A 57671-nucleotide genomic window follows, 5' to 3' on the forward strand; every position below is an offset into this window, starting at 1 on the left:
TTTTTATATTTTTGAGCTATTCTAAAATAGTTATATATATCCCATACTTTATTTATATTGAATAAATGAACTATATCATATCCAGAATAATCAAATATGTTTCCATTATTTATGCGAACCTCTGCTCCTAACCTTTTTAGATATTTTGCAGTATTCAGAACCTGAGTAGAATCTCCGCTGTAGTTTCTATAGTAGTCCTGCCTTATGCATAAAAGTACCTTCATTTTTAACTTGTCCCCCTAAACTATTTTGTAAACCATTGTTTCTTAACTAATATATATCTATGCATAATATTTTAAATGTTGCACAAAATAAAAGTCCTGCTTTGAACAGAGACTTTTACTTATAAATTAATGTTTTATAAGCTAAAGTCTCTGCCTTTTGCAGAGACTATTATTTATCTTATAAATTTATTTTTAACATAATCCTCCACATCCACAAGTAAGCCTAAACTCTCCAGTGAAAGTTATATTTTTAAAGTTTGAACCACATGAAGAAACATTGGCAACAAAATTCCTTGGTTCTATGGTTGCTCCTTCGATTTCTCCTCCACATTCGCTGCCGTTTACGCTATTGAAACAGCCACAAGGTTCTTCCTCTATAACCTGGCATGAGAAGCATTCGTCTACGCATACAGAGCCTACATAAGAAACATTACTAGTTCCTCCTACCCCTGAACAAGCATCACTGCCGCTAACAGGTGTGCTCACAATAAATTGTATGCATCCAACTATTCTTCTTACACATGCATCTACAGTACCACAAGATCTATCTGAATTCGGACAAAATACTTCTACTGCTTCAACTGATTCTACACATCTTAGACAGTTTACCCATGCTACATTAGCATTTCCAGCCCCTACAACAAATCCTGCTGGAACTGTAACTGTAGCACAAACTGGAACTACTATTGGTTCTGGCTGTGGTTTATATTTTGGTCTTATCTTAATTTTCTTTTCTTCTAATTGCTTTTTTCCTTCTAGGCTTGCTTCTTCCATTTCGTTTATTATATCATCTACAGCTATTTCTCTCCAATCGCTCATTTTTTAATTGCCTCCCTATTAAAAATTTATAGATTTTTATAGTAAGTAATACCTTTCACTATCATGATATGAAGTGCACTAAAAAGTGTGATATATTATTGATCCTTTCAGCATATTTATATAATAATAACTCTGCGAGGAGGATCATTAAATGTCCTTAAATGAAAACCATAATAACAGCATGTTTTGCTTTAATGATTATTGGGATTCTATAAACAAAAAAATGATAATGTATGAAGAAGAATTAGAAAAAAAAGAAGAACTTATTAGTAAGCTTAAGCAAAAGCTTAATGAGCAAAGGAGTAAATGCTACTCTTGTGGAGTGAAATTTAAAAATATAAAGGAACAATATAATAAATTTCAAGCAGGGAAAGATAAACTAAATAATGCCATAAAGCTTTTAAAAGAAAACTTAATATCTTATGAAGAAAAAATTAAAGCACTAGAAGAAATAAACTCAAACAATGAAAAAGAAATTAATAGACTGAAAAATGAAGTGAATAGCTTAACTTCACAGCTTAATATAGCAAATTCTAAACTATCTATTATTACTTTAAATAAAACTTCACAAAATATAGGGAAAAAAATTTCATACTTTAAGTGAAATAAAAAGTTTTCTAAACTTTACAAAACTTGATTTACTAAATAATAAATATACAACGCCTCAACATGATTTTATGATCATTTTGAGGCATATTCATTATATATGTTAACCTATATCACTTAAATTTTTATTAACGAATATAATAAATTGATACTTAATAAATGGAGGTGTTACTATGGAAACAGTTTATATAATAACCTTTGCTTCTGCTAACAGCAGTTTAGTTCTATATAAAATCCTAAAGGATGCTAGAATAAAAGTTACTATGATACAAACCCCTTGCAAACTATCAGCAGGATGTGCTAGATCTTTAGAAATTAAAAAATCAGAATTTAATACAGTAGTTGATATAATTAGAAATTCAAATATTAAAGTCCAAAAAATTTATGAAAAACGTATAAATCCTAAGATAAGACGCTATGAATATGTAGAAGTTTCTTATTAATTATAGATAATGGAGGATATATAATGTATTTAGATAATGCAGCAACCTCATTTCCTAAGCCTTTGTGTGTATATGATGCTGTAAATGACTGCCTAAGAAATTATTGTGCAAATCCTGGCAGAGCATCTCACGCACTATCTCTTCAATGTGAACTTAAGATAATTGAATGCAGAGAAAATTTAGCAAAGCTTTTAAATATAGATAATCCAATGAGAATTATCTTTACTTCAAATACTACTGAAGGATTAAATATTGCTATTAAAGGTGTGTTACATCCTGGAGATCATGTTATAACTACAATGATTGAGCACAACTCAGTTTTGCGTCCCTTAGAAAGTCTTAAAAAAATTGGTGTTGAAATTACAATGCTTTCTGTTGATTCTAATGGCTATGTATCTTTATCTGAAATAAAAAATTCTATAAAAAAGAATACTAAAGCTTTAGTAATAAATCAAGGTTCTAATGTTTTAGGTACTATACAAGATATTGAATCTATTGGTAATTTTACAAAATCCATAGGTATATTACTAATTGTTGATGCTGCGCAAACAGCAGGGTATGCAGATATAGATGTTAAGCAGATGAATATAGACTTACTTGCTTTTCCTGGACATAAATCTCTTTTTGGAATACAAGGTACAGGTGGATTATATATTAGTGAAAATTTAGATATACCACCTCTTAAAGAGGGTGGAACAGGAAGCATATCTGATAGTCTCATTCAGCCTGATTTTATGCCTGACAAAATGGAAAGCGGGACACTAAATACTCCTGGAATAGTAGGTTTATGTGAAGGGGTTAAATTTATTTTATCAAAAGGACTTATAAATATAAGAAATCATGAAATATCTCTACTAGAGCATCTTACTGAAGAATTATCAAAACTTCCATTCATTAAGCTCTATGGCGAACTAGAGGCTAGTAAAAAAACTCCTGTTTTATCTTTTAATATGGACGGCTTTGACAGTTCTGAAGTAGGAAGATTACTTAACGAAAAGAATATTTATATTCGATCTGGTTATCATTGTGCTCCTATGATTCACAAAATTATAGGTACAGAAAGAATAGGAACTGTACGAATTAGCCCTGGTTATTTTACTAATCATGAAGACATTGAAAACTTAATTATAGCTTTAAAAAATATCTACAGCTTGCATTATTAGTACTGTTTTCTTTTCAATTCATTTTTAAATCAATTAAGATGTATTTTACTTTAATTATTTATAAAAAAACAAGCACTTATATTTATCATATTAAGTACTTGTTTTTTTTGTAGTATATTCATTAAAAACAATTTATCTCTTAAATTGCTAATCTGTAATTTTAAATAATTTTTTAATAAAAGATTCATTACTTTTTTGTTTCAAAACATCAAATTGATTTTTTAGATTCTCAACTTCTTCTGTCTTATCTTTTAAAAGGTTGTTCAAATTATCTATCTCATTTCTTAGTTCTTTTGTTTCATTTAAATAATTAATTTTTTCTGTATTACTTTTGGCTACAATTTCTTTTAATTCTAATACTTCAGCTTTATTTTCTTCTAATTCAGATTTTTGAGCTTCTAGATCTCTCATGGATTCCTTTAATTCTTTTATCTTATTTTCATAAGATGCTATTAAACTCTGTTTCTCTCCAAGAGCCTTCTCTAATACATTAATTCTATTATGCCTTTTAGTTATTTCTTCATGTAAAGATGCAATATTCAGACGCAGCTTATTCTTTTCATCATCAATTTGCCTGCTGCGCATAGAAACTATTTTAAATCTTTCTTCATACTTTTTCAGTCTTGAGGCTAACTCTTTGATGACTTTTTCTTGTAATAGATTTGATTTCATATCTTCATTTAATATTTTATTATAAATGTCCCCTTCTTCTCCGAATAATTTTTCATCTAAAGAATTATTTGCTGATATATGCTCTTTATTTCTATTATTTAAGTGTTCCTCATAAAAACAGGAATCTGTATAAACTACTTTTTTATCACATATAACTATAATTATAAAGTTTGTAGAAATTTTATTATCTGATTGGAATGGATATTTTTCTATATCTACAACTTTCATAAGATTTAATTCACTAATGTCTCTTGTCCTTTGAGCTAAATTCATTTCTTTTAACTTCATGGTATTATTTACTATATATTCAACATTCATCTTATCATTAGAATATAATATTATATTGCTGCCATATATTGATTGATCTCTTTCTTCAATCATATCTCTTTTTATATCATCATTAACTCCAAATCCAAATCTTATATATCCATTTTCATTTTTAAAAAATGTAAATGAATACGCAATAGTATCCTTTAATGTAGTAAAACAATAATCTTCTATTCCATAATAAGATGAATCTAAAACATTAAAATTGCTCCAACTATTTTTTTTACAATCAAACTTTCTATATCCTATTAAATTTGGATATGCATTTTTGATGTAACAAACCGATAACTGGTTATTATCTACACTTATTATAAATGGCAAATCTCCTTTTATATTTATTGTATCTAATATTAATGGTGGAGATAATATAAGTCTATTGTTTAGTATTCTAAAACAAAGAACGGCTGTATTATTGCTATTATAATTTACATAAAATATATTCAAAGAGTTATTGACTGATACTATTTCAATATATTTTGTATTTAATATGGATTTCATTAACGTAATCTTATTAGATATTTTCTCTTCAAATATTGTACAAAGAATTAGCTCCCCTTTTTTATTAGTAAAAATAATAGATATGTTATTATCTTTGGTAAGAATCACATTATTTAAATAATAGCAATCATTTAATATAGGCTTTTCCTCAACAATTTCCCTATCTTTATACTTTACTAGAAAAACTTCTTCATCTTTTCTATAAAATTTAAATAATTCATTATTTATTTCAATGAAAAAGCTTTCTTTTTTAAACGAATTCATATTATTCCTCCACAATATTACTAATATATATTATGCTTCTCAAAATATGCTTTATTACTATATACAATACTAAAACTACTAAATATTAAGTAACTTAAATATTATTCTATCTTTATCTTCAATGATATTCATTAAGTTGTTTATAATATTTAAATAATCTCTGCATATATCTTCATAATATATTTCAGTATTTTGTATCTCTTCCAATCCTTCTAATTTTAAATCTAAATATCTTTCTTGCAAAAGCTCTATTTTTAATTTATGGTAACTATCCTCATTTACCACATCATTTTTATTGGCAATATTTCTATGATTATCTATATTTTCTTGAAATATTTTATTTTTTTCATCAGTGCTACAAAGTTTAAATAATTTATACAACTGAGAAACATTTATGTAGGTTTTAATATTTTCACACCTATTATCAACTATTTTCATAATATTTGTTTTAATTAAATTTTGTGTATTTTTTTTACTTAAGCATCTAAATTTCCATGTATTCAAATCATTTGATAAAGCAATATTTACATTATTACTGTTATTCCAAATTACATATACATTTCCCATATATATCGATATTTGTGGTTTTATAATATTTTTAGGCAGCGGTAATTTATGTCCATGATCCAAGTATCCATTACCATTGTTAATGATAATATTTCTATAGTTTATAGATAAATCTCTTTTAATCAATTCATTATAAAATATTAATGGTTTTTTATTATAATTTATAAAAGAAATATTGCTTATGTTTGGCAAACAAAAATCATTAATATGCTTATCAGTAAGTAGATCATATAAAACATATTCTCCTTCTTCAAAGTTTTTACATATGAGTATGAGAACTTCATTATCTGTTTTACAAATCTTAAAAGAACTATTATAATCACTGATATCTATTATACTTGGACTATTACACATGTTTATTTTACTTTTAAAAATATATATTTTGCCGCTGTGCCTATCACATCCTCTAAAAATTATATCAATATGACTATCTTTTATAATCATATTCAAAGAATCTAAACTTTTTAGATTTTTATTGCATAGAAATAATAAATTTGTTTCAATTTTATTTCTTATTCCCATTTTCAATTCTATCTTGCTAATGAAAACAGAATATTTTTCATCATAATAGCAGATCCATAAAGAATCTTCATAATATTCCATTGTATAATATAAGACTCCATTATGAATTTGAATAATATTGTTGTTTTCACTAATAAATAATGTTCTATTATTGGTAAACAACTTATAAGATTTATCTTTATAAATTATTATATTTAAATCTTTAATCATAAAATCACCTGAATACAATTTTTATATATTATATAAATACTAAAATAATTCTAGTTAATATGTAAAATTTCTTAATTTTATTGAATATAAAATTTATCACACTTTAAATCACATCTCATATTATATTACTAGATAACTAGTAAACTAAAAAAGGAGGATGTCTTTATGCAAGACAATTTTGAAGTAAACAACAATGAAGTACAACAAGTTGTAACTGATGAATGCATTATCGCAGAAAAAGTTTACGGAAAATGTAGACAACAAGATTGTTTAAGACCTGTTGATGCAAATACTACTCCTACTCCTGAGATGATCCAAATTGACTCTTCTAGATTAGGAGAAACAACAGCGATTTCAGGTGGAGGTTTAAATGGAACTATTTCGCCAAATAGTATAATCAGCTTTGATTCAAGTGTTGCCGGAGTTCAGCTAGTTCCTAATACATTTAAACTTTCTGATATTAGAGTACAAAGTATTCAGCCTAGTATATTTTCACAAGCTGGCTTCTATGATGTTAGTATTAATTATAGATTTTCATATGATATTAATTTACTAGACGATACTGGGAATATAATATCAGTAACACAAGGAACTGATACAATAACTGATATTGCTGCTTATACAACTTATACAAAAACAGTTTCCTTATTTGGTGGAGAAGCTTCTGCATCAACCATAGCTACTTTAAACACCTTGATTTCAAATACTGTATCTGTTAATGAAGGAAATATCCCTTATGTATCTGTTCAAGGTATTGCAAATCCATTAACAATAAGTATAGGAACTTATGTTGTTAGTGGAATTACAGAATATCATGCTGATGTTACAATAGGATTATTTACCATAATTAAATTGTTTAGATTGGTCAATATGCTTGTATCTTCTACCGGAGATTGTGATATACCGGTTTGCGAGCCATTCCAAGCTAGTGATCCTTGTGAATATTTTTCTAGTTTACCATTCCCATTTGATGATTTTAATCCACCAAGTGGTGTTTTATAGCTTTAGATTCCAGCATATAAAAAATATGTTGAACCTTAAAAAAATACTATGCTTAAGGCGTAGTATTTTTTTATGTTCATTTTATAAAAGTTAACTTTATATTTTGGACAAGTATTGTCACCACATATACATAGGTTCATATACTATATTAGGATCAATAATATCCTAAGAATTCAAGGAGATGAATTTTTAATGGCTACAACACTTAATTTTGATGCACCTAAATCTAGTACCCAACGTGAAGTTGAAGTTACTGGACTTGTTGACGCTTATAGCTATGGTTATTTAACAATTAGACTTAATGTTACTAATCCTGATGATTCAGATAGAGATCGTTCATTTTATAGAGTAGTAGAATTTGATAATACAGGTAGCAGTACACCTTTAGAGGTTAATGACTCTTATACTTTGTCAATTGTACCAAAACTTTCAGGGGCAGATACCGTTACTGCTGTAGCTGCTTGGTCATATACTCCTAATGAATAATTCTAATTATTTTATATGGAGCCATTTATGGCTCCATGCTTTAAGTTAATGCTTTAGAAAGAGGTGGAAATTTGTCAATCATATTAATTCCTTCTACTAAAAGTCTCACAGTAACAAATAAGATTCCAAATGGAAATATAAATAATGATATTATAACTGTGGGCAGCGATGGAAAATATGACTATATTAGTTATTTATTTTTTGATATTTCCACTATACCCATTAATGTTTCCATTTTGGACGCAGAACTTGTATTATTTAAAGTTAACAATTTTTATAATAACCTCATGGAAGAATTCTGCATATATCCTATAAGTGATTACTTTAGCACTTATACAACTTTTAATAATCGTCCTAAAGTAAATACAATTATAAAAAAAGTTTTTCATCCAATAACTTCAAAGGTAGCCGTAACAATAAATTTGACTTCTTTTGTTTCATTATGGATAAAAAATCAGTTAAATATAACCGGCATAGCTCTATTAGGTAAAAACACTAATACTCTTGCAGAATTCGGCTCTTCCATATGCAAGGATAACTATCTTATTCCTTTTATTAAAATACTTGTTAATCCTATAAATTGTAACAATTATTCTAATAATACTTCTATAGAAGGGAGTATGAAACGAATTAAAGTTGTAGGAAAAGTAGCTCCAGAATCAAAATACGCTGCTATTGTAAATGTTGGAGTTAAAAGAAACACTACTGGTCATACAGATAACTATTACGTTGCAGATGTATACGATAATTCACAAAGTGTAGATCCACTTGATATTGATAGAACTTATAATATAGCTATTATTCCAAAGGAAAATCCAGGAGATATAGAAAATGTCAGTCTTTATGGTTCTTATAAGGAATAAAATATTATGATATACAATTATTTTATATGGGAACAAAAAAATAGTAGTTAGTATGTGCTAATACTCTTTTTAAGTATTAGCACATACTATTGGAAAAAATTCTATTAATACTTTAGTATCTCTAATCCTTCTGAATCGTATACTTCAAATTCCTTTATTGATCTTATTATTTCTTTTTTAGCAAAATTAATATATCCTTGCTTATAGTATAATTTTCCAAGATCAAGTAAGACAAATTTGTTATCTATTAAATTCAACAAATTTACTGCTATTCCAAACTCATCAAATTTATCATTTACTAGTAATATTTCGCAAATTTCTAAGATTATTTGAAGATAATCATCTTCATTTTCTTTTTCAGATATTATTTCAGTAGGTCTTTTTATAAATAAATTTATAAGTTGTTTATATACTTTAACTAATTTTTTATTATAATCTGATAAATTATTTTCTTTAAAATCACTTAGTAATGATAGTGCATTGTCATAATCATTAATCAATATACTACTTATAATTTTATACATTGCAATATATACATAAGATGAACTTTCTTTATCTATACACTTTATATTAATACAATCATTAAATGCACCAATCATTACAAAGCATTTAGCTTTAAGTCGTAAAAGCTCTGTTGCAATTTCTCCTGTTTCTTCGCATTTATCTATATATTCTAAAGATATTTTATAATAACCTTCATTATAAAATAGAGTTGCAATAATAAAATTTGATTTAGGTGAATCTATTAAAAGTTCTTCTATAATTTTTTTAAAATCATTTATAGGTGTATTTTTAATTCTTAATATATGTGCAATGAAGTATACTGGTTGTATAAAATCGGATTTTAACTTAATTGCTTCAATATAATAATTGTATGCAGTATCATAATCTTTAAGCTTCATGTATATGTTGCCTAATTCATAATATGCTTTAAAAGTACCTACACCATAAAAACACTTTAGTTCAGAAGGTGCTTCTCCTAATTCAATACATTTTTCTAATGCTTTTATCTGAAGTATAGGCATATCTATATCTCTGAATATAAGAGACTTTAAAAAATATAAATCAGTAAATTTAGGAAAGTTATTAATACCAATATCTATGAATTTAAGTGCTGTATCATATTTTTTTATCCTATAATTTAAAATTGCTATTCTTAAGATAAGCAAAAAGCTATATCCATTACCTGGGTCAAATTTTTCATATGACTTGTAGTAATGCTCTAAAGCCTTTTTTTCATCATTTAATATTGCATATTCGGTGCCAAGATTAAAATGAGCAAAGGCATCTTCTGGATTGCTTTCAATTTGCTTCTTTAGGATACTCATATTTCTGTTTCTTTTATTTTTATAATTTATATTATTCTCCATATATCCATAATGGTGAATTTTAACATATTTATAAATTACATTGTGTATATTATTTGAATGAATTAACTGATTATGAATTTTTCCTTCGTAATGAGTTCCCTTATTATTCTTAAAAAGTCTCGGATTTAAATTTATGGTTACAGAATTTTCATCAATAGTACTACCATAATAATTTACTGTCTCGAAAAAATAGATTGCATTTTCATCTAATTCTCTATTTAGCAATTCTTTAAGATTTTCTCTATCTTCAGGATATAATTCATCGTCTGCATCTAAAATTAATATCCAATCTCTAGTTGCATGCTTTAATGACTCATTTCTAGCTTGGCTAAAATTATCATTCCATGGAAAATGGTAAACCTTAGAATTAAAGCTTTCAGCAATTTCTACAGTTTTATCTGTTGAGCCAGTATCAACAATAATTATTTCATCAGCAATATCTTTGACACTATTGAGGCATCTTGAAAGATATTGTTCTTCATTTTTTACAATCATGCATAAACTTACTTCATTCTTCATAGCCTTGTCCCCCAATTTAATAAACCTAACTATTCTGTACTCAAGTATTAACTTATGCTTAATCAAATCAATACTTAGTTAAATATAGTCGCTATATGGCAGCAAAACTTTTACTATATATACTATGTAGAATAAAATAAAATGTGATATGTATCTTTAATGTCCTCTTTATATGCACTCATTAAATAAATATATTAATAATAGAAAAAAAGTAGACATCATGTATTAACATGACGTCTACTTTATGTTCAACAATGGATTTTCCTTTTTTCTAATCTTTGCTAAGTCAATCTGATTTTCGATTAATCTGTTTTGAAGATCCATTATCTTATACTTAGAGGACTGAACTTGGAATTTTAACTCCTTATTTTCTGATTTTAAATCACTTTTTTCTTTTAAGTGCTTTTTTATAGTTTCTCTTAAAATTTCAAGTTCATCTCTTAAAGCTGAATTTTCTTCCTCAACCTGCTTTATATATTCCCCGCTCTTACTGCTCTCTAACTTATCTTGTAATTCAGCATTATATTCCTCTAGATTTTTTATATGCTTTTTTAAATCATCTATTTGGGTTTGGAGAGTTTTTTCTGCCTTTTTAGCTTCATCAACTTCCTTTTGAAAAGTTTCACAGCATTCATCGCTTTTAAACTTTTCATCTACTATATTTATAGCTGCTAAAACAGAAGCATCTGATATGCTGAGTCTGCTGTTTTTCTTTAATATTTCCGCTATTTTTTTATCTACATATCCTGCTACTTTATGTAAGTATTCTTCTCTTTCTTCACCCTTAAGATTATATTCTGAACCATTTATCTTAACAGTTACTACATTCATTTGAACACCCTCTTAGATAAATTCCTTAATCATTACATACATTTTAACACATTTTTTTAATATATGAAATATGAATTTACCTAAATTCTAGCGATGCCTACTTATCTAAGTTCTGCTCCTAATTTTTGTTCAAGTGCTCTTATTATCTTATCATGAACTTTAGATACATCATTATCAGTTAAAGTTCTATTTTCTCCCCTATACGCTAGGGCGTAGGCTACGCTCTTCTTTCCTTCTGGGACTTGTTTTCCTTTGTACACATCAAATAATTTTACGCTTTCTAAAATCTTTCCACCTTGGTTTTTAATAATGTCCTCTATTTCTTGAACAAGTATACTATCATCTACTAATACAGCTATGTCTCTTGTTACAGCAGGGAATTTTGGAAGAGGTGTATAGCTCTTATCCATAACAGCATTTTTGTATAATACATCAAGGTTAAGCTCTGCTATATAGCATCTTTCATCAATACCATAGTTTTCGGCTACATCTGGGTGTACTTCCCCAACTACTCCTACATACTGTTTCTTTATATAAAGAGCAGCTGTCTTTCCTGGATGAAAACTTGGATTCTCATTTTCTCTTTGGAATTTAATCTTCTTTACTCCTAAAACATCTATTATGTTTTCAACTACTCCTTTTAAATCTAAGTAGTCTGCATTTCCATACATTCCTATAGTAACTATATTTCTCTCTTCAGGAAGTTCATTTTGGTCTTCTGTTGGTATATATACTTTTCCTATTTCAAATAATCTAGCTATTTCATTATTTCTTGAATAATTTCTAGCTAAAGCTTCCATCATTGAAGGTATTGATATAGTTCTCATTATGCTGTAATCTTCTCCAAGAGGATTTCTTATAGCTACAGCCTTTCTTAAAGTACTGTCTTTTGGTATTAAAACTTTATCAAAAACCTTAGGACTTACGAATGAATATGTTATAGCTTGATTAAGTCCGCTGGATATTAAAGTTTCTAAGACTTTATCATCTAGAACTTGCTTTGTACTTTTTCCACCTCTTAGGGTTTCTACGCTTGGAATAGTAGATAAAATATTATTATATCCATAAATTCTTGCAATTTCTTCAGCTACATCTTCTCTTATGTTTATATCGCTTCTAAAAGTAGGAACATTTATAACTAATATGTCTCCTTCAATATCAGTCTTTAATTCTAATCTATTTAAATATTCTTTCATATCTTCCTTTGTCATATCTGTTCCTAAGAACTTATTAATCCAATTTGAATCTACCTTTAATATATGAGGTTCTACCTTCTCTGGATATATGTCAATAACACCTTCCATAACTTCCCCAGCACCTAGCTCTTCAACTAAATGACAAGCTCTATTCATAGCAATTTCCACAAGGTTAGGGTCTAAATCTTTTTCAAACTTGCTTGAAGCATCTGTTCTTAATCCTAGATTTTGAGAAGATACTCTGATGTTTGTTCCATCAAAATTAGCTCCTTCAAAAACTATTGCTGTAGTATCATCTTTAACTTCTGAATTTAATCCTCCCATAATACCAGCAAGACCAATGGTTCTATCACCATCTTTAATATTTAACACTTGTGAGTTTAAAATTCTTTCCACACCATCTAGAGTTGTAAACTTTTCGCCTTCTTTAGCTCTCTCAACTACTATTGTATTAGAAGATATTTCTCTTCTATCAAAAGCATGCATTGGTTGACCAAGCTCTATCATTACAAAGTTTGTTATATCAACTATATTATTTATTGGTCTAACTCCAGCTTCCATAAGTCTTTCCTGCATCCATTGAGGTGAAGGAGCAATTTTTATGTTTTTAACACCTTTTGCCATATATCTTCTGCATAGTTTATCTTTTATCTCTACTTTTATATCATCTTCTATATTATCTTTGCATTTTGAACTATACTCAAGATTTGGCATTCTATATTTTTTTCCTAAAGTTGCTGCTGTTTCTCTTGCTATACCAACTATGCTTAAACAATCTGGTCTATTTGAAGTTATTTCAAAGTCTATAGTAGCTTTTTCTAAGTCTATGACCTTCTTTATATCTTTTCCAATTGGTGTATCCTCTGGGAGAATCATAAGACCATACACTGGTTTATCTCCAGCAATACCAAGTTCTTCTTCCGAGCAGAACATACCATTTGATACTGCTCCTCTTAACTTACTCTTTTTAATCTTTGTTCCATCAGCTAAAGTTGAACCATGCAGTGCAGTTGGAACTATATCTCCTTCTTTCATATTTGTTGCTGCTGTAACTATTTGAATAGGCTCCTCTTCCCCTATATCTACTTGACATATAGATAATCTCTCAGCTTCTGGATTTGGTTCAATCTTTAGTATTTTCCCTGTAACTACCTTATCAACAATATCTCCAGTTACTATAATCTCTTCCACTTTTGAACCTGAAAGAGTTAAAGCATCACCTAATTCTTTAGGAGTTATATCTATATCAACATAATCTTTTAGCCAATTTACTGGTACTTTCATTAAAATTACCTCCTATATCACTTATAATTAAAATTGATTTAAAAATCTCATATCGCTTTCATATAGTAATCTTATATCATCTAATTCATATTTTTGCATAACCATTCTATCTAGTCCAAATCCAAAGGCAAATCCGCTGTATACCTCTGGGTCTATTCCGCAATTTCTTAAAACATCAGGATGAACCATTCCGCAGCCTAAAATTTCAATCCACCCACTATTTTTACAAACATTACATCCCTTTCCTCCACATACAAAGCAAGTTGCATCCATTTCAGCAGAAGGTTCTGTAAATGGGAAATGATGAGGTCTAAATTTAATTTGCATTTTTTCTCCAAACATCTTTTTAATAAATAGTTCAAGGGTTCCTTTTAAGTCCGCAAATGTTATTCCTTTATCTACTACTAGCCCTTCTACTTGGTAAAATATTGGTGAGTGAGTAGCATCCACTGCGTCTGAACGATAAACCTTTCCTGGAGATATCATCTTTATTGGTGGTTTTTGATTTTCCATAGTTCTTACTTGTACTGGTGAAGTTTGAGTTCTTAAAAGCACATTTTCATTTATGTAAAAAGTATCTTGTTCCCCTCTTGCAGGGTGATTTTTAGGAATATTTAAAGCTTCAAAATTATAATAATCCTTTTCTACTTCTGGTCCCTCTTCTACAGAAAAGCCCATAGAAACAAATATGTCAACTATGCTTTCTAAAGTAAGTTGAAGAGGATTTTTCTTTCCTATAATTTGCTTTCTTCCTGGCATAGATATATCTATTACTTCACTTTTTAATCTTGCCTCTTTCTCTTTATTCTTAATGTTATTTGATGCAGCCTCAATTAAACTTTCTATATTCTCTCTTACCTCATTAGCAAGTTTTCCAACTATAGGTCTCTCTTCTGGAGACAATTTCCCCATTCCTCTTAAAATTTGAGTAAGTTCACCTTTCTTTCCCAAATACTTAACTCTAATATTTTCAAGTTCTGCTTTGCTTGAAATTTTATTAAGCTCATCCAAAGCAATTTTCTTGATTTGCTCTAATTTTTCTCTCATTTTTCTTCTCCTTTCATAACTTATATAAATAAAAAAACTCCACCCCTAAAACTTAGGGACGAAGTTATTCCGCGTTACCACCCTTATTAGCTGCAAAAACTTACAGCTCTCTTATTAAAAAGTTATCGGATTTACCGCTAACTGCTACTTTTAATTTTCACAATTAGAACTCCAGAGCGAACTTCGATATACTTCTTCTTAAAAAGGTTTCCAGCCAATGACCTTTTCTCTCTGCAAGAATTAATCTATCTACTCTCTCCATCATAGTTTATTATTCTATTATTTTAAATTATATTATATATAAACTAAATAATATTATAACCACAATAAATCAAAATTTCAAATACTTTTTTGTTTTTCTTTTTGTCTTACCGCCTCATACATCATAATACTAGCTGCTACAGCTGCATTTAAAGACTCCGCTCCTCCAGGCATAGGAATTTTCACTTTCTCATCATTTAATTCGTATAATTCCTTACTTATTCCACTTCCTTCATTGCCTACACATATTACAACCTTACCAGTCAAATCCACATCATAAAAGTTATTTTCTGTGTCCAATGAACTTACTATAATTTTAAAACCATTATTCTTTAAATCTTTTATAATTTTAAAACTATCATCTTCAATAATAGGAATGTTGAATATTGATCCCATTGTAGACCTTAAAGTTTTATCATTGTATACATCAACAGTTCCTTTAGTAACTATCACTCCTAAAGCCCCACTTGCATGAGCACTTCTAATGATAGTTCCCATGTTGCCCGGATCCTGAACTTTATCAACTAATACATAAAATCCTTCCTTATTGGTTATATTAACTTTTTTATTATTAACAACAGCTAAAATTCCCTGAGGATTTTCTGTATTGCACAGTTCTTTTAATAATGATGCCTTTATACAGTTTATTTTAGTATTATTCTGTATTAACTTCTCAATGCCAAAGTCTCTATATTTATCTAGTGCATTTTCACTTATAAAAATATATGGCACTTCAAAAGAAGACTTTAGAGCTTCTTCTACAAATCTAAAACCTTCTATAATAAATTGTCGATTTTCTACTCTATATTTTTTTTTACTTAATCTCTTTATTTCCTTGATTAGAGAATTATCTTTACTTTCAATAGTATTCACAAAGCCACCCTCTAACGCTCTATTTTACTTTCTAGTTTATTTAATTCATCTATTTCACCTATTGCTACAATGATATCTCCTTTTCCAATGGTATCTTCTGCTGAAGGAGAAACGTTAACTTCATTATTTCTTTTTAGAGCCATAACATTTATGCCATATTTAGATCTCATATTTAGTTCCTTTAGAGTTTTTCCATACCATTCTTTAGGGCTCGCAATTTCAGCTATACTATAATCTGGTGACAGTTCGATATAATCTAAAATACTTGAAGAAACCAAGTTATGAGCAACTCTAACTCCCATATCTCTCTCTGGAAATATGACTCTATCTACTCCTATCTTTTTTAAAACTCTTCCATGTAGTTCACTATTGGCCTTTGCAATAATGGTTTTAACTCCATGCTCCTTTGCCAATAGGGCTGCCATGATGCTGGCCTGAACATCTGAGCCTATGCTTATTACTGCCACATCAAAATTGCTTATTCCAAGAGTTCTAAGGCTGTTCTCATCTGTAGCATCTACCTGTACTGCATGAGTTACACTATCTGCTATATCTTGAACAGTTTCTTCATTTGAATCAATGGCTAATACATCATTACCTAAAGAATATAGAGTTTTTGCTATGGAACTTCCAAACCTTCCAAGCCCAATAACTACAAACTGCTTTCTCTTCAACTAAATCACTCCTACCCCACTAATATTTTGCCTTCTGGATATTTTATAGAGTTCCCCTTTTTTTTGCTTGATAAAGCTAAAAATAAAGTAAGTGGACCAACTCTTCCTATGTACATAGTTAAAGCTATGATTATCTTTCCCATTGCCGTAAGCTTAGAAGTAAGTCCTAAAGTAAGTCCTACTGTACCAAAAGCTGATACTACTTCATACAAAATATATTCTAAAGATGCCCCATTTTCTGTAATAGATAGTAATATTGTGTCAATTATAACAACTCCCATAGCTATAGTTGATATAGCAAAAGCTTTATACACTAATCCTTTAGTTATCCTCCTACCAAATACTGTTGTATCTTCTTTGTTCTTTATGATACATATTACGGTCATTAAAAGAATTCCTGTAGTAGTAGTCTTTATCCCTCCTGCAGTTCCCCCTGGAGATCCCCCTATAAACATTAATATCATAGTCAAAGTTATTCCTCCTAGTGTCATGCCTGAAGTGGATATAGAATTAAATCCTGCTGTTCTTGGAGAGACAGAAGCAAATAAAGAGTTTAATAACTTCCCTTTTACTGACATAGACCGCAGAGTTTCTGGATTGCTAGCTTCTAGGATAAACATAAAAAACCATCCGCCTATTAGTAAAATTAAAGTCATAGTTATTACAAGTTTAGAATGAACTGAAAGCTTTTTCACTCCCTTATAATTATATATCTCAGCCCATACCGCAAAACCTAACCCACCTATAATTATTAAAGCTGATATAGTAAGTATTATTACCGTATTATTTGCATAAGGAACTAAGCTATTTCCTATAAGATCAAATCCAGCATTGCAAAAAGCAGAAATTGAATGAAATATACTAAAATACATACCCTTCCATAATCCATATTCCGGAATAAACTTTGTAGCTAAAAATAATGCACCTACTCCTTCAACAGAAAAGGTAAATATCAAGATATATTTTGATAATTTTACAAGTCCTTGAAGCGAGAATGAGTTCATTGCTTCCTGCATTATAAGCCTTTCCTTTAAGGTAATTTTTTTTCCTAATAATAGGGCAAACAAAGTTGCAAAAGACATAAATCCTAGCCCTCCAACTTGTATTAAAAGCATAATAACTGTACTTCCAAAATAGCTCCAATGCTCAGCTGTATTTAAAGTTACTAAACCAGTAACACATACTGCTGAAGTTGCTGTAAATAAAGCATCAATAAAAGGAGTTATAGTTCTGGACTTAGACGATATTGGAAGCATAAGCAAAAAACTTCCTAATAAAATAGCAGAAAAAAAACCCAAGACTAATATCTGAACAGGAGTCAATCTTCCTTCATAATTCTTTTTCAAATTCAACACCTCTATATTGTTGGTTGAAAATTTAATATCTAAATTAGTTTTTCCTATATAATAAAATAAAATGCAGCTCTAAGGCTACATTTTATTTTAAGCGTTTAATTGTTTTTTCGCAACTTCAACTAGATCAGCAAACGCCTTTGGATCATTTATAGCAATCTCTGAAAGCATTTTTCTATTCATGTTTATTCCAGCAAGTTTAATTCCATTCATGAATCTTGAGTAAGAAAGACCATTCATTCTTGTAGCTGCATTTATTCTAGCTATCCAAAGTCTTCTAAAATCTCTTTTCTTTAACTTTCTGCCAACGTATGCAAATGCCATTGCTCTCATTACAGTTTCGTTAGCAACTTTAAATGTCTTACTTCTTCTTCCATAATATCCTTTTGCAAGCTTTAATACTTTTTTATGTTTTTTACGAGCATGCATAGCTCTTTTTACTCTAGCCATTAAATAAACCTCCTCTTGTTACCATTACCATTATAGATATGGTAGTAATTTTTTCATTACTTTTTCTTGTGCCTCAGATACAAGAGCACCTTTTCTAAGATTTCTCTTTGTTTTAGAAGATTTCTTAGTTAATATGTGGCTCTTAAAAGCTTTAGCTCTCTTAAGCTTTCCACTTCCTGTTTTCTTAAATCTCTTTGCTGCACCTCTATGACTTTTCATTTTTGGCATAATAAATTCCTCCTTTCAATTAAGCCCTTTTGGGAGCTAGTATTAAAACCATATTTCTCCCTTCAAGTTTTGCTGGCTTTTCAATAGCACAAACATCTTCTATCTTTGATACAAATAAATTTAATATTTCATTTCCTTTATAGGAATAATCAGCTTCTCTTCCTCTAAATCTTACTGTAACTTTAACTTTATCCCCATCTTGTAGAAATTTTTTTGCTCTATTGGCTTTTATTTCAATATCATGTTCTTCAATTGTTGGACTTAGTCTGATTTCTTTAATATTTACAACTTTTTGATTTTTCTTAGCTTCTTTGACTTTTTTAGTTTGCTCATATAGATACTTTCCATAATCCATTATCTTGCAAACCGGTGGAACTGCATTTGGAGATATCATTACTAAATCAAGTTCTCTTTCTTCAGCTGCCTTCAAGGCTTCTTTAATGTTTACAACACCCCACTGCTTTCCATCATCACCTATAAGCCTTACTTCTTTTTCTCTAATTTGTTCATTAATAAGACACTCTTTTTTTATATTCTTTCACCTCCGAAATAACTTTAAAGCCTTTACACATACATTTCTATATTTCTATTTTAAAGAATTATAGACTCTACTAAAATTAATTTAAAAAATAAAAAGGGACAGCCCAAAGCCGTCCCATACATTTCATAATCTAAAAGAATGCTTAATATAGCATAATGAATGTATAACCCTACTAGCAGTGCTGTAAGGTGAGAAACAGCTTAGTTTCTTCTTAACAAATAGTATTTTACTATTATTGACTCATTGTGTCAATACTTTTTTATAAAGTATTGACTCTTTTTTCTATTTTATTCATAATATCCTCTACAAAAGCATCCAAATTCATTGAACCTAGATCTCCCTCATCTCTTGACCTTACTGATAAATTATTTTCATTCATTTCCTTTTCTCCAATAATTAACATATAAGGTACTTTCTCAAGTTGAGCTTCTCTAATCTTATATCCTATTTTTTCAGCTCTTTCATCCATTTCTACTCTAATTCCCTTATCAAATAGATAATTTCTAATCTTTGTTGCATATTCAATATATTTATCTGAGATTGGAAGGATCTTAACTTGAACTGGAGCTAACCATACTGGGAATTTACCTGCATAGTGTTCAATCAATATACCTATGAATCTTTCTATACTTCCAAAGGCAACTCTATGGATCATTACAGGTCTATGCTTTTCTCCATCCTTACCTATATAAGTTAAATCAAATCTTTGAGGCATTTGCATATCTAATTGAATAGTTCCGCACTGCCATGTTCTTCCTATGCAGTCTTCTAGATGGAAGTCTATCTTAGGTCCATAGAAAGCTCCATCCCCTTCATTTATTATATAGTCAAGTCCTAAATCTTCTAAAGCCTCTCTTAATCCATTTTCAGCTCTTTCCCATTCTTCATCAGTTCCCATTGAGTCTTCTGGTCTTGTAGACAATTCCACGTGGTACTTAAATCCAAAAGTCTTATAAACTTCATCTATTAATTTTGCGACGCCTTTTATTTCATCTTTTATTTGCTCTGGAAGCATGAATATATGAGCATCATCCTGTGTGAAAGCTCTTACTCTCATAAGTCCGTGTAATGCTCCTGAAAGTTCATGTCTATGAACTCTTCCCAATTCTGCATAACGTAGTGGTAATTCTCTATAAGAGTGAATTGCTGTCTTATAAGCAAGCATACCACCTGGACAGTTCATTGGTTTTATTGCAAAATCCTGATCATCAATCTTTACTGTATACATATTGTCTTTATAGTGATCCCAGTGACCTGAGTTTTCCCAAAGATGTCTGCTTAAAATAATAGGAGTTTCTATTTCAGCATATCCAGCTTCTCTATGCAGTTCTCTCCAATAAGTTAAAAGAGCATTTTTAAGTTCAATTCCTTTAGGTAAAAATAATGGAAAACCTGGTCCTTCATCTGGAATTACAAATAGTCCTAACTCTTTTCCTAATTTTCTATGATCTCTTTTTTTAGCTTCTTCCATCATGTGAATATATTCATCTAACTCACTCTTTTTAGTGAATGCAGTTCCGTATATTCTTTGAAGCATTTTGTTATTTTCATTACCTCTCCAGTAAGCCCCTGCAACTGAAAGCAATTTTACTGCTTTAACATCTTTAGTTGAAGGAACGTGAGGTCCTGCACAAAGGTCAACAAATTCCCCTTGCTCATAGAAAGATATAACTGCATCTTCTGGCAAATCTTCAATTAATTCAACTTTATAATCTTCATTTCTTTCTTTCATAAATTTTATAGCTTCTTCTCTTGGAAGTGTAAATTTCTTTAATTGAAGATTTTCCTTAACTATATTCTCCATCTCTTTTTCAATCTTTTCTAGTATTTCTGGAGTAAAAGAAAAATCAGCATCAAAGTCATAATAAAATCCGTTGTCTATTGATGGCCCAATTGCAAGTTTTACATTAGGATACAATCTCTTTACTGCTTGAGCTAATATATGTGAAGCAGTGTGTCTTAGAGTAGCTCTTCCATCTGCATCTTCGAAAGTTAGTATTTCTAAAGCACAATCTTCATTTATTTTATCCATAAGCTCAGCCTTATTACCATTAATCTTTGCTCCTAAAGCCTTTTTTCTTAAAGAAGGACTTATTTTAGCAGCTATTTCTCCAATAGTTAATCCTTCTTCAAACTCAAGAACCTTTCCATCTTTTAATGTAATTTTAACCATAATTCTTCCTCCTTGTTCATATATTCATTTTGTTCCTTCAAAAAAATAAAAACTCATCCCAAAATGGGACGAGTAATATCGTGGTTCCACCCAAATTAACAATAGAATAGTAGCAAAATAATATTCTAAAGTCATCTTGATAATTTTAACGCTTATTAAGCGGATAATATCTACTAATTATTATATTCGATATTCAACTCAAAGGTGGTTTTCAATAGCACTTACACAGAAAATCTTTCAGCCTGCGAATTTTCCTCTCTTAGAGCAGTAAACTATTTACTCTTCCTTATCATCGTTTTTTGTATATATCTTTATTTTTAATAAGTGTATATCTTTATTTTTAATAAATTATATTATTAATAATTCTAAATGTCAACTATTTATATCTATATTTTTATGGTGTTTTTTATTTTATTGCAAATTTCACAATCATTACATACCTTCACCCTGTTTTCAAATACCTTCTTAATAGTATCTATTAATTCTTTATTTCTGCAATTATCTTCGCAGTGAATTATTATTTTTTCTGGACAATATGTTATAAGTCCACTTATGATTAAATCCTCAGTTCCAACATCACCTATATATTTAGTTTCAGATAGATCATTTAATATTTCATCCATTATGTCATTGCCATTACCGTCTTGTATATTATAGCTTCCATCCTCTTTAATAGCTATATTAACTTCACTAATTTTGCTTTCTTGAATTTCTACAAAGTACTTTAATAATTTTATAAATTCATTATATTCCTTTTCTGCCATATACTTTTCTACTACTTTATTAACTATATCTTCTAAATCTTTACGAAGCTCTTTTACTCTAAAAGTAATAAATCCCTGTAAATTAAATTCGCTATTTTCCTCAATACAGGCTTTTATCTTATCAATTATTTCATTTTTTTTATTCATACAATAAACCATATCTTCATCAGTAATTCTTTCTTCATCATTTAAAACTCTAAAACTCCTATTTGCAATTTCCTTCATTTCATCATATCTTAGAAAAAAATAAGTATCCGTTAAATAATGGTACATTTCATCTTCATAGTATTTTTTTATAACAATTTTATATAATATATTAGCTATATATAAATTAAATCTATTTTTTAATTTTATACTAAAGTCATAATCATTACAAAATATTTTAACAAAATTAAATCCAGAATTTATGCTCTCAGAAATCCCAAGGAATATATTTTTCTGCTCAAAGTATTCTTTCATGTCGCTTAAATATTCCATAATATCTTCCTTCTCATTACTGTAAACCACCGTAAACAATAACACATTACACACTCCTTCCTTGGATTAGTATGTGTTTAATTATAATGTCTATACAAAACATTAAAATATTTACATTCATTTAACATGGACATAAACTTGATACCAGTGTTATATTATATTTAAATTTAACATTATAAAGGTGATATTCATGAAAAAGATAATTATTGATTACAGGACTTCTGATGAGGAAAAAGATAATTTGTCAAAACTCAAATACCAAATTTTAGAATGTCCTCCCTGCTCAACTCTTTATCAGGCTGTTTGTGGTCATCCTGATATGCTTTTACATATTATAGATAAGCAAAATATAATTGTTCACAAAGATATGCCAGAAAGCTTTATAGAAGATTTAAAAAGCTCAGGTTTAAATGTTATTTTATCAAATTCCTCTTTATCATCCAGCTATCCTTTCGATATTATATTAAATGCTGTTAGTATATCTGGACTATTTATTCATTATACAGATTATACTGATAAAAATTTATTAGATATAGTAAGTAAAAGCAAAAAGTTAATTAAAGTAAAACAAGGATATACAAAATGCTCTACAGCTATCGTAAGTGAAAAATCTGTAATAACTAGTGATGTTCCTATTGCAAAAGCCTTAAATGAGCAAAATATAGATGTATTGCTTTTGCCTGCTGGAGATATAGAGCTTCCTGGTTTGGATTATGGATTCATAGGTGGAACTTGTGGTTTAATTGAAAAAAATATTCTGGCCTTTTATGGTGATTTAAGCTGCTATGCCTACGGAAAAGATGTCTTAAGTTTTTTAAGGAAGCACAAGGTTGAACCATTTTTCTTACGCAAAGGAAAGCTTATAGATAGAGGAAGCATACTTACACTAGGTTAGATTTTAAGTATGGAAGTTTTGATATTATATGATAAATTATGTTAAAAGGTTGTCTATGCCTAATTTTGAATCGCTAGACTTTAAACCCATATTATGGTAGAATACCTATATAGGCAATTATTTAGATACAAAAGGAGGATTCCTATGGTGAAACTTAAAAACAGGTATATATTGCTTTCTTTAATTTTTAGCCTTATACTTTTAGCCGTAGGGTTTTTAGCTGCCCTACTAATATCTAGGTATCATAATAATATAAAAATAGGAGATGCTATGTTTTTTATAGGTCTTGGAATTACTGCTGTAGGAGCTCTTACAATGCTTAATGGAAACCCATCTGGAGCGGACATATCTAAAATGGGATATAATGCCTCCCAATATGACGTATTCTACAATCTTGAATCCTTAAAAGCTTTAAGAAAATCAACTGATTATGTTAAAAACTTTAAAGAGAATTTAATCATAAAGCTTACTTTTAGCGGACTCACCATGACCTTGGGTGGAATACTTATAGTGTTGTTTAGCGCACTTTTAAATATGTAATTCCAATTAGTAAAAATCAAATGTTTAGTGATTAAAATCTAGAGATTCCATTTCATAGTATTTGCTGTAATCTTTATAGTTTCTAAGGTTCTAACACATAAAAAAACCTTAACATATGTTAAGGTTTTTTTATTGGAGGCGCCACCCAGATTTGAACTGGGGAATCAGAGTTTTGCAGACTCGTGCCTTACCACTTGGCTATAGCGCCACATATTAAATTTTAAAATCTTATAGCATTAAATAAACATTTATTAAATCCGCTGGTAACTAGCTTATCCTAGTTTCTAATTAAAAACCCTAATTTCTTTTCATTAAGATTTTTGGAGGCGCCACCCAGATTTGAACTGGGGAATCAGAGTTTTGCAGACTCATGCCTTACCACTTGGCTATAGCGCCTCATTGGAGCGGAAGACGAGATTCGAACTCGCGACGTTCACCTTGGCAAGGTGACGCTCTACCACTGAGCCACTCCCGCTTATTGGTGGCTGGACCAGGAATCGAACCAGGGACACGAGGATTTTCAGTCCTCTGCTCTACCGACTGAGCTATCCAGCCATGATTAAAGTTATATTGGCGACCCAGAAGGGGCTCGAACCCTCGACCTCCGGCGTGACAGGCCGGCACTCTAACCAACTGAGCCACTGGGCCATATATAAAAACTTTAATCATTAGTGGTGGGCACAACAGGGTTCGAACCTGTGACCCCCTGCTTGTAAGGCAGGTGCTCTCCCAGCTGAGCTATGCGCCCACATCATATTTTTATCATCGCTATCAGCGACAATAATTATTATATACACTTTTTTAATTCTTGTCAAGAAGTTTTTTTATCATTTACTCCTTAAGACTTTTGTTTCTTTGCTCATGTCCTGAGCGCATTAATATAATATAAAATCTATTGACCAATGTCAACAACTTAAAAAATAACTATGGGAAAATAGCTATATTTTTCTTTAATATATTCTATTTTCCTCATACTTTCTCATAACAGAATAAACTTAAATTTGTTCTAATAGTTTTCCTATTTCATCATGAGTGAATTTATAGGAAGTATTACAAAAGTGACATTTTATTTCTTCTGTTTTTCCTTCTTCATATATTTCTTTCAAGTCTTTTTTCCCTATACTTATAAGAGCTCTTTCTACCTTTTCCTTAGAACAATCACATTTATATGTTGGCTCCATTTCTTCTACTATCTTTAAATCCATATCATCAAATAAAAAATTTATCATATCGTATATAGTTTTTCCTTCACTAAAAAACTTAGTTATATGTCCTAAATCTTGTAATCTATAGGTTATTAAATCTGCCAGCATATCATCAGCTCCTGGCATCAATTGAATTATTATTCCTCCTGCTTCCTTTATACTCAAATCCTTATCCACCAACACTCCTAGTCCAACTGCAGTTGGTGTTTGTTCTGAAACTGTGAAATAGTATGCTATGTCATCCCCTATTTCTCCTGTATATATAGGCACCTGACCTACATACGGATCCTTAAGTCCAAAATCTCTTATTACAACTAATCCTCCATTTTTACCTACAATCCCACTTACATCTAACTTTCCTAAATCATTTGCAGGTAAATCTGCAGAAGGATTTCCTATATATCCTTTGACATGGGCATCTGCATAGCTTGTAACTACAATTCCTTTTGCTATTCCGCCGCCATCAATCTTTAGTGTGATTACATCCTTATCAGATTTTAACATAGATCCCATTAAAGTCCCTGCTATCAGCATTCTTCCAAGCGCAGCTGCTGCAGTTGGAGCACAATTATGCAATCTAACTCCCTCGTTTACTAGATCTTTTGTTGATGCTGCTATAATTCTAACCTGTCCATCTTTAGCTATTGCTTTTATTAATTTATCTCCCATTATGAAATTACCTCCTATTTTTACTAATTACGTAAACAATTCTTTCTGTGTCCTCTTTTATGTTTTCACTTTCATAATTATCTAACTTTTTTAAAACAGTAAATCCTATATCATTTAATATTTTATCTAAAAAGCTCATTTTATAAGCTCTTTCACTATGCTCTTCATCAAACCTTCTGTAAAATTCTCCTTCTTTTATGAAAAAAGTAAGGTACATGTCTACAATATCATCTTCTAGAACATTCTCCCATATATATACTACATCACCATCATCATAATTATATAGGTTATTTCCTAAAATTTTAGTCAATTTATAATATGAATTTATATCAAATACAAAGATTCCATCTTCATGTAAATGCTCATATACAGATCGAAAATATTTCATCAATTCTTCATCGCTTAATATGTAATTTGTTGAATCCAAAACACAAGTTATTAAGTCAAATTTTTTGTTTAATTTCAGTTCAACTATATTTTGACATACAAATTTTGCTTTTATCTTTTCACATCTTATTTTATCTTCAGCTTCGGTGAGCATTTCTTGAGACATGTCTACTGCCCAAGTATGTTTAAATTCCTTTCCTAGTTCTTTTGTCATGTTTCCAGTTCCGCAGGCTAGATCTAAATAATCCTCCTTTTTTATATTATATTCATTACATATATTAAGTAAAATTTTTGCCCATCTTTTATAGTCTACATCTGCATATATCAGTTTATCATAAATATGTGCAAATTCTTTATAACATTCCAATATTGCTCCCCCCCTCGCTTTTAGGCTATCCAATATTTATAATTCTTTTTAGTACTTGATTAATATAATATTTTTTATGTTAAAAATCAACAGAAATAAGTTATCATAAAGTGATTTATGTACTTATTCTATTTTCTTTGTAGCATCATCTTCCATTTCTTGTATAATATCATTCTTCGGTATTTTCAATTCTCTTTTCCTTTTGGTCATTATTCCTCCTATTCTTCCAGTCTCTTCTGCTGTAAGCCCACCCCAGCCATATTTATCTACTTTATCTTTCAATCCTAGTTCATCGGCTATTTCATATTTTATTTTTTCTCTCAACTTTTCTAATTCTGTTAATTCTCTATTAGATTTTAATTTAGATTTTATAACCTTTTTTAAAGGTGTCTTCCCCATTTATATTCCTCCCATTTAAGTATAAATTAATAATATTATTTTCCACCTATCCAAAACTTTTATACCTTAAAGAGGATTTTGTTAATATATTAATTTTTTATCATATTGTTTACAGACTGCATATTATGATTAGTGTAAAAATCATTGTTTTTTATATAGCTTAAGTTGTATAATTATAATTAATATATTTGAAATTGAAATTGGACTAATTGATAAATTAATTCTAGGAGGATTTATTATGAAATACAATGTTGCTGTAGTAGGTGCTACCGGTATGGTAGGAAACAAATTTATTGAAGTCCTAGCTGAAAGAAATTTTCCAGTAGATAATCTATATTTATTTGCTTCTAAAAAATCAGCAGGCAAAATACTTAAATTTAAAGATATGGATTATATCGTAGAAGAACTTAAGGAAGAAAACATAAAAAATAAAAAAATAGATTTTGCACTTTTTTCTGCTGGAGCAACTGTAAGCTCGGAATATGCTCCGATTTTTGCAAAATATGGAGCTGTGGTTATCGATAACAGCAGTGCATGGAGGATGAATCCTGAAGTTCCTCTAGTTGTTCCTGAAGTAAATCCAGAAGATATTAAACTTCACAAAGGTATAATAGCCAACCCAAACTGCTCAACAATACAAGCTGTTGTAGCCTTAAAACCTTTATATGATAAGTACGGTATAAAGAGAATAGTATATTCCACTTATCAAGCAGTTTCTGGTGCTGGTGTCGGCGGATTTACAGATTTAAAAGAGGGATATAAAGGAAACCCACCTAAAAAGTTCCCATATCCTATAGCTGGAAATGTACTTCCTCATATAGATGTATTCCTTGATAATGGATATACTAAGGAAGAAATGAAAATGATAGATGAAACTAGAAAAATTCTTCACGATAAAAATTTAAGAATAACCGCTACTACTGTTAGAGTTCCTGTATTCTATGGACATAGTGAAAGTATTAACGTAGAATTGGAAAAGCCTTTTGAAATTGACGATATTTTCTCATTATATAAAAATTCAGAAGGTATAATATTAAAAGATGACGTTAAAAACTTAGAATATCCTCTTCCTATTGAAGCTGAAGGTCATGATGAAGTTTATGTTGGAAGAATACGTAGAGACTTCAGCTTGGAAAATGGATTAAATCTTTGGGTAGTTGCTGATAATATAAGAAAAGGTGCCGCTTCAAACGCTATTCAAATTGCAGAACACATGATTGTCAATGATTAATAATTAATCTTTAGGAGGATTTAAAATGAGTCTATTTAAAGGATCTGGAGTTGCCTTAGTAACTCCTTTTAAAAACGGAAGAGTTGACTTTGAGAAACTTGAACAACTTTTAAACTGGCATGTTGAATCTAAGACCGATGCTATTATTATCTGTGGCACTACCGGTGAAGCTTCAACTATGACCGAAAATGAAAGAAAGGAAACTATTAAGTTTACAGTAGATGTTATAAATAAGAGAATTCCTGTAATAGCTGGTACTGGAAGCAATAGCACAGCTGCTGCTATAAGCATGTCAAGATGGGCTGAAAGCATAGGCGTGGATGGATTATTGGTTATAACTCCTTATTATAATAAAACGACTCAAAAAGGCCTATTTGAGCATTTCAAAGCCATTAATGATAGTGTTAATACTCCTATAATAATATACAACGTTCCTTCTAGAACAGGACTTAACATGTCTCCAAAGACTCTATTAAAGCTGTGCGAACTTAAAAATATTACAGCTATAAAAGAAGCCAGCGGAAATATAAGCCAGATTGCAGAAATGAAGGCATTGTGCAGAGATAAAATAGATATTTATTCAGGAAACGATGACCAAATCATTCCTATACTATCTCTTGGTGGAATTGGTGTAATATCTGTGCTTGCTAATATCTATCCAAAGGAAACTCATGACATGTGTGAATTGTATATGAATGGTAAACAAGATGAAGCTCTTAAACTTCAACTTGATCTGTTACCTGTTATTAATGCTCTATTTATCGAAACAAACCCTATACCTGTAAAAACTGCTATGAATTTAAAAGGAATGGAAGTTGGTGAATTGAGACTTCCTCTATGCAGTATGGAAGAAGCTAATTTAAACGTATTAAAATCATCATTAGAAAATTACCATAAGCTATCAAAGGGGGAATAATCCCATGACAAGGATTATATTAAATGGATGCTGCGGAAAAATGGGAAAAGTTATTTCTCAAAGCTCGCTAAACTTTCCAAATTTAAAAATTGCAGCTGGTATAGATAAACTTGGTGAAAATTCACCACAGTATCCTGTATTTAAAAATATTGAGGAGTGTAATGTAGAAGCAGATGTAGTTTTAGATTTTTCAAGACCTGATGCCTTAAATTCTCTTTTAAATTACTGCAAAAATAAAAACTTGCCTCTAGTACTATGCACTACTGGGTATAGTGAAGAAGAACTAAATCTAATTCAGGAAGCCAGTAAAGAAATACCTGTATTTCGTTCAGCAAATATGTCCATAGGTATAAATTTAATAAATAATATATTAAAAGATATAAGCGCTATGCTTTATGAAAACTATGATATAGAAATAGTTGAAAAACATCATAATCAAAAGATAGATGCTCCAAGTGGAACTGCTCTTCTTTTAGCTAATACAATAAAAAATGCTATACCGGAAGAAACAGTATTTAACCAAGGTAGAAGTGGAATAGCAAAACGTGAGCACAATGAAATAGGTATTCATGCAGTTCGCGGCGGCAGCATAGTAGGAGAGCATGAAGTCATCTTTGCAGGAGCTGGAGAAATTATAGAATTTAAACACACCGCTCTATCTCGTGAAGTGTTTGCTATAGGAGCTCTTAAAGCATGTGAATACATGTGCGGAAAAGGAATAGGAATGTACTCTATGGATAATGTCATAAAAGGCAATTAAGGAGTATAACAGCCTAAGAGTTTAGAAAAAAATAAAAAGGCAATCAGCATTTTTACGCTGATTGTCTTTTTATTATTTTACTTATTATTTTACCAAGTGGCATGCCACAAAGTGTCCTTCTTTTACTTCTTTTAGTTCTGGTCTTTCACTTCTACACTTTTCAGTAGCATGTGGGCAACGATCAACAAATTTACATCCTGGTGGAGGGTCTATAGGACTTGGAACCTCTCCTTCTAATGGAATACGATTTTTACTTCTTTGTAAATCCGGATCAGGTATTGGGATAGCTGATAGCAACGCTTTTGTATATGGATGCATTGGATTTTCGTATAATTCATCGCTTTCAGCAAGCTCCGCCATAGCGCCAAGATACATAACAGCAACACGATCTGAAATATATCTAACCATAGATAAATCGTGAGCTATAAATAAATAAGTTAACCCGTATTGTTTTTGAAGGTCTTGAAGCAAGTTTACAACCTGAGCCTGTACAGAAACATCTAGAGCTGAAATAGGCTCATCACAAACAATAAAATCTGGATTTAAAGCTAATGCTCTAGCAATACCTATTCTCTGTCTTTGACCACCACTAAATTCATGTGGAAAACGGTTAGCATGTTCTCTATTTAGACCAACTAGCTCTAAAAGTTCATATATACGTTCTTGTCTTTTCTCACCTTTTAAAAGCCCATGAATATCTATTCCTTCAGCTATTATATCTCCTACAAGCATTCTTGGATTTAAAGAAGCATAAGGATCTTGAAAAATCATCTGAGCCTTTTTATTAAATTCCTTTTTATCTCTAGCACTCATCTTATGAACATTCTTACCGTCAAACTCAACTATTCCATCTGTTGCCTTATAAATATTTAAAATAGTCCTTCCTGTAGTTGATTTACCACATCCCGATTCTCCTACAAGTCCTAGAGTTTCTCCTTTATATATATCAAAGCTAACATCGTCAATAGCTTTTAGAAAGACTCCCTTATCAACTTCAAAGTACTTTTTTAAGTTTCGAACTTTAACTAATACTTGTTTTTCACTATTTGTATTACTCATTACTCCATTATGCCTCCTTCCTCTTTAGTTTTGTCTTTATCAGACTTAATAATAGGAGATTCTACTTTAGGTGCATCTGGATGATTTAACCAGCATGCTGATTCATGATTTTCTCCAATATTAAACATAGGAGGCATTTGCTCTCTACATATTTTCATAGCGTACTCACATCTATCTGCAAATGGACATCCTTTTGGTGGTGCAAATAAATCTGGAGGAGTACCTTCGATAGATGATAATCTTTCCTGTTTCTTATCTATATCTAGTCTAGGAACTGAGTTTAAAAGTCCCCAAGTATATGGATGTCTAGATTTATAGAATATATCATCTACGCTACCTCTTTCTACAATCTTTCCTCCATACATAACCATAATTCTTTGTGCTATATCTGCAACAACTCCTAAATCGTGAGTAATCATGATTATAGAAGTATTTATCTTCTTTTGAAGTTTTTTCATAACATCCAAAATCTGAGCTTGTATAGTAACATCTAAAGCAGTTGTAGGTTCGTCAGCTATTAAAAGCTTAGGATTACATACTAGTGCTACTGCAATCATAGCACGCTGACGCATACCACCAGAAAATTGATGAGGATATTCTTCAAATCTCTTTTCTGGATTTGGAATTTGAACTAATTTTAACATTTCTATAGCTCTCTTTTTAGCTTCTTCATCTGAAACATTTTGATGCTTCTTAAGTCCTTCCATAATTTGTTTTCCAACAGTCATGGTTGGATTTAATGAAGTCATAGGGTCCTGGAAAATCATACTGATTTTCTTTCCCCTGATTTTTGTCATTTCCTTCTCTGATTTCTTAACTATATCTTCTCCATCAAATATTATCTCTCCACCTTTAATCATTGCTGGTGGCTCTGGATTTAATCTCATTATTGTCTTTGATGTAACTGATTTTCCACAACCAGACTCTCCTACTATAGCAATAGTTTCTCCTTCGTATAAATCAAAGGATACTCCACGTACTGATTGTACTTCACCAGCATAAGTTTTAAAGGAAACCTCCAAATTTTTTACATCTAGTATCTTCTTCTTCACTCTATTTCACTCCCTACGTTCTTAGTTTAGGATCTAGTGCGTCTCTTAAACCGTCTCCAAGTATGTTGAATGCCAACATTGTTAAACTAAGTGCTAATGCTGGTACTAAGAGCTGCTGCGGATATTGAGTAAATACCTTAGCTCCGTCATTAACTAATGATCCCCATGATGCCATAGGTGCTGGTATACCTAGTCCTATAAAGCTTAAAAATGCTTCTGAGAATATCATTTTTGGAATCATCATTGTCATATTAACTATAATAGGTCCCATTGTATTTGGAATTAAGTGCTTAAATATAATTCTCTTAGGGTCTGCGCCTAAAACTTCTGCAGCTATAACATATTCTGAATTCTTTAGTCTTAAGACTTCTCCACGAACAATCATAGCAGTTTGCATCCATCCTGTAGCCGCCAGAACTATTATTATTGGTCCAAGACCAGGTTTCATAACTGTAAGAAGTAATATTATATATAACAGGTCTGGTACAACCATTATTATCTCTACAAAACGCATCATCAGAATATCAACATTTCCTCCTAGATATCCTGCAACTCCTCCATAGATAATACCAATAAATATAGTTATAAATACTGCTACAAAGGCTATTAAGAAAGATGTTCTGCCACCTTTCCAAAGACGAGTAAATAAATCTCTACCGAACTCATCTGTTCCAAACCAATATTGCTTATTAAACCATTTATCTCCTTTAGTCTCAACGACTAAGTTGTTTCCACTTTTTTTGAATTTAACTCCTCTAAAATCAGGATCCTGATTTAGCATTTCTTCTGATTTAGCATTTAGCTTATCCACAACACTTTTCCAGTTGTCATTTGCATCTACTTTTATTGCTAAAGAAAATTCCTTTTTGTCTCCTTGATAAGAAGATTCTGATTTGTTTCCAATTTTGAATTCTAAATCTCCTGTACCTTTAAATTGTACATTTCTAAATACAATCTTTGTCTTTCTTAGGTTAGGTTTATAAGTCTTATATTTAAAAACCTGATTTTTTATTACCGCTATACTTCTTTGATTAGTCATTATAGAAGTTTGATTTTGGTTAGCTAAACTTTGTCTACGATAATCATGTCCTTGTACTTTGGCTGAAATAATCGGACCAATTAAAGACATTACGATTAAAACTACCAAAATCCAGAAGGAAATAATGGCAGGTTTATTTTTCTTAAGCCTTCTCATGGCATCTTCTAAATAAGACATGCTTGGACGCTTAATTGATTGGGCTTCTTCTAAATTTTTACCTACGTGCTCGAACATTGATTTATCTATCTTTTCCATACTGCCTATTTTCCTCCTTTTCCTGAAATTCTAAGTCTTGGATCTATAAATCCATATGCTATATCTACTACTAATACTGCTAAAATAATCAACACAGCATAAAAAATTGTAATGCCCATGATCATTGAATAATCTTGCTCTAATATGGAGCTAACAAAAGCCCCTCCAAGTCCTGCTACTGCGAAAACCTGTTCTATAACTATAGAACCAGTAATTATACCTGCAAATAATGGTCCAAGCACAGTTACAACTGGCATTATGGCATTTCTAATTACGTGTTTCCATACTATTTGTGTTTTATTAAGTCCTTTTGCTTTTGCAGTTTGAATATAATCTTGACCTAAAACTTCTAATGTTGTTGTACGCATAAGTCTTGATATAAAAGCTAGAGTTCCAAGGCCTAAAGTAAGAGATGGTAATAAAAGAGATATCTGAGTATTATCCACTGTTACTGGAAGCCATCCTAGATTAACTCCAAAAGTATATGCAAGGAATGGTCCCATAACTATACTCGGTACCGATACCCCTATAATAGCTATGAATATTACAAAATAGTCTAATATTTTTTCATGATTTAAAGCTGCAATTATACCAAACATTAAACCGATCACAACTGCAAATACCATAGCTCTCCAGCCTATTGCAAAAGATTTTGGAAAACCTTCTGCTATAATCTGGTTTACAGATCTTCCAGGATATTTTATTGATGTTCCTAAATCACCTTTTATTAAATTACTCATGTATATACCGTATTGTTCAATTATAGGTTTGTCCAATCCATATTTATGTGTTAAAGCTTCTTTTACTGCTGGCGACATTTTAGGATTATGGAATGGATCACCTGGAAGTGCTTTCATAAGCCCAAAAGTTAGGGTTGCTATTACCCAAATGGTTACGATAGCATAACATATACGTTTAAAAATGTATTTTAACACACTACCTTCCTCCTATTTTCCTTTGTTATTATATATTATGACTTATATTATTATATATAACTAATTATAAAATTGAGTAATTTTCTTAATATATATTTTCATAAGTAAAAAGGTATACGCGAAAACATATACCTTTTCACTCAATTTTATATTTTTACATTTTCAATCTGCTATTGTGCTTGTGCTTCCTTAGCATCCATGTCTATATCTGCCCAATAGAAGTCAGTTGATGGACCTGCTCCTCTATTAACTACACCTGTTAGATAATCTTTAAATACCCAGTGAGCTACTCTGAAATATTGAGGTGCTATAACAGCATCATCGACTAGCATTTTTTCTGCTTTATAGAACATCTCCATACGTTTTGCTGGATCTTTTTCTACTCTAGCATCACTTATTAATTTATCATATTCAGGATTATTGTATTTACCATAGTTATTTCCGTTTGATGATTCAAATAAATCTAAGAATGTCATTGGATCCATGTAGTCTGGTCCCCAACCATCGGCACACATTGCAAATTCACCGGCTTTTAATCTTCTTAATTTTTCACCCCAAGGTACTGGTACAAGATTAACTGTAACGCCAATTTCTTTCCAGTCTTGTTGGAACTTAACTGCTACCTTTTGATCAATGTCACCATCTACTATAACCATATCTATTGCTGGTAATTGTTTTAATCCTAATTCTTTAAGTCCTTGAGCTAAATACTTTTTAGCTTCTTCTTTGTTATTATCCTTTATTAATTCCATTCCATTTTCTTCTCTAAAGGACTTATTTAATCCTGGGAAGCTTTCAGGAACAACACCTAGAGCTGGTCTGTCACCTAGATTTATTTTTTCTACAAAGCTATTACGATCCATTGCTAAAGTTAATGCTTTTCTGATATTTTTATTCATTGTGTATTTATTGCTAAATTGATTAAAGTCTATATAGAATACACTGTAATCTGGCATATCAACCATGTCTTGAAGATGATATTGCTCACGAGTTGCAAGGTCTTGGAATTCTGGAAGGTCTTTTGCCTGTATTGCAGAACCATCAAGTTTTCCAGTTTTTAATAGGTTAGTTCTTGTTTCAACCTTATCAACTACCTTTATATTCATTTCATCTATTTTTATATTATCCTTATTCCAGTAATTATCATTTTTAACTAACTTAAAGCTGTCTTTATGGTTCCATTCTTTTACTACCCATGGACCATTTGAATATAATCCAGCAGCTTCTAATCCATAGCTGTTATCAGCTTTGTGCTTTTCATAGAAGTCTTTATTCATTGGATAGTATACTGGGAAAGCTGTTAATCCAACAAAATATGGAGTAGGGCCTACTAATTCTACCTTTAAATTATCTCCTTCAGCTTTTGCTCCAACCTTTGACCATAAGTCATCTTTTATCTTTTGATATTCAGACTTTTCTGCATCTGTCATAGCTTCTATACGCTTTGCTATTTGGCTGTTAATTTCTTTCTTCTTAGCATCATCTTTTTCATTTTCAGCTTTATCTACTAATGCTTTGAATGAAGCATCTTTTTCAGATAAGAAGCTTTTTTGAGTTACAGCAGCATATGCATCTGCACCCTTGATATATTGAGTAAGCATAAAGCTGTATACTGTTTGCTCATCCATTGCTAATCTCCAAGCAAAGAAGAAATCATCAGCAGTAACTTGTTTTCCATCGCTCCACTTAGCATCTTTTCTTAATTTAAAAGTATAGGTATTAGTTGCTTCATCAAAGGTATATGATTCTGCTACACCAGGCTCATATTTACCTTCTTCTTTTCCAAAACGCATTAATCCTTCAATGAACATGTTAGCGATAATCATATCTGGCTGTCCTGAAATTTGTTGTGCGTCTAGTGTTTCTGGCTCAGCACTTGAATAGTAGTCAAGAACTTTTTTCTTTCCACTTGATGCCGAACCATTTGCTTCAGTGTTTTGCTTTGCTCCACCTGCTGTATCGCTGCCGCTATTTTGGCCGCATCCAGTTAATGCTGCACCTAATAACATTGCCCCAGCAAGAATCAAAGCTGTCAATCTTTGTTTCTTCATTAATATTTCCCCCCTATATTAACTTCATAATACTTCAATAAAATTTTCAACCTAATAATCATATGTAAATATATAACAGGCTGAAAACCAATTGCAATATTTACTTAGAATAAATTCATATACCATTATTTTTGTTAACTAAACATGAATAATATTTATATATAAATTTATCACTTATTTTTTAAAAATAATATCACATTTTTAACCGTTAGTCAATGTTTTTGATACTTAGTTAAACATTCAACTATATATAATAAAAGCTTCATTATTATGTAAATTAAATATATTTTTAAATTAAAATATTATTGAAAATATGCAATTAGAGTACATTAAAGTTTCTAAATTATTAAATATTTTTATTAATTATATTCATTAATTCCATAAATTATGATAGCTTTTTTATTATAATTTTTTTATTATATTTTCTTAATCCAAGCTTCTAATCTACTCGTTGCTTTATATAAATCCTCTAAACTATAACAGTAAGATAACCTAATATATCCTTCTCCTCCTATTCCAAAAGCTGAGCCAGGTACTATAGCTACCTTAGCTTCATTTAGTGCTCTTTCGCAAAATTCATCGCTGCTCATATTAAAGTTCTTTATACTTGGAAACATATAAAATGCACCTTTAGGAAGGTTAACAGAAAATCCCATAGAAATTAACCTATTATATAAGTAATCTCTTCTCTTTATAAACTCATTTTTCATAACTTCAACTTCAGGTAAACATGTCCTAATTCCTTCATAGGCTCCCCATTGTACAACAGAAGGAGCACAGGATACGGCATACTGATGAACTTTTATTATACTGCTTATTAGATCAGTATGAGCACAAACATATCCTAATCTTAATCCTGTCATTGAGAACATCTTTGAAAATCCACTAACAAGAATAACCTTATTTCTTATATCTTCATACTGAGCTACAGAATGATACTCATCTTCAAATACAAGAGAACTATATATTTCATCAGTTATAACTAAAATATTTTTATTTTTTATCATGTGATGGAGTTTCTCTTTATCATCCTTAGTTAAAACTGCACCTGTAGGATTGCAAGGATAGGATAATACCATTAGTTTAGGATTTTCTTTATCTATAATTGATTCTAGTTTTTCATGATTTATAGAAAAATCATCATTTAACTCATAGTTTACAACCTTTCCACCTAAAAGTTTTACACAGCTTTCATATGCTGGATAGGCTGGAGTTGGTATTAAAACTTTATCGTCTTTATTAATAAAAGCGGCAAAAACAGCTAACAGCCCTTCACTTCCTCCTACTGTTATACAGATTTCATCTTTGTCATAATCAATATGAAAATATTTTTTTAAATAGTTTGATATCTCATCTCTTAATTCCTCTATACCAGCATTAGAAGTATATTTAGTTTTATTGTCATTAATAGCTGCTATCATAGCCTCTTTTATTCTTTGAGGTACTGGAAAATCTGGTTGTCCTACTGTAAGAGAAATCGCATCTGGTATTTTAACCACCTTGTTAAAAAATTTTCTTATACCCGATATTTCTATGTTTTGAACATTTTCAGAAATAAAGTTTTTCATATTCAGTCGCTCCAATTCTGTGATAATTTATCTAGATAATATAAATTGTACTCCATTGGCAAGCATGTGTCTATACAAAACATAATACAGCATATACAAAATATTCCTTGTTTTTAAATTTATATTTCCTTACATATCTTTACTTTAAATTGCAACTAATATTTATTATAATATACACTATATTTAAATACGAAGAGGAGGCTATACAATGCATTACGATTTAACAGATCCATATGAAATTGCAAGATACATAAAAGAAGCAAAAAAGTCTACTCCACTTAAGGTATATGTAGATGGTAACCTTGAAGAGTGTAATTTTGGCAGCATTGAGTGCTATGGTAACAATGGTTTTTATATTTTATTTGGTGAAAACTCTGAAATACTAGATTTCTTAGAAAAAAATAAGGAAAATATAAAAAAGTATAAAATAGAGCAAGATAGAAGAAATTCTGCTATTCCTATGTTAGATATAAAGAATATAGATGCTAGAATAGAACCAGGTGCAATAATCAGGGATATGGTATCTATTGGCAAAAATGCTGTAGTTATGATGGGCGCAGTTATAAATATAGGCTGCGAAATCGGTGAAGGTACTATGGTTGATATGAATGCAGTTTTAGGCGCTCGTGCAAAACTTGGAAAGAATGTTCATTTAGGAGCTGGTGCAGTGGTTGCAGGAGTACTAGAACCACCAAGTAAATCTCCTTGTGAAATAGGTGATAATGTTTTAATAGGTGCAAACTCTGTAATCTTAGAAGGAGTAAAAGTTGGTGACAATTCTGTAGTTGCTGCTGGCTCAGTAGTAGTGGAGGATGTACCTTGCAACGTAGTTGTAGCTGGAAGCCCTGCTAAAATAATAAAACATGTAGATGAAAAGACAAAAGATAAAACCAAACTAATGGATGACTTAAGAAAATAGACACTTGGCAAAATTGCCAAGTGTCTTTTACTATTCTGCTAACTCATTTTGTACCTCACCTTCAGCATTATTAGTTCCACGTCCATCGGCATATTCTAGTTTAGAAATAGAAACTTCATAAGCAGTTTTAACTATTACTTCATCTCCTACTTTCTTTTGATATTGTCTGCTTTGCAATCTTCCCCATACCTTTATATTATCTCCAACATTTAAAGTCTTGCAAAATCTTGAATTTCTTCCCCAAGATATTGTAGGTATATAGTCAGATTTATTATAAGGTCTATTGACTGCCAATAATATGTCCGATATTTCCCTTCCAAATGGGGTAGTTCTATAAACAGGTTCCTTGCATATATATCCATTCAAAAATATTTGGTTTGGATTTTTACTCTTTTCAATACATGGTTGTATGTCTCTTGCAAATACAGTAAGTATTAATCTATTAGATCCATCTATAAACTTGTTGTATGATCTAAGTTGTCCTTCTACTACTAGGTCTACCCCCTCCTTTATTTCTATTTCAGTAAGCAACCTTTCTGAAACAGTTATAGGTAAAATGTCCTTTGCATCACTAAGCCTATTTACAGCAATCTTAAATGTGTAAAATCCTTCCCCATACATTTCATGGCTGAATTCAAGCCCCGTTACGCAAGTGCCTTCCAAATAAATTTTGTTGTTTAACATTAGATTGTCCATCTTAACCCCTCTCTCCATTAGTTTTCTTTTTTACTTATCTTACTGAAATATAATTATTCAAACAATTCTAAAAATATAACAGATATTTAGAAAATTATTTTGAATATTGGTCATTTTTGTCTTTTGAAATCCTTTAAAATTTCCCTATTAATTATTTCCATTATAATACAGCTGAGAAGTATATTTCAATATAATTTTTTATTTTAATGTTTGTTTATATGTTTTTATTTTGATATTTGCTTTCCTGAGTAATCTATGTAATAGTTTTCCTTATATATCAAATCTGATACTTTTACAAATTCATATCCTTTGGATTTTAAATCCTTAATTATCTTTGGCAGAGTTTCTGGAGTATACTTGGCACCATTATGAAATAATAAAATAGAACCTGGTCTTGTTTTCTTCATTACTCTATTATACTCTATATCAGCTCCATGTTCCTTCCAATCAATACTATCTACATCCCATTGAATGCAAAAGTGGTTGGTGCTTTCCACTATCTTTACAGCCTCTTCATTATATGAACCTGACGGAAATCTAAATATGCTTGTACCAGTTCCTATTAGTTTCATAAGCTTTGCATCTGTTACGGCTATTTCTTCTATTATCCTATCTTTAGATATATTTATAAAATCCGGGTGATTATTAGAATGATTTCCTATTTCATGACCCCTTTTATAAATTTCTTTAACCATATCTGGATATTTATCCATCCAAGTCCCAAGTATAAAAAAAGTTGCTTTAACATCATTTTCATCAAGTATATCAAGTATTTTTATCATATTGTCATCTCCCCAATTTGTATCAAAGGTAAGAGCTATCTTTTTCTCTTTAGTATCTACGCAATATATGGGCAGAGCCTTTTCATTCTCTTTAAAAACTGCAGAAGCTCTAAAAACTGTCATTGCTAAAAATAATCCCACAAAAACACAAACTGAAGTTATTAAAAATATATTTTGTCTTTTAGATCTTTTAGAAAATATTATTATTTTCATGTATCTCCTCCTGTTTTTTACAATTGTTCTACTGCATTTATATATAAATACAAGAGGAAATATTACTTGAATTACTCGCTTTATCATAATCTTTTCGTGTTTATAGTATAAATAAATATTTTAAGCACCGATTTATTTCGGTGCTTTTTATGATATAATAAAAAATATATGTTTTAAGAAAACAGACTTAAAGGAGTGAGAGATTAGTGTTTAGCAGCACATCTGATTTAGCTGAAGATAAGCTTCTTTTACTTTACTTATTAGAAAAAATAAAACTTCCTATTTCTAATAATCAAATTACTCAAATTATATTAGAAAATAATTTTATTAATTATTTTGCTCTACAGCAATATATAGCAGAACTCATAAATTCTAAATTTATAGACTGTATAGAACAGGATGATAGGCATAGAATAGTCATATCACCTAAAGGATTAAAAGTTTTATCTTTATTTAGAAATAGAATCTCTAAAGATAAAATGAAAGCTATAGATGAATATCTTATAAAGCAACTTGAAAGTATAAAAAAAGAAATTACCATTTCAGCAGATTATACCATAGAAGGCAATAATTATATAGTTAATTTAAAAGCAATTGAAAATGACTGCATTTTAATTGATCTAAAACTAAATGTAGCCTCAAATAGTCAAGCAAAAGCATTATGCTCCAAATGGAAACAAAACTCTGCGGACATTTATAGTAAGCTTATTAAAGTGCTAATAGATAGTTAGACATATGTCATACCAGTGGGTTCTCCCCCTATGGATATGACTCTTTTATTCTCACTTTCTACATGAGCTCTTATTAATAAATTATTATAATTGTCTCCTACATATATATATTCTCCCACATTTATGATTCCTCTTGGCATTCCTCCTACATTAATTTTTTTTATCTCTTTATAATTGTTAATGTCAACTTGGCTTACACTCCCGTCTCCAAAATTTGATACAAAACAATATGAAGTATTTAAATACATGTCCACAGGATATTTACCTACTAGGATTTTATTAAGCAGCCTAAAATTTTTTAATGATAAAATGCTTATATTTCCCCTTATATCAGCCCCCATATTACTCTCGCACACAAGAATATGTTCACCATCTACTGTGAATAAAGCCTTAGTTGGATAAGCTCCCACTCTTACTTGAATGATATTTTTTTTATCTTCTAAATCAAGTACAGTTATACTATTGCTTTCAAAATTTGATATAAGCATTAACTTCTTCTTTTTATTAATATCTATACTGTGAGGTAGATTTCCGCAGGGAATTTCCTCTTCTAATTTCTTACAATTTAAATTAAATACCATAACATAATTTGACTCGCCGCATATAACATATGCCTTATTTTCATAAACTACTGCATCATTGCAGTGCATGCCTATAAAATGACTTTCTATTTCCCTGCCTTCTTTTATATCAACTATAGAAATTGTATTGCTGTAGTTATTAGATATAATTAACTTATCGTTGTAAGTACATATTCCATGAGGTCCAACTTTATCCATACCGGATAACTTTAAAGAGATTTTATTCTCTTCTTTAAACTCGCTTATATTTACCACAGATATATTATCTGAAGATGTATTGCACACAAATAAGCGACCCATATTCTCACCCCCTCACAGTATAATATGTAACTTCTTATAAATGTGAGATTAAAGGCATTTAACTTTCAAAAAATTTTTATTATGACTATATCTTTATTACCCCTACAATATATGGATGATATAACTTTCCTCTATTTTTTAGAAATATATTTACTGCCTTCTATATAAAATCTCCATAAATAATCCTTTGCCTCCTCCGCATAATCAATGTTTATTCGCTTTGAATACACTGTATTAAACTTTTCTTTATTATCTAATATATATAATCTACTGCCGCATAAGTCCTCTCCATTTAATGTTTTGTCTATGTTCATGGCCATACATAGTTTTCCTGGTCCGTTGGTTAAATTCTTCTTTTGATAAGCAGTAAGTTCTTCATAACTCTTTTTATACCTATTTCTGCTCATCTCTTCTAATCCCTCTATAGGTTCTAATGCTCTAATAAGAACAGCCTGTGGTATGTCCATCTCCGAAGTTACTACATTTACGCAATAGTACATTCCATATATCTGAAATACGTATGTATACCCTCCCTCCTTGTACATAACCTCCGTTCTTTCTGTTCTCCTTCCTCCATAGGAATGGGCAGCCTTATCCTCCACCCCCATGTAAGCTTCTACTTCTACTATTCTGCCAATAAGTTTATTTCCTTTATACTCATGAACAAGATATTTTCCCAATAATTCTTTTGCAACCTCTATTGCACTTCTTTTATAAAAGTCTCTTTCTAACTTTTTCATATGTGCTATCCTCCAATTTATACCAAACTTTCTAAACTCTCTAAACTCTTACTCTGCTCTTTATAGCATTGGATTTTCATAATAAAAATTCTCTAAAAATGAACTATTTTTCTTTAACATTTGTTTATTATTTTACATATTATATAGTGATAGGACAAGCCGAGTGTACTATCTCCATAATTATCTCCTAAAAAAAGAAAGGAGGTCTATATATGTCTGACTTACGCCCATACTCATGTTTTGATGATACTCTTTGGATAATAATTTTATTAATCATATTATTCTGCTGCTGTGGCGGCTTTGGTCTAGGATTTGGCAGCTTCTGCGGATTTGGTTCATTTGCTCCAATCTTCTGCTGTTGCTGCTAGTAATCTAATTCAATCTTTAAGCGGTATATTTATATAATATACCGCTTATCTATATATTTTTAAACTTAAATCATTTTATTTAAGTTTAAGATACTAGAAGAATAGCTTTTTTGGTGATATAATCAATTCAACTAGTAATTAGTTAAGGAGTGATGTATTTCTTGTTTAAAAATAAAAAAATACCTTATTTAAGCTTAATACCCATAATTTTAATCACAGCATTGATTTTTAAACTCATCAATAATATTGAGTTTTTAGTCCAAAATTTACGGCTTATTATATCCATTTTAAGCCCATTTTTTTGGGCATTTGGCATAGCATACATATTAAATCCTTTAATGACCTATATTGAGAAAAAGGCTAAATTTAAAAGACCACTGAGCATACTTTTAGTATACTTAATAGTTATTGGTTTTATAACACTTACAGTAACCATTGTTTCTCCTGCTATAGTTAATAATTTAGGGGACTTAGCTCAAAATATGCCTAACTATGTTAGAAAAACTCAAAACTGGTTTGATAACAATCTTTCAAGATTTAATTTGTCTAATAATCAAAATTTAATAGACTATGCTCATAAAATTTTAGATGATATAACTAGCAAATTGACTGCATCCTTAAATTCTATTTTGAATGTAGCCTTAAATAAAGCTATTGATTTTACTTCCTCATTTTTAAAAATGATATTTGGATTTATAATATCCATATATATATTAAAGGATAAAGAGATTTTTAAAATTAATTCAAAAAAGTTTTTATATGCAACTTTCAATGCTCCTTCAATTAATTCCTTTTTAATTTTTCTTAATGAAGTAAACACTATATTTTCTAAATATATTATTGGTAAATTTATCGACTCATTAATAATAGGTATTCTATGTGCTATTGGTCTTAGCATACTTAGAATTCCTTATGCATTGTTAATAAGTTTAATAGTTGGAGTAACAAATATGATACCTTATTTTGGACCATTTATAGGAATGATACCTGGAGTTCTAATAACCTTGTTCTATAGTCCTATAAAAGCACTTTGGGTTCTTATATTTATTTTTGTTCTTCAACAGTTTGACGGTTGGTATCTTGGGCCAAAAATATTGGGGGAACAGGTGGGTGTAAGTCCATTCTGGATTATACTTGCTATAACTCTTGGTGGAGGTACATTTGGTGTACTTGGAATGTTCCTTGGAGTGCCATTTATAGCAATAGTTAAAACAATGGTTGAAAGATTTGTGGATAGACGATTAAACAACAGAAATGCAAAAAATAAGTTAGAAATAACTAATCAATAACCAGCACTATTTTAAATGCACAATTGACAATGGATGTAGTTTTGCGCTGATAGAACATTTTCCATTATCAATTGTGCATTGTTAAATTATTTTATATTTTTGTTTTTAAGCTAAACACCTAACATCCTAACTTCTGTCCTTTAGCTTCTTGATTTGTTCTTATGGTTTTTCTCATGTCTCCTATCATATAAAGAGAGCCTGATATTAAAAGCAAATCTCCTTCATTACAATAGTCAATTCCTATTTTATACGCTTCTTCATAGTTTTCAACTGCTTCACAGTTTTCATTATACTTTTTTACAACCATCATAAGCTCTGAAGCAAGTTCTGCTCTATCACTATGGGGTGTAACACATATAACTTTTTTAGCCATAGGTGCAATAACTTTTACCATATCTTCCACTTGCTTATCTGATAATATTCCTAAAATTAGTACCATATTTTTATATGATAAATAAGCATTCATACTTTCTTTTAGCTTTTTTATACCATCTATATTATGAGCTCCATCTATCACTACTAAAGGTTCTCTATTTAAAATTTCAAATCTGCCTTTCCACTGAACCCTGCTCAAGGCACTTAATATAGCCCTTTTTTCTATTTTTATACCCATTTTTATTAATTCTTCAACGGCATAAACTACAGTTGCACAGTTCATAACTTGATGCTTTCCTAAAAGTGACAACTCTATATCATACTGTGAAAGGCCTGTATTCACTATTACATTTTGCGTTATGTATTTATCCACCTTAGAATCTATTTTACTTGAAATAATGGCCTTTACATTTTCTCTATATACCTTTACAAGTCTTGATTGCCTCTCTATACAAATTTTCTCTATTACATCTTCTGCTTCTTTTTCCTGTGGATAGAGCACTGTAGGAACCCCTTTTTTTATTATACCAGCTTTTTCATAAGCTATTTTTGATAGAGTATCTCCTAAAATACCCGTATGATCATAACTTATAGAAGTAATTATGCTGAGTACTGGTGTTATCACATTCGTTGAATCTAGCCTTCCTCCAAGACCTACCTCAATTACTGCAAAATCTACCTTCTTTTCATAAAAGTACAAAAGTCCTGCACAGGTTATTATTTCAAATTGAGTAGGATTATCATATCCAAGCTCTAGGACTTTATCTACAGCCTCAGAAACCTTTGTAACAACCTTTGCTAAATCATATTTAGGTATATTAACTCCATTTATCTGTATTCTCTCTTCAAATTCTTCAATATAAGGAGATGTATACATACCAACTTTATATCCAGCTTCTTTCAATATAGATGAAATCATAGCAGTAGCAGAGCCTTTTCCATTAGTTCCTGCAATATGTATGCATTTTAAATCTTTATGAGGGTTTCCTAAAAGCTCAAGTATTTTTTCTGTTCTAGAAAGTCCAAGCTTCATGCTGAATTTAGCTGCGTCTTCAATATAATCTCTAGCCTCTCTATAGTTCATTCCACTTCTCCCCGATTCTTTATTTAATCTTCTAACTCTATTTTTTAAAAAACGCCAGCACCTTATCCCTATGCTGACGTTTTTTATTAATCTAAGCTATTTTTTAAGATTTTCTATTCTCTTTATAACAGCTTCATACATTTCTTTGTACTTTTTACCTTTTTCCTTTTCTTCATTAACAACAGCTTCTGGAGCCTTGCTTACAAATTTTTCATTGGCAAGTTTCTTTTCCACTCTATCTATTTCCTTTTCTAGCTTTTCTTTTTCCTTATTTAGTCTTTCTAATTCTTTTTCTATATCTACTAAGTCTAGAAGAGGCATAAACATTTCTGCTCCTTTTGTAACTGCAGAAACTGAGTTCTCTGGAACTTCATCCTTTGAATCTATGAAAGCAACTTCAGATGCTGAAGCTAGTTTTTCAAAATAAATCTTTCCTTCTTCAAAGGCCTCTCTTCCTTCTGATGTATAGATTATAACCTTAGCCTTTCTTGAAGGTGGAACATTCATTTCTGCTCTTACATTTCTTAAAGCCTTAATAGCTTCTATAATGTAATTCATTTGTTCTTCTGTCTTTTCATCATTCAATTCTTCCTTATATAAAGGCCATGCAGCAGTTACTATAGTCTCTTCTGAGTTTGGTAAATTTGTATATATTTCTTCAGTTATATAAGGCATTACAGGATGCAGCAATTTTAAACCTGTTTGTAATACTTCATTTAGTACATTTAGAACTATTCCCTTAGCTTTCTCATCTTCTCCGTATAAAACTGGTTTTACAAGCTCAATATACCAATCACAGAATTCATTCCACATAAAGTCATATATCTTTTGTGCTGCAATACCAAGTTCAAATTTATCTATGTTCTCAGTTACTTCTTTTACTACTGTATTAACTCTTGACAATATCCACTTATCTGCTATTGTGTAATCTTTGCTATTCTTATACTTATTCATTAATTCTTTATCGAGATTCATCATTACAAATCTTGATGCATTCCAGATCTTATTAGCAAAGTTTCTAGCAGCCTCAACCTTTTCTTCATAATATCTAATATCATTTCCTGGAGCATTTCCTGTAATAAGCATAAATCTTAAAGCATCTGCTCCATATTTTTCAATTACTTCAAGTGGGTCAACTCCATTTCCAAGAGACTTAGACATCTTTCTTCCTTCACTATCTCTAACTATACCATGGATTAACACTGTATCAAACGGTATATCTCCCATGTTGTGAAGTCCTGAGAATATCATTCTAGCTACCCAGAAGAATATGATATCATATCCAGTAACTAAAGTGTTTGTTGGGTAAAAATATTTCAAGTCCTCTGTTTTTTCTGGATAGCCTAAAGTTGAAAATGGCCACAACGCTGAGCTAAACCATGTATCTAGAACATCTTCATCTTGTTTTAATTTTTCGCTGTTACATTTGCTGCATTTTGTTGGTTCATCAACAGATACAATTACTTCTCCACAATCTTCACAGTACCAAACTGGGATTCTATGTCCCCACCAAAGCTGTCTTGAAATACACCAGTCTTGAATATTCTCCATCCAATTAAAGTAGATTTTTGAGAATCTCTCTGGAACAAACTTTATCTTTCCTTCTTTTACAACATTTATTGCAGGTTCTGCAAGAGGTTTCATCTTTACATACCACTGTTTAGAAGTTACAGGCTCAATTACTGTGCCGCATCTATCATGAGTTCCAACATTATGAGTATGCTCTTTTATTTTTACTAAATATCCTTGATCTTCTAAGTCTTTTACAATAACTTTTCTTGCTTCATATCTGTCAAGTCCTGAGTACTTTCCATAGCCATCAGCTATAGTTCCATCTTGGTTCATCATAACTATCTGTGGAAGATCATGTCTCTTTCCTACTTCGTAGTCATTAGGATCATGAGCCGGTGTTATCTTAACTGCTCCTGTTCCAAATTCCATATCAACATATTCATCTGCAATTATAGGAAGTTCTCTTCCTACAAGAGGTAATATTAGCTTCTTGCCTATTAAATGAGCATATCTTGTATCATTAGGATTAACTGCAACTGCTGTATCTCCAAGCATAGTCTCTGGCCTTGTTGTAGCAATTTCTAAATACTCATCACTATCTTTAACAGGGTATTTTATATGCCAGAAATGTCCATTCTTCTCTTCATACTCTATTTCTGCATCTGAAATAGCAGTTTGACACTTAGGACACCAGTTAACTATTCTATTTCCTTTATAAATTAACCCCTCATTATATAAATCAACAAATACCTGTCTAACTGCTTTACTTAATCCTTCATCCATGGTGAATCTTTCTCTAGTATAGTCAGCAGAAATTCCAAGTTTTTTGTATTGAGTCTTTATTCTTTCTCTATATTTATCTGACCATTCCCATACCTTTTCTAAGAAAGCTTCTCTTCCCATCTTTTTCTTCTCTAAGCCTTGTTTTAAAAGTTCTTTTTCAACTTTAACTTCAGTTGCAATACTTGCATGGTCTTCTCCTGGAAGCCATAATGTGCTGTAGCCCTGCATTCTCTTTGTTCTTATTAAAAAGTCTTGAAGTGTACCATCTAAAGCATGCCCTAAGTGAAGCTGACCTGTTATATTTGGCGGCGGCATCATTATTGTATAAGGCTTTTTATTTTTATCTACTTCTGGAGTAAAGTATTTATTTTTTTCCCAATTTTTATAGATTCTATCCTCAAATTCTTTAGGATCATATGTTTTTGCAATGTTTACTTCCGACATGATTTATCCTCCTTATAATTTTTTCATATGAATTTTCTTGTTTAAAATACACTTAAAATAAATTTAATTTAAAGCTTATATCCTCTTTCCAGCTTAAACTTATTTTAATGCTGTATTACAATTTTCTTATAAAACAAAAAAGCCCTGTTCATCCTAAAGGACGACAGCGCGCGTTACCACCTTAATTCTTGAAATATTCAAGTTCTCAAGCTCTCATTAAATTAACGATGTGATCACCGTCTTTATCTACTGCTATTTCGATAAAGAAGCTCCAAAGCTACCTTCAAGATAATTTGTATAGAAAACCTTTCAGCCCTTGAGTTTTCCTCTCTTAATACTCCTGTATCTTTACTCCTCTTCTTCTTTGCTTTTTGTATGAATTTAATTATTTTTTATTATACCTTTATTTTTAAAACTGTCAAGTCTTTTCCTTATCTTTCACTTATTCAATTCAAAGAGAATATTGTAATAATAAGAAAAGTTTTTTTATAAATATATACTATCTCAATTCAGCTTTTTAAAATAACTAAAAAATGGGGTTATCGTTATGAAAGATATAGATCTCTTAGGGCTAGACCTTCAAGGCTCTAAATTAATTCACCGCGGCAAAAAAGAATTAATTTATCTAATGCCCGATAATAAAATAATAAAATTCTGCAAAAATGTTGATGAATGTAGACGTGAATATCTTATATTAAGGTATTGTCAAAATAATAAATACTTTCCAAAAGTTTATTCATATAGAATGGGTTATATAATAAGAGAATATATAGACGGAATATGCTTAATTGACTATATAAAGAAGAACAGTTTAGATGAATCATTAGCTCTCTCATTAGTGGACCTTATTGAAAACTTTCAACTCCTTGGCTTTACACGTCTGGATACCGGCATTTCACATATATTCATAACCGAAAATGGGCAGTTAAAAGTGATTGGACTAAAAAACAATTATCATAGAAAAGAAAAATATCCTAAGCACATGATTTCAGGCCTTAGAAAACTTAAGGTTTCTAAAAAATTTTTTAAAATATTAAAACATTCTAGGCCTGAATTATACGAAAAGTGGAAAAAATAAGGAAGCTATTTTAACTTCCTTATTTTACTTCAAATCATCAAGTCTAACTCATTTATACTATACTTTGCACTTTAGAACTTACTCCAAGTGAAGTACTTTTCAACACAATTATTATTAAATTAAAAAGCAGCATGACTACTCACCCCTTTTAATCATATAACATATATTATTTTATAACATAAAATATTTATTTAAGGGGGAATAAAATTGAAGAAAAAATTGCTAAATATATTCTTAACAATAATACTAATAATAAGTTCCTTAGGATTAGCTGGATGCGGTAAAGATAGAAACTCAGGTTTGCAAAAGGTTAGATTAAATGAAGTTGTTCGTTCTACTTTCTATGCTCCTATGTATGTAGCATTAAGCAAAGGTTTCTTTAAAGAAGAAGGATTAGAGATCGAACTCTCTACAGGGCAGGGAGCAGATAAGACAATGCAGCAAGTTTTATCTGGCGCAGTTGATATTGGCTTTAGCGGACCAGAGCAAGTAATTTACATTTATAATCAAGGCAGAGAAGATATGCCTATAGTATTTGCTCAATTAACCCAAACTGATGGATCATTTTTAGTTAGTAGACAACCTGAAGAAAACTTTGACTGGAAGTCTCTAAAGGGTAAAACTATTATTGGAGGAAGACCAGGCGGAGTTCCTCAAATGGCTCTTGAATATGCATTAAAGCAAAATGGTTTAGATCCTAATAAAGATGTGACATTTGTAACTAACTTAGACTTTACTGCTACATCTGGAGCCTTTAAAGCAGGTACTGGAGATTATGTAGCTTTGTTTGAGCCTACTGCAAGCATGCTTGAAAAAGATAAATCAGGATATATAGTAGGATCTGTAGGAAAAGAGGCTGGAAATATTGCATATACCTGCTTCTATGCAACAGAATCATATATAAAGAAAAATCCTGAAATAATACAAAAATTCACTAATGCACTTTATAAAGGTCAACAATGGTTTGCTTCCCACAGCGACAAAGAAGTGGCAGAATCTATTATTTCCTTCTTCCCAGGAAGCGACATTGATATAGTTATTAATGTTATAAAAAATTATAGAGAAATAAATGCTATTGCATCCGACCCGACTATAGATGAAGCAGATTTAAATAAATTGATGGATATTATTCAAGGATATAAAGCAGACCTAATAAAGGTAAGACCTGCTTTTAATGAAATTGTTGATAATTCCTTTGCTGAAAAGGCAATGAAAAATAAGTAAAGTTAAGTCCTACACTTAAATGTGTAGGGCTACTTACTTTTTTATATATCTTTTAACAAATACGAGGCAAACCTTCACCATAAAGTACATCCAAAACTCTGCTGCCCTTTAAGGTTGTAATCATATTTACTCCTTTTCCTTCTACAATGCTTCCAATAATTTTTGCATTTTTACCATATTTACTTCCTCTTATGGCATCTAAAGCTCTTTTTGCTTCATTTCTTGGTACTACTGCAATCATTTTACCTTCATTAGCCATATAAAGCGGATCTAATCCTAAAATACTGCAAAGCCCCTTAACTTCACTGCTAACAGGAATATCCTTTTCATATATTTCAACTCCACAAGAGGAGCTTTCTCCAATTTCATTTAATACTGTGGCAAGGCCTCCACGTGTTACATCTCTCATACAATGAATATGTATGCCCTCATCAATCAAATTTTTAACTATGGTATGCAGTGGGGCACAATCGCTAGCTATATTATTTTCTATTCCCATTCTGCTGGACATTATTGCTGCATGATGTTCACCTAAGTTACCAGATAGTATTATAGCATCGCCTATGTTACAGTTTGAACAGCTGATACCTTCCTGCATAATCTCACCAATACCAGATGTGTTAATATAAATTCCTCCATTGCCTTCAATAACCTTTGTATCTCCTGCAACGATTTTAATTCCTGCTTCTTCTGCTGCTCTCTTCATAGAATGAGCAATTTTTTCAATAGTTTCTATTTCTACTCCTTCTTCAATAATAAAACCAGTTGTAAGATACCTTGGAACTGCTCCCATCATGGAAAGATCATTTACCGTTCCACAAACAGCAATCTTGCCTATATCTCCTCCATTAAAGAATAAAGGAGTAACCACAAAGGAATCTGTAGTATAGGCTATCTTTCCTTTTATATTTAGTACTGCAGCATCTTCTAATTTGTTTAATACTTCATTATCAAAATACTTTAAAAATATATCATTGATTAATTTGCTTGTTTGCTTTCCTCCGCTTCCATAAGACATGTCTATCTTCATTATTGATCCTCCCTATTTCTATACCAAATTCCACAGGCACCTTCTGATGAGACCATGCAAGGTCCTACAGCATTTAATGGTGTGCAAACCCTGCTAAACAAAGGACAATCCACAGGGTTAATTCGTCCTAATATAACATCTCTACATCTACATCCATTTGGTATGATATCAGAACCTTCCTTAAAATCACTTTCTATACCAAAGTGGGCATATTCTTTTTTAAGTTTGAAACCCGAATCTTTTATTATACCTATGCCTCTCCAATAATCATCTAATATTTCAAAGTATTTATTGATTAAAGTCGCAGCCTTTACATTTCCCTCTTCAGATACAGCACTTATGTACATATTCTTCATGCTATATTTGTTAATTAAAAGTTGATGAACTATTTCATAAATAGCGGCCAATATATGTTCTCCTTCAAAGCCAGCCACTACAAAGGGTTTATCATACTTCTCTGCTAAATCCTTATAAATAGATGCACCTGTAATAACAGTAACATGTCCAGGACATAAAAAAGCATCTATATTTTTTTCATTTTCACAAATATATTTCATGGCTGGAATTATTGTTTTAATGGACGTTAAGATCTTTAAATTATTTATATTTTTATTTATAATTTCCTCAATTAGCAATGCATATATTGGTGCTGTGGTTTCAAAGCCAACGGCTGCAAAGACAAAGTTAGTGTCATTATGCTTCACAGCAAGGTCAATAGCCATGAGAGGTGAATATAGTATTTTTACTTTACCGCCTAAGGCCTTAGCTTCAGTTAGTGATAATCTGCTTCCCTTTACCTTCATCATATCTCCAAAGGTTAAAACACACCAATTCTCCTTTAGAGAATAATCTATTAGCTTATCTATATATGCAGAAGAAGTTACACATACAGGGCAGCCTGGTCCTGAAATCAATTGTATTTTAGGAGATATTAAACTTCTAATTCCATTTTTAAATATACTGGAAGTGTGAGTTCCACAAACCTCCATAATTTTAATTTTCTTTCCATCATAATTCTTTAATTCGCTTTTAACTTCTTGAAGAGTCTTCATATGTAATCTCCTCCAGCTCCCTAAATAGTTCTATCATCTCCTGAGCTAAATCTTTCTTTAGGACTTCGATTACACATCCTGCATGAACCAAAGCATAATCTCCTACCTTAGCATCAACCAATTGAATATTAGCCTCACATATATTTCCCATAACTTCAACTTTAGCTCTACTGCCATTAATCTCTATAACCTTTCCTGGTACTGCAACGCACATATTTTTCACCTCATCAATCCAATAAAGGTTTGTCCCAAGCTAATGCATCCATCATTAGGTGGAACTTTTCTATTTATGTAAACATTAAAGCCTTTTTCTCTTAAAATTTTTAATGCTTCTTCTAATAAAATTGTGTTTTGGAATACTCCTCCGCTTAAAGCAACAGTATTTACCTTTTCCTCATCCCTTATAATTTGGCACACATTTAATATTAAGTCCGCAACAGCATAATGAAATCCAAGAGCTAAAGAACCTTTGTCTTCATTTTCCCTCAATCTGCATATATCTTCTAAAACTGGTTTTGGATCTATTTCTATAATTCTGCTATTTTCCTTTATAGAAAATTGAAATCTCTGAATTTTAACATTTTTCTTTTTAGCCAAAAAAGCTTCCTTTTCCAATTCAATAGCACATTGTCCCTCATAATGATTTTCATGCTGTATATTTAAAATAGATGAAACTGCATCAAATAATCTTCCCATGCTTGAGGATAAAACAGTATTTATATTATTTTTTATTGCTGCCTCTATTATATCACTTCTGTCATCCTTTATATATTCTCTCAGATCCGAACTTATGAGAAAGCAGGTAGCTGTCTTTCTCCCATCCTTCATAGAATCATCGCCGCCTAATATAGGTGTATAACTTAAATGTGCTTTTCTTTGAAAATCAGAACCATTACAAACTAAAAATTCTCCTCCCCAGATATTGCCGTCTGTTCCATAGCCTGTACCATCGAAGGCAACTCCTATAACCCTTTCTTTTAAATTATGCTCTGCCATTACTGATGCAATGTGGGCATGATGATGCTGAACATATACTAAAGGAATTCTAAGAGTTTTTGCATACTTTGATGAAAAATAATTAGGATGTAAGTCACAAATAGCCATATTAGGTTGGATTTTCATTAGTCTTGATAAATCTTTAGCTGATTCTCTATATTTATCTAAAACTGTTTTCTCCTCTAAATCACCAAAATATTGTGATACAACAGCACTTCCATTTTTATAAAGACAAAAGGCAGCTTTTAAATCACTACCGGCAGCAAAAATCTGTAATTTCTTATTCTTGGGAAGAAAGATAGGGTAAGGAACGTATCCTCTACTTCTTCTAATTAGCTGAGGCTTTTTATCAATAATCTTTGATACAGAATCATCTACAGAACGTAGAATTTTTCTTTTATTATACAATACTCCTTGCAAATATGGTGAATTTATATGCAAAATTTCAGAATCATCCTTTATTATAGATTTTCCTGATATATTTGCACTGGTCATAATAAGCGGACCACATTTTTTTGTAAGCAGTATATGTAAAGGTGTATAAGGTAAAAAAGCACCACAATATATACTACCCTTATTTGTTGAGTATGCCATACTTTCATCTTTTCTATAGAGTAACACAATAGGTCGTGCCTTGGACTGTAACAGATCTTTTTCCTCATTAGATACAAAACAATATTTTTCTATAGAATTTATATCTGGAAACATTACTGCAAATGGTTTCTCTTCTCTTCCCTTTAACTTTCTTAAATTTTCTACAGTACTTTCCATAAAAGGAGAGCATGAAAAATGGTATCCACCTATACCCTTTACTCCAATTATTCCACCAGAATTTATTATATCTACAGCCTTCTCAAAGGCATTTTCATCAGTAAGATTATCAAATATCAAATAAGGGCCACAGTCGTTACAGGATATGGTCTGAGCATGAAATCTTCTGCTGTCAGGTGAAGTATATTCTTTCTTACAGGAAGAACACATTTCAAAATCCTTCATGGTAGTGTTATCCCTATCATAGGGAAGTTTCTCTATTATAGTGTATCTAGGTCCACATGCAGCACAGCTTATAAATGGATTTTTAAAGCGTCTATCACTGACTTTTAATAATTCCTCTTCACATTTTTGACAAATAGATATATCAGGAGGGATTATGGAAACCTCATCATCCACATCGCTTTCAATTATATTAAATCCATTGAATTTATCTTCTTTTACATCTTCTATCTCTATATGAACGATTTCACCCTTGTTATCTTCATTTGTTTTTATATCATATAAAAAATTATTAAAATCTTTTATATGTGACTGAGCTACTATCTCAACTACTCCACCAATATTTTTTACTGTTCCTTTTATATTATTTTTTTGAGCCATATGATAAACAAAAGGTCGGAAACCGACCCCTTGTACAATTCCCCAAACCCTTATCTTTTTTGTTATGAGTTTATTTTTTCTGTTATCCATGAAATCACCTGGTCAAATCCTTCATCTGTTTTACAGGATACCTTTATAACTGGCGCTTTTTTATTTAACGCTCTAACACCATTCATAAAGAAATTCTCATCAAAATCTACATAGGGTAAAAGGTCACATTTATTTAGTATAATAATATCTGCCTTTTCAAAGGCAAGAGGATATTTGTATGGTTTGTCACTACCTTCTGTTACAGTTGAAATAAGCATCTTAGCATGTTCTCCTATTTGAAATTCAGCAGGACAAACTAAGTTCCCTATATTTTCAATGAACAGTATACCCTCTTTAATATTCAGCTTCTCTACTGCATCTCCAATCATAGGGGAATCAAGATGGCAAGCTCCTCCTGTGTTTATCTGTACAGTATCTACTCCAAGAGATAAGAGGGTCTTTGTATCATAATCAGCCTCAATATCTCCTTCAATAACATAAGGCTTTATATCTTTAAGTTTTTTTATAATTTCTATTAAGGTTGAAGTTTTTCCAGCCCCAGGAGATCCCATAACATTTATAGCAAATATGCCTCTTTTAGTAAGTGAAGAATTTATTTTTTTAGCTACTTCATCATTTTTATCATATACAGATTGCATTACTTCTATTTCTTTCTTCTCTGACATAATAAGACTCCTATTCTATTTCTATAGATTTTATATAAAATTCTTTTCCTATTTCTGTTGGAACACCATCTCCACTGCATATAGGACATTGAAATGAAAAAACCTTTCTCTCAAAAAGTTCTCCACATCTAGTACACTTGAGCTTAGGCTTTACCCTTTCAATATTAAGCTTTGCTTTGTGCAAAGGCTGCAAAGGCCCCTCTGCAATAATTTCAAAATATAATTCAATGGAGCTTGCTACATAACCTGAGTAATCTCCTACTATCAAATTGATTTGCTTTACTTCTTTACCATTATTTTTATTTGCAAATTCCTCTGCAATCTCAATTATCCTTTTAGTTATAGGATATTCATGCATTTGTATATTCATCCTTTACATCTTCTAGTGATGGAGCAGTATATTGGTTCTCCATATGAAGACATTTTTTAGGACAACCTTCGCAACAATAGTTACATTGAATACATTTAAGTCTATCAATAGTCCATAAAGACTTTTCTCTTTCAACTTTAATGGCTTCTGTAGGACATCGTCTTTGACATAATCCACAAAATATACACTCAGAAATATTAATTTGAATTTTTCCTCTTGTATTTTTAAAAGTATCTTTTTTAACTAAAGGATATTTTTCTGTATATGGTCCATGAAACATACTTTTAAACAAGGTTTTAGTTATAGTTAAAATGGACATTTTTCTCCCTCCTTCACTGTCATTATCTTTCTGTACAACTTATACAAGGGTCCATTGAAACGATTAATACAGGCACATCTGCAAGGGCACATCCCTTTAGTGTTTCCAGTAAAGCAGGAAGGTTAGCAAAGGTAGGAGTTCGAACTCTAACTCTATCTAGAAACTTTGTTCCATTTGCTTTTACATAATATAAAACCTCACCCCTTGGCTGCTCTAATCTTATAAAGCTTTCCCCTTTTGGATTACCTTTTACTTTAATACTTATATCTCCCTTTGGAATTAAGGAAATACATTGTTTAATTATGTCAATGGATTGAAAAACTTCTTTTATTCTAACCCACATTCTTGCATAACAATCTCCAGAGGTTTCAGTAATAGGCTCAAATTTAATATTTCTATATGCTCCATAGCCTAAAGTTCTCATGTCTATACTATTTCCGCTTCCTCTTGCCATAGGACCAACTGCTCCTAATTCATAAGCCATCTCTTTAGATAAAATTCCTACTCCTTTAGTCCTATGCTTTACAGAGGAATCTTTTAAAAACACCTTGGTAATATCTTCTATTTCATCTTTAAGTTTATCTAAAATATCATCAATTTTTCTTAGCATTTCTGAATCTATATCTTTTCTAACTCCACCAATATCACAAACAGAAAATAT

Annotated in this window: 55 protein-coding genes, 6 tRNA genes, 1 pseudogene and 3 other annotated features (1 of these 65 running past the window's edge); of the genes and pseudogenes, 17 read left to right on the forward strand and 45 right to left on the reverse strand. The window is 30.7% G+C overall.

The genetic code is table 11. The features are described 5' to 3' along the window. Both ACFWTK_RS11900 and ACFWTK_RS11905 read right to left on the reverse strand, forming a co-directional pair. A pseudogene (locus ACFWTK_RS11900) lies at positions 1 to 224 on the reverse strand (glycosyltransferase family 4 protein); the annotation flags it as partial. Positions 225 to 416: 192 nt separating this feature from the next. Further along, positions 417 to 1043 (reverse strand): hypothetical protein, encoded by a 627-nt coding sequence (locus ACFWTK_RS11905; protein ID WP_415876194.1) that lies wholly within the window; start codon positions 1041 to 1043, stop codon positions 417 to 419. Between the two features lie 151 nt (positions 1044 to 1194). On the opposite strand from ACFWTK_RS11905, the gene ACFWTK_RS11910 reads away from it, so the two are divergent. The 3 genes from ACFWTK_RS11910 (at position 1195) to ACFWTK_RS11920 (ending at position 3255) form a co-directional block, all read left to right on the forward strand. Next, entirely contained in the window at positions 1195 to 1647 is a 453-nt protein-coding gene (locus tag ACFWTK_RS11910) for a hypothetical protein (RefSeq protein ID WP_415876195.1), read from the forward strand. Between the two features lie 175 nt (positions 1648 to 1822). Continuing rightward, on the forward strand, positions 1823 to 2092 hold the full coding sequence (locus ACFWTK_RS11915) for a DUF3343 domain-containing protein (RefSeq protein WP_415876196.1): 270 nt from the start codon (positions 1823 to 1825) through the stop codon (positions 2090 to 2092). A gap of 20 nt (positions 2093 to 2112) precedes the next feature. Next, complete coding sequence (locus ACFWTK_RS11920; RefSeq protein WP_415876245.1) at positions 2113 to 3255, forward strand: aminotransferase class V-fold PLP-dependent enzyme; 1143 nt, start codon at positions 2113 to 2115, stop codon at positions 3253 to 3255. A 147-nt stretch (positions 3256 to 3402) separates the two neighbouring features. On the opposite strand, the gene ACFWTK_RS11925 is transcribed toward ACFWTK_RS11920, so the two are convergent. After that, the gene (locus ACFWTK_RS11925; protein WP_415876197.1) at positions 3403 to 5016 is read right to left on the reverse strand and encodes a hypothetical protein; all 1614 of its coding nucleotides are present in this window, start codon (positions 5014 to 5016) and stop codon (positions 3403 to 3405) included. 78 nt (positions 5017 to 5094) lie between these two features. Next, a complete protein-coding gene (locus ACFWTK_RS11930) occupies positions 5095 to 6315 on the reverse strand; it encodes a hypothetical protein (protein ID WP_415876198.1) in 1221 nt (406 codons plus the stop codon). Between the two features lie 165 nt (positions 6316 to 6480). Here ACFWTK_RS11930 and ACFWTK_RS11935 point away from each other — a divergent pair, with 165 nt between their 5' ends. From ACFWTK_RS11935 to ACFWTK_RS11945, 3 genes are all read left to right on the forward strand, one after another. After that, positions 6481 to 7317, forward strand: coding sequence for a hypothetical protein (locus ACFWTK_RS11935; protein WP_415876199.1), 837 nt, complete (start codon positions 6481 to 6483; stop codon positions 7315 to 7317). Positions 7318 to 7509: 192 nt separating this feature from the next. Beyond that, complete coding sequence (locus ACFWTK_RS11940) at positions 7510 to 7803, forward strand: hypothetical protein (RefSeq protein ID WP_061857071.1); 294 nt, start codon at positions 7510 to 7512, stop codon at positions 7801 to 7803. Between the two features lie 71 nt (positions 7804 to 7874). Then, positions 7875 to 8666 (forward strand): DNRLRE domain-containing protein, encoded by a 792-nt coding sequence (locus ACFWTK_RS11945; RefSeq protein ID WP_415876200.1) that lies wholly within the window; start codon positions 7875 to 7877, stop codon positions 8664 to 8666. 104 nt (positions 8667 to 8770) lie between these two features. On the opposite strand, the gene ACFWTK_RS11950 is transcribed toward ACFWTK_RS11945, so the two are convergent. The 12 genes from ACFWTK_RS11950 to ytxC form a co-directional block, all read right to left on the reverse strand. After that, positions 8771 to 10555 carry a glycosyltransferase gene (locus tag ACFWTK_RS11950; protein WP_415876201.1) on the reverse strand — a complete coding sequence of 595 codons (1785 nt, stop codon included), beginning with the start codon at positions 10553 to 10555 and terminating at the stop codon, positions 8771 to 8773. Positions 10556 to 10792: 237 nt separating this feature from the next. Then, positions 10793 to 11386 carry a cell division protein ZapA gene (gene zapA, locus ACFWTK_RS11955; RefSeq protein ID WP_415876202.1) on the reverse strand — a complete coding sequence of 198 codons (594 nt, stop codon included), beginning with the start codon at positions 11384 to 11386 and terminating at the stop codon, positions 10793 to 10795. 101 nt (positions 11387 to 11487) lie between these two features. Then, a complete protein-coding gene (pheT, locus tag ACFWTK_RS11960; protein WP_415876203.1) occupies positions 11488 to 13866 on the reverse strand; it encodes a phenylalanine--tRNA ligase subunit beta in 2379 nt (792 codons plus the stop codon). A 27-nt stretch (positions 13867 to 13893) separates the two neighbouring features. Next, positions 13894 to 14913 (reverse strand): phenylalanine--tRNA ligase subunit alpha, encoded by a 1020-nt coding sequence (gene pheS, locus ACFWTK_RS11965; protein WP_415876204.1) that lies wholly within the window; start codon positions 14911 to 14913, stop codon positions 13894 to 13896. A 51-nt stretch (positions 14914 to 14964) separates the two neighbouring features. Then, positions 14965 to 15187: a binding site (T-box leader), on the reverse strand. A 65-nt stretch (positions 15188 to 15252) separates the two neighbouring features. Then, a complete protein-coding gene (locus ACFWTK_RS11970) occupies positions 15253 to 16047 on the reverse strand; it encodes a TrmH family RNA methyltransferase (protein WP_415876205.1) in 795 nt (264 codons plus the stop codon). An 11-nt stretch (positions 16048 to 16058) separates the two neighbouring features. Continuing rightward, the gene (locus ACFWTK_RS11975) at positions 16059 to 16721 is read right to left on the reverse strand and encodes a potassium channel family protein (RefSeq protein ID WP_415876206.1); all 663 of its coding nucleotides are present in this window, start codon (positions 16719 to 16721) and stop codon (positions 16059 to 16061) included. An 11-nt stretch (positions 16722 to 16732) separates the two neighbouring features. Further along, positions 16733 to 18076 carry a TrkH family potassium uptake protein gene (locus tag ACFWTK_RS11980; RefSeq protein WP_415876207.1) on the reverse strand — a complete coding sequence of 448 codons (1344 nt, stop codon included), beginning with the start codon at positions 18074 to 18076 and terminating at the stop codon, positions 16733 to 16735. An 87-nt stretch (positions 18077 to 18163) separates the two neighbouring features. After that, positions 18164 to 18523, reverse strand: a complete 360-nt coding sequence (gene rplT / locus ACFWTK_RS11985; protein WP_415876208.1) for a 50S ribosomal protein L20 — start codon at positions 18521 to 18523, stop codon at positions 18164 to 18166. A gap of 30 nt (positions 18524 to 18553) precedes the next feature. Next, on the reverse strand, positions 18554 to 18751 hold the full coding sequence (gene rpmI / locus ACFWTK_RS11990) for a 50S ribosomal protein L35 (RefSeq protein ID WP_061857079.1): 198 nt from the start codon (positions 18749 to 18751) through the stop codon (positions 18554 to 18556). A gap of 19 nt (positions 18752 to 18770) precedes the next feature. Continuing rightward, positions 18771 to 19283 (reverse strand): translation initiation factor IF-3, encoded by a 513-nt coding sequence (gene infC / locus ACFWTK_RS11995; RefSeq protein ID WP_415876246.1) that lies wholly within the window; start codon positions 19281 to 19283, stop codon positions 18771 to 18773. Positions 19284 to 19551: 268 nt separating this feature from the next. Further along, the gene (gene thrS, locus ACFWTK_RS12000) at positions 19552 to 21465 is read right to left on the reverse strand and encodes a threonine--tRNA ligase (RefSeq protein WP_415876209.1); all 1914 of its coding nucleotides are present in this window, start codon (positions 21463 to 21465) and stop codon (positions 19552 to 19554) included. 61 nt (positions 21466 to 21526) lie between these two features. Continuing rightward, positions 21527 to 21767 (reverse strand) — a binding site (T-box leader). Positions 21768 to 21851: 84 nt separating this feature from the next. Continuing rightward, on the reverse strand, positions 21852 to 22751 hold the full coding sequence (gene ytxC / locus ACFWTK_RS12005; protein ID WP_415876210.1) for a putative sporulation protein YtxC: 900 nt from the start codon (positions 22749 to 22751) through the stop codon (positions 21852 to 21854). Between the two features lie 145 nt (positions 22752 to 22896). On the opposite strand from ytxC, the gene ACFWTK_RS12010 reads away from it, so the two are divergent. Further along, complete coding sequence (locus ACFWTK_RS12010) at positions 22897 to 23601, forward strand: DUF6873 family GME fold protein (RefSeq protein ID WP_415876211.1); 705 nt, start codon at positions 22897 to 22899, stop codon at positions 23599 to 23601. A gap of 144 nt (positions 23602 to 23745) precedes the next feature. Then, positions 23746 to 24141 (forward strand): hypothetical protein, encoded by a 396-nt coding sequence (locus ACFWTK_RS12015; protein WP_415876212.1) that lies wholly within the window; start codon positions 23746 to 23748, stop codon positions 24139 to 24141. A 133-nt stretch (positions 24142 to 24274) separates the two neighbouring features. Here ACFWTK_RS12015 and ACFWTK_RS12020 read toward each other — a convergent pair. The 9 genes from ACFWTK_RS12020 to ACFWTK_RS12060 form a co-directional block, all read right to left on the reverse strand. Then, a tRNA-Cys gene (locus tag ACFWTK_RS12020) sits at positions 24275 to 24349 on the reverse strand. A gap of 113 nt (positions 24350 to 24462) precedes the next feature. Continuing rightward, positions 24463 to 24537: transfer RNA gene (locus tag ACFWTK_RS12025), tRNA-Cys, on the reverse strand. 4 nt (positions 24538 to 24541) lie between these two features. Then, positions 24542 to 24616 (reverse strand) — tRNA-Gly (locus tag ACFWTK_RS12030). A gap of 4 nt (positions 24617 to 24620) precedes the next feature. Continuing rightward, positions 24621 to 24696: transfer RNA gene (locus ACFWTK_RS12035), tRNA-Phe, on the reverse strand. 16 nt (positions 24697 to 24712) lie between these two features. Continuing rightward, positions 24713 to 24789 (reverse strand) — tRNA-Asp (locus ACFWTK_RS12040). Positions 24790 to 24813: 24 nt separating this feature from the next. After that, positions 24814 to 24889 (reverse strand) — tRNA-Val (locus ACFWTK_RS12045). 247 nt (positions 24890 to 25136) lie between these two features. After that, positions 25137 to 26015: an Hsp33 family molecular chaperone HslO gene (gene hslO / locus ACFWTK_RS12050; protein WP_415876213.1), complete on the reverse strand. Its 879-nt coding sequence runs from the start codon at positions 26013 to 26015 to the stop codon at positions 25137 to 25139. A 7-nt stretch (positions 26016 to 26022) separates the two neighbouring features. Beyond that, positions 26023 to 26769, reverse strand: a complete 747-nt coding sequence (locus ACFWTK_RS12055; RefSeq protein ID WP_415876214.1) for a class I SAM-dependent DNA methyltransferase — start codon at positions 26767 to 26769, stop codon at positions 26023 to 26025. Between the two features lie 123 nt (positions 26770 to 26892). Continuing rightward, complete coding sequence (locus tag ACFWTK_RS12060) at positions 26893 to 27168, reverse strand: small, acid-soluble spore protein, alpha/beta type (RefSeq protein WP_061857087.1); 276 nt, start codon at positions 27166 to 27168, stop codon at positions 26893 to 26895. Positions 27169 to 27406: 238 nt separating this feature from the next. Here ACFWTK_RS12060 and ACFWTK_RS12065 point away from each other — a divergent pair, with 238 nt between their 5' ends. Genes ACFWTK_RS12065 through dapB form a run of 3 tightly spaced genes read left to right on the forward strand, consistent with a single transcriptional unit; the run spans position 27407 to position 30075 of the window. Beyond that, on the forward strand, positions 27407 to 28399 hold the full coding sequence (locus ACFWTK_RS12065) for an aspartate-semialdehyde dehydrogenase (protein WP_415876215.1): 993 nt from the start codon (positions 27407 to 27409) through the stop codon (positions 28397 to 28399). A 25-nt stretch (positions 28400 to 28424) separates the two neighbouring features. Continuing rightward, the gene (gene dapA / locus ACFWTK_RS12070; protein WP_415876216.1) at positions 28425 to 29315 is read left to right on the forward strand and encodes a 4-hydroxy-tetrahydrodipicolinate synthase; all 891 of its coding nucleotides are present in this window, start codon (positions 28425 to 28427) and stop codon (positions 29313 to 29315) included. A 4-nt stretch (positions 29316 to 29319) separates the two neighbouring features. Further along, positions 29320 to 30075 (forward strand): 4-hydroxy-tetrahydrodipicolinate reductase, encoded by a 756-nt coding sequence (gene dapB, locus ACFWTK_RS12075; RefSeq protein ID WP_415876217.1) that lies wholly within the window; start codon positions 29320 to 29322, stop codon positions 30073 to 30075. 84 nt (positions 30076 to 30159) lie between these two features. Here dapB and ACFWTK_RS12080 read toward each other — a convergent pair whose 3' ends face one another. From ACFWTK_RS12080 to ACFWTK_RS12105, 6 genes are all read right to left on the reverse strand, one after another. Then, entirely contained in the window at positions 30160 to 31134 is a 975-nt protein-coding gene (locus tag ACFWTK_RS12080; protein WP_415876218.1) for an ABC transporter ATP-binding protein, read from the reverse strand. After that, entirely contained in the window at positions 31134 to 32186 is a 1053-nt protein-coding gene (locus tag ACFWTK_RS12085; protein WP_415876219.1) for an ABC transporter ATP-binding protein, read from the reverse strand. The genes ACFWTK_RS12080 and ACFWTK_RS12085 overlap by 1 nt, the downstream gene beginning before the upstream one ends. Positions 32187 to 32199: 13 nt before the next feature. Next, positions 32200 to 33480, reverse strand: a complete 1281-nt coding sequence (locus ACFWTK_RS12090; protein WP_415876220.1) for an ABC transporter permease — start codon at positions 33478 to 33480, stop codon at positions 32200 to 32202. A gap of 5 nt (positions 33481 to 33485) precedes the next feature. Then, positions 33486 to 34415: an ABC transporter permease gene (locus ACFWTK_RS12095; protein WP_415876221.1), complete on the reverse strand. Its 930-nt coding sequence runs from the start codon at positions 34413 to 34415 to the stop codon at positions 33486 to 33488. Between the two features lie 170 nt (positions 34416 to 34585). Further along, positions 34586 to 36466 (reverse strand): peptide ABC transporter substrate-binding protein, encoded by a 1881-nt coding sequence (locus ACFWTK_RS12100; protein WP_415876222.1) that lies wholly within the window; start codon positions 36464 to 36466, stop codon positions 34586 to 34588. A gap of 416 nt (positions 36467 to 36882) precedes the next feature. Further along, the gene (locus ACFWTK_RS12105) at positions 36883 to 38034 is read right to left on the reverse strand and encodes a pyridoxal phosphate-dependent aminotransferase (protein WP_415876223.1); all 1152 of its coding nucleotides are present in this window, start codon (positions 38032 to 38034) and stop codon (positions 36883 to 36885) included. A gap of 208 nt (positions 38035 to 38242) precedes the next feature. Between ACFWTK_RS12105 and dapD the strand changes: the two genes are divergently transcribed. Then, positions 38243 to 38953, forward strand: a complete 711-nt coding sequence (gene dapD, locus ACFWTK_RS12110) for a 2,3,4,5-tetrahydropyridine-2,6-dicarboxylate N-acetyltransferase (protein WP_415876224.1) — start codon at positions 38243 to 38245, stop codon at positions 38951 to 38953. 30 nt (positions 38954 to 38983) lie between these two features. Here dapD and ACFWTK_RS12115 read toward each other — a convergent pair whose 3' ends face one another. Together ACFWTK_RS12115 and pdaB are read right to left on the reverse strand one after the other, a co-directional pair. Then, positions 38984 to 39649: a single-stranded DNA-binding protein gene (locus tag ACFWTK_RS12115; RefSeq protein WP_415876225.1), complete on the reverse strand. Its 666-nt coding sequence runs from the start codon at positions 39647 to 39649 to the stop codon at positions 38984 to 38986. A gap of 224 nt (positions 39650 to 39873) precedes the next feature. Then, positions 39874 to 40644: a polysaccharide deacetylase family sporulation protein PdaB gene (gene pdaB / locus ACFWTK_RS12120; protein ID WP_415876226.1), complete on the reverse strand. Its 771-nt coding sequence runs from the start codon at positions 40642 to 40644 to the stop codon at positions 39874 to 39876. Positions 40645 to 40850: 206 nt separating this feature from the next. Between pdaB and ACFWTK_RS12125 the strand changes: the two genes are divergently transcribed. After that, positions 40851 to 41375: a DUF4364 family protein gene (locus ACFWTK_RS12125; protein ID WP_415876227.1), complete on the forward strand. Its 525-nt coding sequence runs from the start codon at positions 40851 to 40853 to the stop codon at positions 41373 to 41375. Here ACFWTK_RS12125 and ACFWTK_RS12130 read toward each other — a convergent pair. Together ACFWTK_RS12130 and ACFWTK_RS12135 are read right to left on the reverse strand one after the other, a co-directional pair. Further along, entirely contained in the window at positions 41372 to 42256 is an 885-nt protein-coding gene (locus ACFWTK_RS12130; RefSeq protein WP_415876228.1) for a YncE family protein, read from the reverse strand. The genes ACFWTK_RS12125 and ACFWTK_RS12130 overlap by 4 nt on opposite strands. A gap of 131 nt (positions 42257 to 42387) precedes the next feature. Continuing rightward, complete coding sequence (locus tag ACFWTK_RS12135) at positions 42388 to 42996, reverse strand: DNA-3-methyladenine glycosylase (RefSeq protein ID WP_415876229.1); 609 nt, start codon at positions 42994 to 42996, stop codon at positions 42388 to 42390. Between the two features lie 212 nt (positions 42997 to 43208). Here ACFWTK_RS12135 and ACFWTK_RS12140 point away from each other — a divergent pair, with 212 nt between their 5' ends. Continuing rightward, entirely contained in the window at positions 43209 to 43364 is a 156-nt protein-coding gene (locus tag ACFWTK_RS12140; RefSeq protein ID WP_165815370.1) for a hypothetical protein, read from the forward strand. 161 nt (positions 43365 to 43525) lie between these two features. Further along, positions 43526 to 44653, forward strand: a complete 1128-nt coding sequence (locus ACFWTK_RS12145) for an AI-2E family transporter (RefSeq protein ID WP_415876230.1) — start codon at positions 43526 to 43528, stop codon at positions 44651 to 44653. 118 nt (positions 44654 to 44771) lie between these two features. On the opposite strand, the gene ACFWTK_RS12150 is transcribed toward ACFWTK_RS12145, so the two are convergent. Continuing rightward, positions 44772 to 46112 (reverse strand): bifunctional folylpolyglutamate synthase/dihydrofolate synthase, encoded by a 1341-nt coding sequence (locus ACFWTK_RS12150; protein ID WP_415876231.1) that lies wholly within the window; start codon positions 46110 to 46112, stop codon positions 44772 to 44774. Between the two features lie 96 nt (positions 46113 to 46208). After that, on the reverse strand, positions 46209 to 48851 hold the full coding sequence (locus tag ACFWTK_RS12155) for a valine--tRNA ligase (RefSeq protein WP_415876232.1): 2643 nt from the start codon (positions 48849 to 48851) through the stop codon (positions 46209 to 46211). 153 nt (positions 48852 to 49004) lie between these two features. Then, positions 49005 to 49225 (reverse strand) — a binding site (T-box leader). Between the two features lie 173 nt (positions 49226 to 49398). On the opposite strand from ACFWTK_RS12155, the gene ACFWTK_RS12160 reads away from it, so the two are divergent. Together ACFWTK_RS12160 and ACFWTK_RS12165 are read left to right on the forward strand one after the other, a co-directional pair. Then, a complete protein-coding gene (locus ACFWTK_RS12160) occupies positions 49399 to 49929 on the forward strand; it encodes a serine/threonine protein kinase (RefSeq protein ID WP_415876233.1) in 531 nt (176 codons plus the stop codon). A gap of 207 nt (positions 49930 to 50136) precedes the next feature. Further along, positions 50137 to 51153, forward strand: a complete 1017-nt coding sequence (locus tag ACFWTK_RS12165; RefSeq protein ID WP_415876234.1) for an ABC transporter substrate-binding protein — start codon at positions 50137 to 50139, stop codon at positions 51151 to 51153. Between the two features lie 52 nt (positions 51154 to 51205). On the opposite strand, the gene hypE is transcribed toward ACFWTK_RS12165, so the two are convergent. The 8 genes in view from hypE to ACFWTK_RS12205 are tightly spaced (at most 22 nt apart) and all read right to left on the reverse strand, a layout consistent with a single transcriptional unit that may run on beyond the window. Then, on the reverse strand, positions 51206 to 52183 hold the full coding sequence (gene hypE, locus ACFWTK_RS12170) for a hydrogenase expression/formation protein HypE (RefSeq protein WP_415876235.1): 978 nt from the start codon (positions 52181 to 52183) through the stop codon (positions 51206 to 51208). After that, complete coding sequence (gene hypD / locus ACFWTK_RS12175) at positions 52183 to 53235, reverse strand: hydrogenase formation protein HypD (RefSeq protein ID WP_415876236.1); 1053 nt, start codon at positions 53233 to 53235, stop codon at positions 52183 to 52185. The genes hypE and hypD overlap by 1 nt, the downstream gene beginning before the upstream one ends. Then, on the reverse strand, positions 53213 to 53449 hold the full coding sequence (locus ACFWTK_RS12180) for a HypC/HybG/HupF family hydrogenase formation chaperone (protein WP_415876247.1): 237 nt from the start codon (positions 53447 to 53449) through the stop codon (positions 53213 to 53215). The genes hypD and ACFWTK_RS12180 overlap by 23 nt, the downstream gene beginning before the upstream one ends. 5 nt (positions 53450 to 53454) lie before the next feature. Next, entirely contained in the window at positions 53455 to 55695 is a 2241-nt protein-coding gene (gene hypF, locus ACFWTK_RS12185) for a carbamoyltransferase HypF (RefSeq protein ID WP_415876237.1), read from the reverse strand. Continuing rightward, positions 55668 to 56321 (reverse strand): hydrogenase nickel incorporation protein HypB, encoded by a 654-nt coding sequence (gene hypB / locus ACFWTK_RS12190; RefSeq protein WP_415876238.1) that lies wholly within the window; start codon positions 56319 to 56321, stop codon positions 55668 to 55670. Before hypB ends, hypF begins: the two co-directional genes overlap by 28 nt. Before the next feature lie 10 nt (positions 56322 to 56331). Next, a complete protein-coding gene (locus ACFWTK_RS12195) occupies positions 56332 to 56691 on the reverse strand; it encodes a hydrogenase maturation nickel metallochaperone HypA/HybF (RefSeq protein WP_415876239.1) in 360 nt (119 codons plus the stop codon). Then, positions 56672 to 57010 (reverse strand): 4Fe-4S dicluster domain-containing protein, encoded by a 339-nt coding sequence (locus ACFWTK_RS12200; RefSeq protein ID WP_415876240.1) that lies wholly within the window; start codon positions 57008 to 57010, stop codon positions 56672 to 56674. Before ACFWTK_RS12200 ends, ACFWTK_RS12195 begins: the two co-directional genes overlap by 20 nt. 22 nt (positions 57011 to 57032) lie before the next feature. Then, positions 57033 to 57671 carry the 3' portion of a hydrogenase large subunit gene (locus ACFWTK_RS12205; RefSeq protein WP_415876241.1) on the reverse strand. The gene runs 441 nt beyond the window's last position, so 639 of the gene's 1080 nt are visible here — the last part of the coding sequence; the start codon falls outside the window, past its right edge; its stop codon occupies positions 57033 to 57035.

It is taken from the genome of Clostridium sp. (genome assembly GCF_047777555.1).
Classification (GTDB): Bacteria; Bacillota; Clostridia; order Clostridiales; family Clostridiaceae; genus Clostridium_H.

Excerpts from the sequence above, each read along its gene's own strand:
- ACFWTK_RS12200 (WP_415876240.1), bottom strand. The coding sequence starts at position 57,010 with ATGTCCATTTTAACTATAACTAAAACCTTGTTTAAAAGTATGTTTCAT.
- ACFWTK_RS12060 (WP_061857087.1), bottom strand. The coding sequence starts at position 27,168 with ATGGGGAAGACACCTTTAAAAAAGGTTATAAAATCTAAATTAAAATCT.
- ACFWTK_RS12155 (WP_415876232.1), bottom strand. The coding sequence starts at position 48,851 with ATGTCGGAAGTAAACATTGCAAAAACATATGATCCTAAAGAATTTGAG.
- ACFWTK_RS12080 (WP_415876218.1), bottom strand. The coding sequence starts at position 31,134 with ATGAGTAATACAAATAGTGAAAAACAAGTATTAGTTAAAGTTCGAAAC.
- dapB (WP_415876217.1), top strand. The coding sequence starts at position 29,320 with ATGACAAGGATTATATTAAATGGATGCTGCGGAAAAATGGGAAAAGTT.
- ACFWTK_RS12180 (WP_415876247.1), bottom strand. The coding sequence starts at position 53,449 with ATGTGCGTTGCAGTACCAGGAAAGGTTATAGAGATTAATGGCAGTAGA.
- rplT (WP_415876208.1), bottom strand. The coding sequence starts at position 18,523 with ATGGCTAGAGTAAAAAGAGCTATGCATGCTCGTAAAAAACATAAAAAA.
- ACFWTK_RS11925 (WP_415876197.1), bottom strand. The coding sequence starts at position 5,016 with ATGAATTCGTTTAAAAAAGAAAGCTTTTTCATTGAAATAAATAATGAA.
- hypF (WP_415876237.1), bottom strand. The coding sequence starts at position 55,695 with ATGGATAACAGAAAAAATAAACTCATAACAAAAAAGATAAGGGTTTGG.
- pdaB (WP_415876226.1), bottom strand. The coding sequence starts at position 40,644 with ATGAAAATAATAATATTTTCTAAAAGATCTAAAAGACAAAATATATTT.
- hypE (WP_415876235.1), bottom strand. The coding sequence starts at position 52,183 with ATGAAGATAGACATGTCTTATGGAAGCGGAGGAAAGCAAACAAGCAAA.
- ACFWTK_RS12135 (WP_415876229.1), bottom strand. The coding sequence starts at position 42,996 with ATGAAAAAGTTAGAAAGAGACTTTTATAAAAGAAGTGCAATAGAGGTT.
- hypD (WP_415876236.1), bottom strand. The coding sequence starts at position 53,235 with ATGAAGACTCTTCAAGAAGTTAAAAGCGAATTAAAGAATTATGATGGA.
- ACFWTK_RS11905 (WP_415876194.1), bottom strand. The coding sequence starts at position 1,043 with ATGAGCGATTGGAGAGAAATAGCTGTAGATGATATAATAAACGAAATG.
- hslO (WP_415876213.1), bottom strand. The coding sequence starts at position 26,015 with ATGGGAGATAAATTAATAAAAGCAATAGCTAAAGATGGACAGGTTAGA.
- ACFWTK_RS12100 (WP_415876222.1), bottom strand. The coding sequence starts at position 36,466 with ATGAAGAAACAAAGATTGACAGCTTTGATTCTTGCTGGGGCAATGTTA.
- ACFWTK_RS12105 (WP_415876223.1), bottom strand. The coding sequence starts at position 38,034 with ATGAAAAACTTTATTTCTGAAAATGTTCAAAACATAGAAATATCGGGT.
- ACFWTK_RS11935 (WP_415876199.1), top strand. The coding sequence starts at position 6,481 with ATGCAAGACAATTTTGAAGTAAACAACAATGAAGTACAACAAGTTGTA.
- ACFWTK_RS12195 (WP_415876239.1), bottom strand. The coding sequence starts at position 56,691 with ATGAATATACAAATGCATGAATATCCTATAACTAAAAGGATAATTGAG.
- ACFWTK_RS12140 (WP_165815370.1), top strand. The coding sequence starts at position 43,209 with ATGTCTGACTTACGCCCATACTCATGTTTTGATGATACTCTTTGGATA.
- dapA (WP_415876216.1), top strand. The coding sequence starts at position 28,425 with ATGAGTCTATTTAAAGGATCTGGAGTTGCCTTAGTAACTCCTTTTAAA.
- ACFWTK_RS11910 (WP_415876195.1), top strand. The coding sequence starts at position 1,195 with ATGTCCTTAAATGAAAACCATAATAACAGCATGTTTTGCTTTAATGAT.
- thrS (WP_415876209.1), bottom strand. The coding sequence starts at position 21,465 with ATGGTTAAAATTACATTAAAAGATGGAAAGGTTCTTGAGTTTGAAGAA.
- ACFWTK_RS12160 (WP_415876233.1), top strand. The coding sequence starts at position 49,399 with ATGAAAGATATAGATCTCTTAGGGCTAGACCTTCAAGGCTCTAAATTA.
- pheS (WP_415876204.1), bottom strand. The coding sequence starts at position 14,913 with ATGAGAGAAAAATTAGAGCAAATCAAGAAAATTGCTTTGGATGAGCTT.
- ACFWTK_RS12150 (WP_415876231.1), bottom strand. The coding sequence starts at position 46,112 with ATGAACTATAGAGAGGCTAGAGATTATATTGAAGACGCAGCTAAATTC.
- ACFWTK_RS12090 (WP_415876220.1), bottom strand. The coding sequence starts at position 33,480 with ATGGAAAAGATAGATAAATCAATGTTCGAGCACGTAGGTAAAAATTTA.
- ACFWTK_RS12130 (WP_415876228.1), bottom strand. The coding sequence starts at position 42,256 with ATGGGTCGCTTATTTGTGTGCAATACATCTTCAGATAATATATCTGTG.
- ACFWTK_RS12065 (WP_415876215.1), top strand. The coding sequence starts at position 27,407 with ATGAAATACAATGTTGCTGTAGTAGGTGCTACCGGTATGGTAGGAAAC.
- hypB (WP_415876238.1), bottom strand. The coding sequence starts at position 56,321 with ATGTCAGAGAAGAAAGAAATAGAAGTAATGCAATCTGTATATGATAAA.
- ACFWTK_RS11915 (WP_415876196.1), top strand. The coding sequence starts at position 1,823 with ATGGAAACAGTTTATATAATAACCTTTGCTTCTGCTAACAGCAGTTTA.
- ACFWTK_RS12015 (WP_415876212.1), top strand. The coding sequence starts at position 23,746 with ATGGTGAAACTTAAAAACAGGTATATATTGCTTTCTTTAATTTTTAGC.
- ACFWTK_RS12115 (WP_415876225.1), bottom strand. The coding sequence starts at position 39,649 with ATGGACAATCTAATGTTAAACAACAAAATTTATTTGGAAGGCACTTGC.
- ACFWTK_RS11930 (WP_415876198.1), bottom strand. The coding sequence starts at position 6,315 with ATGATTAAAGATTTAAATATAATAATTTATAAAGATAAATCTTATAAG.
- ACFWTK_RS12010 (WP_415876211.1), top strand. The coding sequence starts at position 22,897 with ATGAAAAAGATAATTATTGATTACAGGACTTCTGATGAGGAAAAAGAT.
- pheT (WP_415876203.1), bottom strand. The coding sequence starts at position 13,866 with ATGAAAGTACCAGTAAATTGGCTAAAAGATTATGTTGATATAGATATA.
- zapA (WP_415876202.1), bottom strand. The coding sequence starts at position 11,386 with ATGAATGTAGTAACTGTTAAGATAAATGGTTCAGAATATAATCTTAAG.
- ACFWTK_RS11940 (WP_061857071.1), top strand. The coding sequence starts at position 7,510 with ATGGCTACAACACTTAATTTTGATGCACCTAAATCTAGTACCCAACGT.
- ACFWTK_RS11950 (WP_415876201.1), bottom strand. The coding sequence starts at position 10,555 with ATGAAGAATGAAGTAAGTTTATGCATGATTGTAAAAAATGAAGAACAA.
- rpmI (WP_061857079.1), bottom strand. The coding sequence starts at position 18,751 with ATGCCAAAAATGAAAAGTCATAGAGGTGCAGCAAAGAGATTTAAGAAA.
- dapD (WP_415876224.1), top strand. The coding sequence starts at position 38,243 with ATGCATTACGATTTAACAGATCCATATGAAATTGCAAGATACATAAAA.